The organism is Pseudoalteromonas sp. TAE56, from assembly GCF_000497955.1.
GTDB lineage: Bacteria > Pseudomonadota > Gammaproteobacteria > Enterobacterales > Alteromonadaceae > Pseudoalteromonas.
Map to the genome: position 1 here is coordinate 1 of NZ_AUTN01000104.1, position 57671 is coordinate 57671.

Below are 57671 nucleotides of genomic sequence, written 5' to 3' on the forward strand. Positions count from 1 at the left end.
ATTGATTAAATCTAAAAGCTTAGGAGCCACTGTAACAACTCTCTTAGTAGTTTCACTATCTCTGTTTTTTATAGTCTATCAAAAAATCAACTTAACAAGATTAATCAGAAGTAATTTAAATTGGCTGATGATACTCCTCCTACTTTCGCTAATTGCTGCCATTGTATACATTGGTAATTCAAGCCAATTTGATAATTTCATGTATGAAGTTGGGAAAGATCCGACGTTGACCGGTCGCACATTCATATGGCTAAGGGGAATAGAAAATATCCACGATAATCCAATTCTAGGAACTGGTTACGAGAGCATATTTTACGTAGGCAACCCATTAGCTGAGGAAATTTGGGAGTTTGCCCATGTCCCATCTGGCGCAGGTTTCCATTTTCATAACATGTACATAGACATGACTGTGCAATTGGGCATGTTAGGTGGGTTGATATTTCTAATTTTACTAGCTGCTTTTTTTCGCTCGTTTATTAACAATAAAAATTTAAAATTCGGCAATAAAGAAGGATTTGCATTAATGATTTTTTTATTTATGTTTATGCAAACATTTCTTGAGGCCGGGTGGTTTTCTCAATTTACAATCTCACATTTTGTTACATGTGCAGCGTGGGTTTATTTAAAGCAAACAACTGAATTAAAATCTATAAAACTAAGGTGGAATGTATGAGTGGCGTGATTGTGTTTGGTGGTTCGGGTTTTGTTGGTACACACCTAATAAAGAGGCTAGTCGAAGACAATATATCACCGATTTATTCAATAGATATAAAGCCACCTAAAGTAAGCTTAAGTGGGGTAGAGTATGTTAATGCTGATGTTAGAGATTTACACGATCTTGATTTAAGCTCCGCAAATATTAGTACTATATACAATTTTGCAGCCATACATACTACGCCTGGTCATGAACATCATGAATACTACGAAACTAATATTTTAGGTGCTAATGAGGTTACAAAGTTCGCCGAGGCTAATGAGATAAAAGAAATTATATTTACGAGCTCTATATCTGTATATGGTCCAAGCGAGCAAAGAAAAACTGAAGCATCATTACCAAAACCAGTCTCTTCGTACGGTTTTTCTAAAATGATGGCAGAGCAAATTCACCGAGCATGGCATCATCGTAATAAAAATTCAAAATTGATAGTCGTTAGGCCAGCAGTTGTTTTTGGACCAGGGGAGGGGGGGAATTTTACTCGCTTAGCAGGTTTATTAAATAAGGGCTTCTTTATTTACCCAGGAAGAAAAGACACAATTAAGTCATGTATTTATGTTAATGATTTACTATATTCGATAGAGCATGCGCGTAATAAAGGTGCTAGTTATATTTTATTTAATGGCGCTTATGCGAATCGCTATACTTTAGAGGATATAGTATGTGCCTTTCAACAGGAACACTTCCCTAAAGCGAAAACAATGTTATTTCCAAAGAGTGTTATGCTGGCTGGAGCGTCATTATTAAAAGCAATTAACTTTTTAGACATTGGAATTCACCCAGAACGAATTCTAAAGTTAATCAATTCAACAGATGTATATCCTCAATGGCTTGAAGATGAAGGATTGCTATTCGATAAAGGCCTTCAAAATGCTCTCTCACTATGGAATAAAGAAACTAACGGGAGCTTTAAGTGAGTAAGCTAAATATCCTAGTGGTGATACCCTGTTTAAATGAAGCAGCACACATAGGTAAATTGTTAGATCAGTTAATCAGTGAGTCACCACAACTTATTGTAGTTGCTGATGGTGGAAGTACCGATGAAACGGTAGATATTGTTAACCGGTACTGTGAAAGTTATTCAAATATAAAATTAATCAAAAACAATAAAAAAATTCAAAGTGCTGGGATCAATTTAGCGGTCGAAAAATTTGGCGATGGGTTTAAGTATTTTGTCAGAATTGATGCACACGGCGAATATCCATCAGATTTCTTAGACACACTCTATAAAGATGCATTAGTTACTAAAGCTGATTCTGTAGTGGTTAGTATGGATACATACGGTGAAAGAGGTTTTCAAAAGGCAGCTGCATATGCACAAAACTCTAAGCTCGGAAATGGTGGCTCTTCTCATCGCAACGATAGCAGTGAAGGAAGATGGGTTGATCATGGACATCATGCATTAATGAGTATTAAAGCTTTCCATGATGTAAATGGATATGATGAGAGCTTTGTTGCAAATGAAGATGCTGAACTAGATTTTAGGCTGAGCTCTGCTGGCTATAAAATATGGCTGTCAGGGAAAACGAACATGAAATATTTCCCTCGAGATTCTTTTAAGCGTCTATTTGTTCAGTACTACAGGTATGGAATTGGACGAGCTAGTAATGCCCTCAAGCATAAGCAAATCCCGAAAGTCCGCCAACTGATCCCTCTGTCTGTATTTCCTTGTTTATTACTATGTCTACTTGCGCCTATTAGCTCAGTATTTTTAATTCCTTTTATTGTCTGGTTTAGTGTATGTGTCTTTTATGGGGTTTTTATAGCTGTTAAAAGCTGTTCAGTGACTGTTTTGTTGTCAGGCTTTATAGCAGCTACTATGCATTTCGGATGGTCAGTAGGCTTTTGTAAAAAACTAGTTACTTATCCGTTTACTACCACTGAAGGTGCGTCATAATGCCAGTAATTACTATCGCAATATGTACTTACAAACGTATTGAGATTAAAAAAACACTCGAGTCTCTTTCTAAGCAAATATTAAAAGATAATATATGCATTAAGATCTTAGTTGCTGATAATGATGTTGATCCAACTATGCGTGATAAAATTGAAGGCTTTGCGGATAATTTAGGTTTAGATTTAACTTATGTTCACGCACCTTTTCGCAACATATCTATAGCGCGAAACGCATGCTTAAGTAATTGTAAAACTAAGTGGCTAGCATTTATAGACGATGATGAAACTGTGTCTGATACTTGGATATCAGAATTATATAAAACAGCCATAAATAAGAAGGCTGATATTGTTCTAGGACCAGTTGTATCAATATATGCGGATAATACACCGTATTGGATTGTCAAAAATAATTTTCATGCTACAAAAGCTGTTTTTGTAAATGGTGTGATCGAAACGGGCTACACATGCAATACGCTTCTGGATTTAGAATCTATATGCATTAAAGATATGAAATTTGATTTAGGGCTTGGTCGAAGTGGTGGGGAAGATACTGACTACTTCTCAAGAGCTTTTAAAAAAGGAGCAAATTTGCAGTATAGTCCCAATGCGATTGTTTATGAGCCTGTAACTGCAGCTAGAGCAACGTTAAGCTGGTTGATAAAACGTAAGTTTAGGATGGGACAAACTTATGCTCCGACTCAGTATTCTGAAGATAGTAGTAAAATTTATATTACTAAGTTCATTATTAAAGCACTTTCAAAGTTTACCTTCTGTTTCATTATGGCGTTGTTAACTTGCCTTAGTCCTGTTAAGCGATATAGCTGGATACTTAGAGGTTGTTTTCACTTTGGTGTTTTAACCAAATTAACTGGCATGAAAAATATTGAGCTCTATTAATATATGTTTATTAAACTATGTAGATTATCTATTCTTATTAATGTTTTCATTTGTTCTTTTAATGTTTTTTCGTCTGAACGTAATCTAATTTGGAATGACGAGTTTAATTATAATGGCCTGCCAAACTCAGCTAAATGGTCATATGAAGAAGGTTATATACGAAATGGTGAAGTGCAGCGCTATAACAAAGAAAACAAAACAAATAGCAGGGTAGAAAATGGGCATTTAATCATTGAGGCTCACCATAAGCCTACCCAAAGGGCGCAAAATTTGTGGCAATCGCTTTTTGAAGAGCAACCGAAAGATACATATACATCGGCAAGCTTAACTACAAAGCATCTACCAGGCTGGTCTCATGGTAGAGTAGAGGTGAGAGCTAAGCTTCCTCAAGGGCGAGGTTTATGGCCTGCTATTTGGTTGCTCGGAAGCAATATTAAAGATGTTGGATGGCCGATGGCTGGCGAGATTGACATCATGGAGTATGTTGGATTTAAGCCTGATATTATCCATTCAGCAATTCATACAGGTGAACGAAACTACAGAAAAAATAATCATGCTAAGAGTTATCAAAGAGCTGATGATCTCTCTCATGATTTTCATGTTTATAGTGTTGAGCGTTCATTAGATAGAATAGATTTTTATATAGACGAAGTATTACATTACAGTTATCAAAAGGAAGGTAGTTCCGTGAGTTATTGGCCATTTGATAAGCCAATGTATCTTATTATTAACTTAGCTGTAGGTGGTAGTTGGGGTGGTCAAAAGGGGATTGATAATTCTATTTTTCCACAAAAATTTATAATAGATTACGTAAGAGTTTATGAATAATTGCCTAGCGATAAAAATTCAAGGATGAAGATGCCTAATAATCAAACTGTAGCTGTCATTATAGCTGCTTATAATGCCGAGAAAACGTTAGAAAGAGCAATCGAATCAAGTGTTGATGACGAACAAGTTTCACAAATCATTGTCGTGGATGACTGTTCAATTGATAAAACACTGGAAATAGCATTAAGATACGAAAGCTTACACGACAAAGTTTCGGTGCACTCCACTGGTATTAATAGTGGCCCGTCTAAAGCTCGAAACATTGCATTAAAGCATTGCTCTTGTGATTGGGTAACGGTATTAGACTCTGATGATTTTATAGAAAAAGGACGTTATCAAAAGTTATTAGCTAACAGTGACGGCTATCAATTAGTAGGCGATGATCAATATAGAGTTATCGAGGGGCAGCCACTAGCCACAAAAACTAAAATGATGGGAGAAAGTCAGTGCTTTCCATGTGAAATCACGTTATCTGAGTTTATTGTTTCTAATATCAGTAAAAAAGGTAAAAAGCGTCAAGAGTTAGGTTTTATAAAACCAATTATAAAGCGTGATTTTCTAATAAAACACAATCTTAGTTATCAAGAAAATATGCGCTTAGGTGAAGATTACGAACTATATTGCCGCTGCTTGGCATTGGGGGCAAAATTAAAGCTTATTGAAGCCTGCGGCTATGTTGCACTGGTACGTGCAAACTCTTTATCCGGTAATCATAGTTTACACGATTTAATACAACTGCGAGATTGTGACTATAAAATGGCGGTATCATTGCCCGTAACAGTTGAGGAATCTCAGTTATTGAGGTTACATGCAGATAGTATCAATTTTAAAATTCAATGGATAGAGTTTTATACCTCATTGAAAAAGAGAAAAATAGTCCCAAGTTTAAAAGCATTATTTAATTCTTTTTCATCTTTTATCCATATTATTGCTCAGTTAAAAAGTGAATTTATAAAACGCTTTCTTAAGAGAGCCACTAATTAATGAAGCATTCATCTAAAGGAATTTTGTGGCTCTTTTTTAGTAAGTTTTTTCCGCCTGTTATTAACTTTGCTGTTTTTGCTTATACAGCGCGCATACTTGCCCCTGAAGACTTTGGTTTAGTGGCATTGGCACTAGCGATTATTTTTATCGTCAGTAGCTTTATGCCATCGGGTTGGCGTGATGCTATTATTAAATACCAAATTGAAGATAAACTTATAATCAGCAGTATTTTTTGGTTAAATTTGGCTGTTTCGCTGCTTATATCAGCTATTATTATCGGCTTTTCTTTTTTTTCATTCTTTGAATTTCAATCCCGAACCTTTAATTTAGCTCTTTCTATATTTTGTTTAAAACTAATTTTTGATGGATTATTCTATACATTAAATATAGTTTTATTAAAGCAGCAGTTATATTCCCTAATTGCGCTGCGCACAATTTTCTCATCGGTGATATCTGCAGCTATTATTATTGGACTGCTGTTACTAGATTTTGGCGTTTGGGCTTTAATTTGGGCACAAGCTATTTTGTCTATTGCTAACTTTTTTGCTGTATACTTACCCACAAGGAAGCTTGTTACTTTTCAGTTCTCATTTGCAAGCATAGTACAGCTAAATAGCTTTGCTGCTTATTCCACGCTTACGAATGGGGTTACTTCAATATTAGATCATTATGAATCAGTGATAATTGGTGCCGTGCTAGGTAAGCGAGAGCTTGGTTTTTATAATGTCGCTAAACGGTTTTCTAAAATTATTAGTGATATCTTTATTGGTACTGTAAGCGAAATTAGTTTTCCTCTTTTGGCTAAAAAACAAGAAGAAATGATAGAGTTTCGTAAGGCTTTTATGAACTCTGTTTACTTTTCGGTGCTGATTTTATTTCCTCTATTTACCTTTTGTTTTATTAATAGCGAAAAAATATTTTTACTACTATTTACCGAAAAATGGCTAAATGCATCGGTTGCTTTTCAAGCTTTTTGCATCATCTTTGCTTTCATTATTTTAGGCATACCACAAAAGAATGTTATTGTACTAAGTAATCACGCTAAGTGGTGGTTTCAACTGCAGGTTAAACTCTCGTTTATTATTGTCCCCCTAACAGCAGCAAGCGCATTTTTGGGATTAAATGCATTACTTATCATGCTAATACTTGGTAAGTGTTTGTACTGTTCATTATCGCTGTGGAAGTCATGTCAGATATTATCGCTTGATGTCAAAAAGTATATAGTTAGTTTTATAGTACCCTTAATTTGTTGCATTGTTACGGCAATTACAACCTCATTAATAACTCAGTTTATTCCCCCATTAAAATTTATATTGGTAGATATTACGATATCTGCCACCATCTTTTTTATAATTTACCTGACTCAAATGTTCTTATTCGATAGAAAAAAAATAGTCAGCATTGGCTTAGTATTATTGCCAAATAATCAGCATTTAAACAAGCTTGCAAAAAATATTAATAATCAGGAACTCCATTAACATGAAACTTACTTTTTACAAAGGCGATATTCCCAATTTCGGTGATGACTTAAATAACATTATGTGGGATGCATTACTCGCTCCAGGCTTTCTTGATGACAATGAAGACGAGCTTTTTTTAGGCGTTGGCTCTATTTTATGGGACTTTTTACCTAAAAAACCTAAAAAAATTGTTATGGGGTCTGGGTACGGCGGATATTCAGGAAAACCAAATGTACACGACGGAAGTTGGGATGTTGCTTTTGTTCGCGGCCCAAGAACAGCCAAGGCACTGAATTTAGACCCTAACTTAGCTATTACTGATGCAGCTATTTTAACGCGTTTTATGAACTTACCGGCTCAGACTAAAAAATACAAAGTAAGCTTTATGCCTCATTGGGAAAGTATTCCCCGCGGTAACTGGCAGAGTGTATGTAAACAAGCGGGAATTAATTATATAGACCCAACAGATCCAGATGTAATGCGTTCGTTACAAGCGATACAACAAACTGAATTACTTGTAACAGAGGCGATGCATGGGGCTATTTTAGCAGATACTTTGCGAGTGCCATGGCTTGCATTAGAGCCTATTTTTCCAAGACATAGAAATAAATGGTTTGATTGGTCAGAATCAATGTCAATTGATCTTAAATTTAATACCACACCAAGTTCTTCAATTAAAGACTTTTGGTCACATAAAACAGGTAACCAAGGTATGGGAAATCGAAGTGTTCAACTGGGTAAATTATTAAGTTTTACTGATTCGTACTTTATAGATAATGCTGCTGAAAAGCTTTTAATGCTTGCTAAAAGTCACGGGCAAATGAGTAGCGATAATACCTTTATAGATAAGTCAGAGATGGCGTTAGAAAAATTATCTCAGTATTGCAAAATCAACAGTTTATAGTAATAAATGACCCGAATTTATGTACAACGTTGTAGTTAAAGAATGAAATAAGATTTTTGCAATATAAATGTAAAATAGGAAAGTATTATGTTTAAGTATCATGTTGGTGTAGTTATACCTTTTTATCAACGGGAATCAGGTATATTAGCTAAAGCATTGCTTTCAATAGCGGCGCAAGAAGTTAAAAAAACAAAATTTACTGTTGTGATTGTTGATGATGGTTCGCCCGTACCTGCAGACAAAGAGCTTGCTTCAATTCAATTGCCAGATAATTGTCAAATAGAATTAATCAAACAAAAAAATGCGGGGCCAGCAGTTGCGAGGAATACTGCGTTAGATTATTTGCAAAAAAATAAAATAGATACCGTTGCATTTTTAGATTCTGATGATGTTTGGAACAAGCATCATGTTTCAGAAGCCTTATCAGCATTGTCAGCTGGAGCAGGTTTTTATTTTTGTAATCATAGCCGCTTTAATACAGCTCTATCATGGTTTGAATCATTGAACTGTTTCAAAGAGTGGAACGATATGCTTATTGAATATAATATTAAATTCAGTTCAGATAAGAATTTAGCTGAATTATCAGGAGCTAATTGTTTTAAACTATTTATTAGAGAATATTTAAGTCAAACATCTTGTATTGTTTACGATTTTAAATCATTGTCAGATAAGCGTTTTGATCCTTCATTAGTAAGTGCTGGAGAGGATTTTTTTCTTTGGCTACATTTAGTGCGTAGTTGCGAAAAAGTTATTTTCTCATTAAGTAAAAATGTTCACTGCGGAGCAGGAGTAAACATTTATTTTGATTCATTCGATTGGAATAAACTCTCATCTTCGACCCAGCATGGGTATCATTTTATTTTGTATAAAATGATACTTTCTTCATTTCCGTTACAAAAAAGCGAATATGCTTTGATTAAGCAATCTGCAGATCACCATTTAAATCTTTATTCTTATTTAATGTTGAAGCACTTAATTACTAGAGTAGGTTTTAACAGAGGATTAGCAGTATCTATTTTAAAAAGATTTCCAGGAGCGATGTTTCTCATACCATTTCGCTTTATTAGGGCTTATATGAATAGAAAGATATTAGAAAAATAATTGGCAGTGAAATAAGGGTGGTAAAAAGTTGTTTTCACTTCGAGCACAGGCGATTTTAATGAGGCAGATAATCACCTCCTAGCTAGAATGCAAAGACTAATACAAATAGGATTAGACTTATATATTAAGTCTATAAAGTAATAATGTTGCATTTGGGCATAAATTAGCGATACTTCCTGAGATCAACGACCTCATTCTATCAAAATGCAGCTGCATCTCATGAGCATGCAATAGCAAATGATTCAGCAATAAAATGGGGGCGCTGATGCTGAGTTATTGTATTAGTTAACAAATCAGGTGGTAAGTTTATATGGAGGTTACCGGATATTGTTCGTGAGTGTATAGTCAAAAGTCGATTATCGATTAATTGGGCTTAGTTAGAAACGTTTTTACTTTGCGATTTCATTTAAAAGTTCAACACTTAATTCTTTGTGATTTATCTGACTGAGTTAGCTTTTTATGGCTTATTCAGCAAAGGCCTAGTTAGCAAAAATATATAATTTATTTAGGATTTATAATGTCAAACACTATTGATGTTTCGGTTGTTATTGCAGCATGGAATGCTCAAAATTTTATATTAACCTCTATTAACTCTGCTTTGTCGCAAAAAGGGGTTTCGATAGAGGTTATAGTCGTTGATGACGCATCAACGGATGATACGTGTGATGTGGTTGAATCAATAAGTGATTCACGTGTTAAGTTGTTGCGCTCCAGAATAAATGGCGGGCCAGGCGCTGCGAGAAATATTGGATTTGCTACAGCTAAAGGTAAATGGATTGCTGTGTTAGATTCTGATGATTATATGAACCAAAACAGATTGCAAAACATGCTAAGCAAGGCGCCCACTGGAGCCGATGTTTTAATCGACAACTTTTGTGAATTAAGCAGTGATGGTGCTATTTCAGGTCCTTTTTACTCGAGCACTGAACTACCATTAGGTAAACTAAATTTATCTTTTCTTATAAAAACTAATTTAGTCTTCACCAAAGTGAAATCGACAGGTTATGTTAAGCCGCTGTTTAAAAATGAGTTTGTAAAAAATCACAGTATTAAATACTGGCCTGAAGTAAAGATAGGCGAAGATTATTATTTTTTAGCAAGCTGTTTAGCAAGGGGGGCAAATGCAGAGGTCCTTAATGAGGCCGGCTATGTTTATACTGTACGAGACGGGTCAATTTCAAGTAAATTAGAAATAGATCATATTGATAAATTATTGAACTTCGATAAAAAGTTTATCAGGGAATATCATTTGTCTGATTTAGAGACATCTGCACTAAAAATTCGTAATAAAAATTTAAAACGTGCTTTTCATTATTTAGTGCTTATTGAGCAGATTAAAGCACGAAGAATATTACCTGCGCTGCTTAACATAATTTGCAATCTACCAAGTGCTTTGTTGCTTATTCTTCCAATTAAGAAAAGATTATTATTTTGGAAGTGATTAAATTTGGGGAAATAGCTAAAAAAACATTCAGATATTAAGTTTATTATTAATGATGTAATAAACTTCTATATTGTTAACCCTCTTACTGTAAAGCTTAATTATGATAGTTCCTTTAAAATTAAGCTGTGCATTAAAACTTGCAGTAAGTTTATAAACTCTTGGATCATTACAATGGAAGTTACATTAAAAAAAAGAATAATTTGGGTTGATGCTTTAAAAGGGATTACTGTTTTATTGGTTGCTTTTCATCATGCGTTGCTATCATTCACTGCATTGTACGGTTCTTCAACATATATTGTTTTTACCTTAGTAGACAAGGTTAATTATATACTTAGTTTTGCAAGGATACCGGCTTTTTTTTTAGCAGCTGGCCTAGTTATGGCATCTATAACAGGTAGCAAATCTAAGTGGTTTTTAACTAAGAGATTGCCGCTCATGTTGTGGGTGATAATATTATGGACAGTTATTTCATTAACTTTTGAAATAATTGGTTTTAATTTGTATCCTTGGAGCAATTACCCATCTTTTCCTCGAGGGTATATCTTTCCAGTACCTTTTGGTAATCTTTGGTTTGTTTATGCTTTACTTGCATTAAGTGCTTATGCTGTCGTGATTAGTCGATTTTCCTTACCTGTACAGTTAGTTTTTACTCTATTAACATCCTTTGCTATTCACCTATTCTTAGGCTTATATAGTTTTGAATTTGAAATAAGTAATATGCTTTTTTATAATCTTGCTTATCAAGGTATACCTTTTTTTGTGGCTGGTTTTTTATTTAAGACTTTTGTAGTGGAGATGTTAGATAACCAAAAAGTAGTTGTGGTTGTTATGGCCTTATCTTTACTTTTCATGTTTGTTTTTAAAGGTAATGTAATGGATTCGGTGGGGTACTCAGTTTTGCTAGTTAAGTATATTCCGATGACTTTGCTTTTTGTAGGCTTTGTGGTATTAATTTCTAAAATAGGGTTTATAAATCATTTGTTCGTTAATATTGGCAAGAATTCTCTTGAATTTTTTATTTTACACCAGTTTTTTATAGCTTTATTTTTTAACTATTATAGTTTGGAAAGCTTTGGCTATGTCACTCATTTTTTACTTTCCATAACAACCCCAATATTTGTATGTTTAATCTTCATTTTTACGTTTAAGCCCTATATCAAACCTCTATTTAATTTACCTAAGTCTGTGTCGTATTTAGGTCAAAAATGGTTGTAGCTTTGGCGAGAATGAAGGTTAGTAGGGAGTGAAAATGTTTACTTTGTTAATAAATGTTTATTTTGTTTAAATTGGTTTCTGTCATTTGATTAATGATACTTTTCTACTTAATATTATTGCATATATTGCTTAACCTATTATTGTATACTCCAATACGATGCTGTAATATTTAACTACAGTTTTGTGGAGCTTAATTCACTCATTAAGATATCTATAGGGATACATAGTATGACATCTTCAAGGACGTTTAAGCCTACAGGTTCGTCTGATGCTAATTTTTACCGTTTATTCGATATTTTTGCATTGTTTATAGCCTTTCAATGTTCTGCTTTATTTTATAGCTTTGAGCTTACACCCACTTACATGGTTGCAGTTTTAACCGTTGCTTTAAGTTTTTTGTATTGTGCGGAAATATTTTCGGCTTATCGCTCGTGGCGTGCAGGTAAGTTTAGAACCATGGTTCTATGTGCTTGGGGCTCTTTATTCGCTGCGTTTGCTGTTTTATTTTTTGTGTCATTCGCTTTTAAATTTACTGATGAGCTTTCTCGTATTGGTTTAGGTTTATGGTTTTTACTAAGTTTTGCCTTCATGTATAGCTGGAGGGTAGTTACCTATTTATTTAAACGAAACAGAAGAAAGTTAGGAATAAATTTACGTAATGTTGCAATTGTTGGCGCTACAGAATCTGCAGTACATTTATATAATGAAATTAATAAAAACGATGAATTAGGTTTTAAGTTTTTAGGCTTTTATGATGATCGTAAACCCGAACGTTTATTTGAAAATTCAACAAAACATGATGTTGCCGGTAAAGTTCAAGATGCTGTGAATGCTGCTCGAAACGGTGAGATAGGCGTTTTATATATTGCACTCCCTATGAAGGCAGATAAACGTATAGCTGATATATTATTGCAGCTTGGTGACACTACTGTTGATGTACATATTATACCTGATTTTTTAATGTCTAATTTAATACATGCCCGTATTGAGCATGTGGGTGAGCTTGATACTTTAAGTGTATTTGAGTCACCATTTATTGGTGCTCGTGAGTTTATAAAACGTACTGAAGATATTATAGTAGCTGCTTTAATATTGATATTGATTTCGCCTATTCTTATTGCAATTGCATTTGCTGTTAAATTCACTTCTAAAGGCCCTGTGATTTTTAAACAAGATAGGTACGGATTAGATGGGCGAAAAATTAAGGTTTGGAAATTCCGCTCAATGAGTGTTACCGAAAACAGTGCAGTGGTTACACAAGCCAAAAAGAATGATGCGCGCATTACACCACTGGGTGGCTTTTTACGCCGCACAAGCCTTGATGAGTTACCGCAATTTATAAATGTTTTAAAAGGCGATATGTCTATTGTAGGTCCACGCCCGCACGCTGTAGCCCATAATGAGGAATACCGTAAAAAGGTAGAGTTTTACATGTTACGCCATAAAGCTAAGCCAGGAATTACAGGTTGGGCGCAAATAAACGGCTGGCGTGGTGAAACTGATACTCTAGATAAAATGGAAAAACGTGTAGAATTTGATTTACATTATATTAAGCATTGGTCGCTATGGTTTGATATAGAAATTATTTTTATGACAATTTTTAAAGGATTTAAGAATGCAAATGCATACTAAAACACTAGCCCCTATTTTTGCTATGTTAAGTGTTGGGTTTGCAGCTCCCGTAGCTGCAAATTTAAAGCCAGGTAGCGTTATGACTAAGGATGGCGCTGAAATTACGCCGACTTTACAAACGGGCATTAGTAGTAATAATAACTTTTTTACCACACCTGAAAACAAAGAGTCGCGTTTGATTTGGACTATTAAGCCTAATGTAAAAGCCGTTATTGAAAATGGTCCTGACAGTTACAAACTTGATTTAGGTACGAGCAGCTCTTTACATAATAAAGATAGCGCTGACAATTTTACCCAAGTTAATATTGGTGCTGGTGTACATAAAGAGTTTACTAGTCAACATCGTTTAGATATTAACGGTGATGCAGATTGGTTATACGAGCCGCGTGGTAGCGGTTTAACCGAAGGCTTAGGTGATGCAGTAAATGAACTTGTAAAATATCAGCAACAAAATGTTTTAGTGCGCTACGAATACGGTGCACAAAGCTCAAAAGCTCAAGTTGCTCTAAAAGCTGGTTTTTTTAGTAAAAAATATCAAAACTTTAGAGAAGTATCGCAATATCGTGATTACGATAAATCGTTAGTTAGTGTAACTGGTTACTATAACACCCAAGCATCTACTCGTACATTTTTAGAAGTTAAGCAAGAAAACTATCGTTACGATTTTTTACAAACTAATGGTATTTCACGTGATAGTGATGATGTAAAAATACTACTTGGTATGGAGTGGGAGGCAACAGCGGTTACATCTGGCTCGTTTAAATTAGGTTATCAAAATAAAGACTTTAGCGCTAATGAGCGCCAGAATTTTAGCGGCTTAAGCTGGGAAGCAGGAGTTAACTGGCAACCACTTAGTTATTCTACCGTGCAATTTACAACTAGCCGCGCGGCTAAAGATCCTTTGGTCCAGGGTGATTACATTAAAGAAAGTACATATGGTGTTAATTGGACTCACAACTGGAGTGACTATTTAAGCTCACTTGCTGGTATTAATTACACTAACGAACAATACACTGGAGATGTAGGCCGTAAAGATAAATCTAAAAGTGCTCGTTTAGGTTTAAACTACGTTGCTAGTAATTTTGGTATGGTTTCTACTTACGTCGATTTTATTGATAAAGATTCTACTCAAAGCGCAATAGAGTTTGACCGCGTTATTGTTGGTGTTAATTTTACATTTGCTTTAAAGGCTAATTAATGAAGTTTATTTTTAGTTTAACGCTGCTAGTTTTAAGCAGCGTTTGCTTTGCTCAAACAGCACAAAGTTATATTTTAGGTGCTGGCGATAAGGTTGAAATAAAAGTGTTTGGCCAACCTGATTTAGAGGTTACTGCACTTTTAGGTAATAGTGGTGAGGTTAATTACCCATTTTTAGGTAAAGTTAAACTAGCTGGGCTTAATATTTCAGAGGTTGAACAAGTTATAATACGAGGCCTACAACCTGATTATCTTATAAACCCCAACGTATACGTTCAGGTTATTGAATACCGTCCTTTTTATATTCACGGTGAAGTAAAAAACCCTGGTGCTTATTCTTATCAGCCTGCTATGACAGTTAACCAAGCTATTGCACTAGCGGGTGGATTAACTGAACGTGCCTCGGTAGATAAAATTTATATTTTTAAAGAGCAAACTAAACAGCAGCAACAAAAAGGTAATTTAAATAGCCAGATTGCAGCGGGCGATACCATAAAAATAGAACAACGCTTGTTTTAAGCAGTTTACAAGGCAGTAATTAATGAACCAAATAAATGAAACTCTAACCAATAATGAAGACATTATTGATTTAAGTGCATATATTAATGTAATTAAACGCGCCAAATGGCGTATTTTGGGTTTTTCGATCGTTGTTACATTACTAACTATTATGGTTGCTTTAACCTTAGCACCTAAATATATTGCAACGGCTACTTTACTTATTGAGGCAGAGCAAACTAAGGCTGTAAGCTTTCAAGAAATATACGGTTTAGACTCTACTAAAAAGGAGTATTACCTTACTCAGTTTGAAGTAATGAAGTCTGACAGTATTGCCCGTGAGGTAATTACCAAACTTAATTTAAAAGCACATCCAGACTTCATTGGGAAACCATCTGTTTTAGGTGAACTGAAAACAGCTATAAAAGAGAAACTCCCTTTTTTAAATAAAAAAGAAAAAACTGTATATTCATCTGAGGATCAAGCTGATCGTGAAATGCTTGGCTTGTTAGGCGCTTTTAAATCCCGTCTTTCAGTTTCGCCTATTCGTAATACTCAGCTAGTTATGATTAGTTTTGAATCAAGCGATCCTAAATTAGCTGCACTTGTAGCTAACACAGTTGGTGAGGTTTATATTAATAGCCAAATGCGCGCAAAAATGGGTATTACTCAACAAGCATCTAGTTGGCTAAATACACGCTTATCGCAATTGCGAATTCAGCTTGATGACTCAGAAGTGCGCCTGCAAGCTTATCGAGAGCAGCAAAAGCTAGTAGATATTGAAGGTATAGCAGGGCTTGCTACGCAAGAGCTTGAACAGATATCGCAGCAGTTAATTGTTGCACGTAATGAAAAAAACAACCTTGAGAGTATTAACCGTGTAATAAGTGAATATGGTAATAATAACTTAGAGCTTTTAGGCAGCATGCCTGAAATTACATCACACCAAGTTATACAAAACGTAAAGCGTGAAGTCGTTATAGTAGAACGCAAATTAAGTGACTTAGGTGAAGTGTATGGGCCTAAACACCCGAAAATTATCTCGGCTAAAGCTGAGCTTGCTACTGTAAAAAATAATTTAAATAAGCAAATTAAGGGTCTTATTACTGGCATTGAAAAAGAGCTAAACCGTATAACACGCACTGTAAGTGCGCTTGAGCGTGACCTAGTTAAAATTCGTGCTGAATATCAAGATATTACTCGTAAAGAAACCCAATATAACCAACTAAAACGAGAAGTTGAGACTAATCGTAATATTTTTAATACGTTTTTATCTCGCTCAAAAGAGACCGAAGTAACAAGCGATTTTAGCTCGGCGGCAGCACGCTTTACGGATCGTGCCTATGCACCAAATCAACCAGCGAAGCCGAATAAAAAGCTTATTGTTATTTTAGCTTTTGTGGCAAGTTTTGGTTTTGCAGTAGTAATGAGCTTTATATTCGACGCCCTTAACGACACTGTTAAAACCAAAAATGACGTTGAAAGTAAGCTTGCCCAGCGTATGATTGGCTTATTACCACATGTACCAATGCCTAAGAAGAGTGTTTTTCCGATTCACGCATATCTTGATGACAATTACAGGCGTTTTGCAGAGTCAGTACGTACGTTCAGAACTAGTTTGCTATTAACTCAGTTAGAGCGCAATCATAAAGTAATCGCTGTTACATCAAGTGCTCCGGGTGAGGGTAAAACAACGACCTCAGCTAATTTAGCTATGTCGCTTGCGCAAATGGGTAAAGTATTGCTAATTGATGCTGATTTACGAAAACCCAGTATTGCTAAGCGCTTTGATATTCCGGTATTTCACCCAGGGTTAAGTAATTTAATTGTAGGCACAGAGCAGTTAAGTGAGTGTATACATGTTGATGTGCAGTCAGGCGTAACTATTATGCCAAGTGGTCAGATTCCTAGTAACCCGTTAGAGCTTTTATCTAACGCGCGCTTTAATGAAGTAATTGATGGCTTGAAAGCTCAATATGACCATATAATTATAGATACACCACCAACACAAGCCGTGAGTGATGCGTTAGTTGTTGCGCAAAGTACAGACTCGGTAATTTATGTTGTTAAGTCTGATATTACGCGAATTAAACCTATTAAAGCGGGTATTGAGCGCTTGTTTGAATCTAAAGCTCATGTTGCAGGTATTGTGCTTAACCAAGTAGATATGAATAAAAGTAAAGACGAGCACAGCCATGGTTATTACGATTATTACGATTACTCGCAAAAACCTGAACAACCTAATGCATAGTTAAATGCCAATCTATGATTGATATTCATTCCCATATTTTGCCAGGCATTGATGATGGTGCTAAAGATTTAAATGAATCTTTAGCACTATTAACTATTGCACAAAATGATGGTATAACTCATATGGTTGCCACGCCACATATACATATTGGACGATTTAATAACTCGGCCTCGCAATTGTATAGCGAGCTTGCTAATTTAAAAGCACAGGCATTAGTAAATAATATTGGTATTAAACTAGCTGTGGCCGCTGAAGTTAGGCTTGATGTAGAGCTAATGAGTTTAGTGCTTAGTAATAAACTCCCGTTTATTGGTACGCTTAATTCAGTAAATTATTTATTATTAGAACTCCCGCATTCGCATGTCCCCCAAGGCTACGATAAGTTTATAAATTGGCTAGCTAAACAAAATATAAAAGTAATTATTCCTCACCCTGAGCGTAATCGCGATATTCAAGCTAACCCTTTTTATATTGAGCGTTTAAAACAATTAGGTTGTGAGTTTCAATTAACGGCTTCAAGCATTGAAGGTGCATGGGGCGAAACTGCAAAAAATATTAGTATAGATATGCTAAAAAACGGTTTAGTAACCTATGTTGCATCTGATGCACATTCAGTTAAGCGCAGGCCGCCTATTTTGAGTAAAGCTAAGCAAATAGTGAGCGAGTTAATAGGTGAAAATAAAGCACATGATTTATTTTTTACTAATTCACAGCGATTAACAGAGTCTTTATTTAATGAATAATTTAAATATGAAACGACTTACTCAGATAATTTTGCTTGCAGTTATTACTTTAATTATAAGCTATCAAAGCTTACAAAGTATGCGCGCAAATACATGGTACTTTAATGCGCTCAATATTTTAAAGCAGCCGGTTAGCTTAATTACTTCTGAAGAGCTAGAACTTGCAGATAAGGCAATTACATATGCAACAAGCCAAGACCCTTTACAGCCTCATTACTGGCAGTTAAGTGCATACATAAAAACGCACAATCTATCAGTAACTAGCGAGAAAAATAACAATAAGCTTTTGGTTTATCAACAAGCGGAAAAAGATTTATTAAAATCATTAGAGTTAAGGCAAACATGGTCAGAAACGTGGATTGCACTGGCACAAGTAGTTAGTTATCAAGAAGGGCCGACAGAGCGCGTATACGAGTATATTCAGCAGGCTAAAAAATTCGGGCCGTACAAGCTTGATGTGCAGCTTGGTATTATTCAAATAGCGCTAATGAACTGGCAGCAACTCCCTCCAAAGTATAAAGCATTGTATGTTGCTGAATTAAATTTAGCCGTTAAATATGGTTATAAATTTTATCAAGTTTTTGATGTTGCTAAGCAAGTTGATGCTTTGCCTATTTTATGTCTATCGCTTAAGTTTGGCTCTCACTTTGAACCGCTTAGAGCTAGCTTGATGTTTAAAAAACATTGTAACTAGGTAGGTTTCGAATGCGTTAAGTTTGTTTACGTTAAAGTTAAAGTGAAAACCAATTGCACAAAGAGAAGTGAATGAGGAGTAAATGAGTAGACAACAAGTAAGCTATTCACGAATCGATAGATAACTCTCTAAAAGCGCAGCGTCTCATAACCTCTTTGTGAATATTTGTTTTATTGGTAAAAGCTGAACTGTTATTATACGGCGTAAAAAATTGCCCAGAGGTTAAAAACCTCTGGGCTATAAATTGACTCTAAATTGAGCCTAGCGTTAACTAAAACACTTTCTTGGTTCATTAGGGAGAAGAAGAAAGTACTTTAAAGTGTAGTAAAGCTACTCAATAAAGCATAACTAATTTTGCCACCTGGTTACATTTGATAACAAAGGATTAGATTAATTATGTGAAATTTGTACTTTAGTTTAACCCCAACTTATTAACTGCGTATTTTGCACTAGATCTCGTAGTAGTGAATTTTTGATCTTATTTTTTTGCCATTTCCCAAGCCTAATAGGGCAACCACACAGTGTTAATACTACTTCACCAATTGTTTGAGTTGTTTCAGTTAAGCGTATATCTTTATCTTGAAAATAATCATTCGCTTGCTCGTTATTTAAAGCAAATATATTAGTTTTACACTCATTACCAAATACGGTTGCAAATTCGTGGGTGAGCCTTACGCCATTTTTATGGATGATGCCAATTTGAATGCCTAAGCGTGCGTACTTAATCTTATTTTTTATGGCTTCAAACCCTTCAGGGAACAACCATAGTTCTTTATCACGCTGCATTAAATTACCTGGCAGGGTAGTTATCCCAAAGTGTTTTTTAAGCGATTGCATAAACGCGACGCTTTGTTTTTTATCAAACTCGTAAAATGGGAATGCACCTTTTTAACTGTTTGATTTGGGTTATTGCAACTTGCGTGCTTTTTAAATTTAGCAATAAAAAAAGTCTTCGCTATCGAATGTTTGAGCCATACATGTAAATAGCCTTCACTTGTGGTGGCTTTACCAACACCTTCAAATAAATCATTTAGTGACTCAAGCGCCACCTGACTTTAATGCATAAAAAGCGCTTTTAATTAAGTCTTTTGAACTTGGACAATTTGTGTGTTTAGTTCTAATAACTAATTTTTAAGAGTATTGCGCTAACTAAAAGATTTCGAAATCTTTGGGTGAAGTAGAAAGTTATGTATTTTAATATGTGCACTAATTTATTAAGTATATTAAATTGTAAGATGTACCTAAATTAAAATTCACTATTAAACACTTCATTAAACATAGGTGTAAGGAGTTTATTACCAAATTCACTTAAATGATCTCCATCGAAATAAATTGGTCTATTATTTATTTCAGCTATACACTTATTATTTTTACACAAATACTTCGTTGGATCTAAAGTTTTAACTTGTTTTCCTTTGGCTAAGTCATTGATTATATCTAAAATGTATTTATTTCTATCTAAATATAAACTGTATTTTATTGAGAGATCATCACCTTTTATATTCATGAGTAAATTTTTAGTCAGTGTTTTAGGTATATTTTTTCTCATTTCAGGTATTGGTTGCAATATGTAGACAGGGTGATTTTTAACTAATTCATCAAAGGTCAATTTTAAATTTTCTTTAAACTCTTTATAGAGTGAATGTGTAAATTTATCCTGTGGTTTTGTAAAATAAATTGATGGCTTTTTATCCAGTGCATTATTGATTCTTTTTGGGTTTGTTTGTCCGTATAAATATACACCAGTTCTTGCTACCCAGAATACAGGTACAGAGTGATAATTTTCTTTTAAGAATTTACTTCTTTTATTATTTTCTTTGTAGCATTCATCGCCGCTTTTAGTTGATAACGCATTTAAAATAAACGGGCAAGCTGATTTAGTAATAGCAATTATCCCCTCATTATCTAAGTTAAAAATAGTTGATAGTGAAGTTGTAATAGCTTCAGCGTGACTATCGCCAATAATAATAGCTTTAACATTCGATTTATTTCCGATATGGCAAATTAGTTCTGTCGAATTAATACAATTATAGGGATTCATATTGGTAGCTTCGTTACTTGCTGTTATAACTTCTTTAGAGTAGTGGTGTTCTGCACCGTTTGTAATGTAGATTAAACCACTCAGAAACCCAACTAATATGGTTGCTTGTATAGGCTTATGTGTGAACGCATCACCGAAGCTATTCAAGGCATTTTTAAATTTTAACTTCTCTATAAAATTACAACTCAAGTACCCTAAAATTACTGATGAAATAATACCTATATATATGAAGTTTTTACTTAATGAAAAGTAAGCGATAGCTACTACTAATGGCCAATGCCAAAGGTAGATTGAATAAGACCAAGCCCCTATTTTTTGAAAAATTAAGTTTCCAGTGATAAAGCTGTTTTTTGAATTCGCTTGTATTATTAGAAAAGCTCCTAATACTGGAAATATTGCCAAATAGCCCGGCCACGGTGTTTCCTTTGTAACAAAGAAATATGAGCCTAAAATAAATAAAACACCAATGATTTCTATCACTTTATTTTGTTTGTTCCCAAGCCTACTAGGATATAGATAAGCCACTCCACCAATCATCATTTCCCAAGCTCGAGATGGAAATAAGTAATATGATGCATTAGGCCATTTGTAAGTAGCCAATACACAGAAAAAAAACCCTATTACGGTGCCAAATAAAAGCATCCTTTTGGTCATTTTAAGTGATAATACTTTGCTTGAAAGTACTAAAAGAATTGGGTAAATAATGTAGAACTGCCATTCAACAGAAAGAGACCATGTATGAAGAAGCCATTTTTCATGTGATGAGGAGTCAAAATAGCCCGATTCTAACCAGTAAATGTTATTGGATACGAAACTTATGCTGCTAACTGTATGCTTGCTTAGAGCTTTGTAATCAGTTGGAGATAAGTAGAACCAACCGAAGACTAATAGTATTATACAGAGAAGAGCAAGTGCAGGAATAATTCTATTTGCGCGTGCAACATAGAACCTTAAAATAGAAAATTTTTGTTGTTCTAATCCTTTAAATATTATCCCTGTCATTAAAAAACCAGAGATAACAAAAAATACATCTACACCTGCAAATCCACCAGGCATCCAAGATGAGTTAAAATGAAATAAAACAACAGCAATAACTGCTATGGCTCTTAAGCCATTAATATCTTCCCTGAACTGCAAACTATTATTCCTTATTTGATATAGATTCTTTGTAAATGAGACCTAGTAATAACGCTAGTAAATTAATGAACATTAATTTTATGTACTGGCCCAACTATGTACAAAGCTCATTTAGATACTTTGCTATTATATGGTTAATATATTGTAAAGTATATCGATTAAACCCAGCTTATTAACTGCGTATTTTGCACTAGATCGCGTGGTAGTGAATTTTTAATCTTATTTTTTTGCCATTTCCCCAGCCCAATAGGGCAACCACACAGCGTTAATACCACTTCACCAATTGTCTGAGTTGCTTCAGTTAAGCGTATATCTTTACCTTGAAAATAATCATTTGCTTGCTCGTTATTTAACGCGTAAATATTAGTTTTACACACATTGCCAAATACAGTAGCAAATTCGTGCGTTAGCCTTACGCCATTTTTATGGATAATGCCAATTTGAATACCTAAGCGTGCGTACTTAATTTTACTTTGCACGGCTTCAAATCCCTCAGGAAATAGCCACAGTTCTTTATCGCGCTGCATTAAGTTGCCAGGTAGGTTAGTTAACCCAAAGTGTTTTTTAAGCGATTGCATAAACGCGACGCTTTGTTTTTTATCAAACTCGTTAAACGGAAACGCCCCTTTTTTAACAGTTTGATTTGGATTATCGCAACTTGCGTGTTTTTTAAATTTAGCGATAAAAAAGCCTTCGCTATCGAAGGTTTGCGGCCATACATGCAAATAGCCTTCACTTGTTGTTGCTTTACTTGCACCTTCAAATAAATCACTTAGTGACTCAGGCGCTATAAAGTCGCCAAATTCACTGAGTAAATAATCGCACACTTGTTGGTTTTCGAGCGGGGTAAGTGTACAAGTTGAGTACACTAAGGTGCCACCTGGTTTTAATGCGTAAAATGCGCTTTTAATTAAGTCTTTTTGTACTTGTGCTATTTGAATGTTTGATTCTATTGACCAATTTTTAAGTGCGTCGGCGTCTTTACGTACTGTGCCTTCACCAGAGCAGGGCGCGTCTAATAATATGCTATCAAAGCATTCAAACATGTAGTTGCCAAATATAACGCCATCAAAGTGCGATAACGCGCAATTACCCACACCCATACGTTTAAGCGTAGCGCTAAGTACTTTTAAGCGTGATGATGAAAGCTCGTTAGCAACGAGTACGCCTTGGTTATTCATAAGCGCTGCTAGCTGCGATGTTTTAGAACCTGGCGCTGATGCCATATCAAGCACTGTGTTATTTTGAGAATCAGCGAGTTCAATACTTTCTTTTAATGCGATAGGGGGCAGCATTGAGCTTGCCTCTTGCACGTACATAGCACCGCTTAAATGCAAGTCGGTATTGCCTAATGCTAGGTTTTGCTCTTCATCGCTTGGGCGTTCTAGCCAAAAGCCTTCACTGCACCAAGGGATTGGGGTTAGCAGCCAATTTTTTTCAGTTGCACGTTTTACAAATTCTTCAATGCTAATTTTTAAAGTATTAACGCGGATAGATTTTCTGAGCGGCCTGCGACACGCATTTAAAAAGTCATCTAAGTTTAGATGCGCTGGTAAATAGGTTTTTACGTCATCAATAAAGTGCTCAGGAATAAAAGTGTTGGCGTTCACGCGTTAGCTCATACAATAAAAATAAAGCGCGATAATAACATTTATATAAGGTGTTTTCAGCGCTAAAAAGCATATTAACTACTTTGAAGTCATGTCGACACTTTTATGCGCCGGCCTATTTTAAAGCCAGTAATATACGACTTTAGATTAATAGTGTCGACAATGAATGCATTTTTTAGTCTTTTCATCGGGTTTTAGGGTTGACATGTTTTTTTAATAAGCACATAGTGACTGCATGAATTGTCGACAATCTAATAAGTAACTAATGACACACACATTTCTAAACGAAGCACCTATAACTACCGCATCAGATCAAGTATTTGTAGATATGCGTCGTGAGATTGTTGAAGGCAGCATAGTTCAAGGCAGTAAAATATCAGAGCCTGAGCTTGCCAAGCGTTATGGCGTAAGCCGTGCAACACTTAGAGAGGCGTTAAATCGCTTAGAGAGTTGCTACCTTGTTGAGCGTAAAGCTAACGTAGGTTGCCGAGTAGTAGCCCTTACTGCAGAGCGTTTGATTGAAGTGTACCAAGTTCGCAGCTCACTTGAAGGCTTAGCATGTAGGCTTGCTGCCGACAATATGGAACCCGAAGAAGTAAAAGGTTTAAAGCAATTACTTAATCAGCACCTACAAACACAACGTGTTAAAGAGGGCGAGTCTTATTATCAAGAAGCCGGCGATTTAGATTTTCATTATCGTATTATTCAAGGCAGTAAAAACGCGCATTTAATCCATTTACTGTGTAATGAGCTTTATCAATTAATACGCATGTACCGTGTACAAATGGGCATGGTGGGGCCGCGTGTATCAAAAGCGTTTGATGAGCATTTAGCTATTATTAACGCCATTGAAAACCACGACGGCGAACTGGCCGAAATGTTAATGAAGCGCCACATCAGTGCATCGCAAGCAAATATTCAAACCAAATTTGATGTATTAACTGCTAAAAGCTAGCAAGAGCAGTTAAACAGTCACAATTACAGATTAAAACTATAAGTTACTCCACGTAGCAACCGTTCAAAGTGAGGAGAAAGTAATGTCAGCAGGATTAAAATTTAAACACGCTATTGCCAATAACCGCCCGTTACAAGTGGTAGGTACTATTAACGCCTACACAGCGATGATGGCAGAAAAAATGGGCCACCAAGCTATTTATCTCTCAGGTGCCGGTGTGGCAAATGCCTCGTTTGGTATGCCTGATTTGGGTATGACAAGCCTTGATAACGTGCTTGAAGATATTCGTCGTATTACGGGTGCTAGCGATTTACCACTACTTGTGGATGCCGATACCGGTTGGGGTGGGGCGTTTAACATTGCACGCACAGTAAAAGAAATGACTAAAGCGGGTGCGGCGGGTTTTCATATAGAAGACCAAGTAGCGCAAAAGCGCTGTGGTCATCGCCCTAATAAAGAAATTGTAAGCCAAGGTGAAATGGTTGACCGCATTAAAGCGGCGGTTGATGCAAAAACCGATAGCGATTTTTATATTATGGCGCGTACCGATGCATTTCAAAAAGAAGGTTTAAATGCTGCGATAGACCGTGCAGCTGCCTGTGTTGAAGCCGGTGCTGACGCTATTTTTGCAGAAGCCGTACACGACCTTGCTGATTACCAAGCATTTGCAAAAGCGATTAACGTTCCAATTTTGGCAAACATTACTGAGTTTGGCCAAACACCTATTTACACTAAAGAGCAGTTAAGCGATGTAGGTGTTGAAATGGTGCTTTACCCACTAAGTGCATTTAGAGCCATGAACAAAGCAGCGCTAAACGTGTATTCAGCAATTTTGAATGAAGGCTCGCAACAAAGCCAAATCGAAAATATGCAAACGCGTTCTGAGCTTTACGACTTTTTAGATTACCACACGTACGAGAACACACTCGATACCCTTTTTTCATCAAAATCTGACAAATAATAATTTGGGCGTATTAATCTTTAGTGGTTGAATTTGCAGCAGTATGTTTGGTGTTTAGGCAAGGCAGAGCCTATGCAGTGTGGTTATTCCCCATAAATAGGCGATAACGCAGCATAAATACCAAACATGCGCTGCCCGTCGGGTTCTTTCTAGGGACGATTATCTCTTTGTTGCTCGGTTTTTACTTAGTCCACTAGGTTACAAACCTCGCGCCGCGATTTAATCGCCCCTAGATTGAACAAATTCCAATCTACAAAGTTCAATACGCCCAACAATCACACACAAATTTAAGGTAGGAGAAGATCATGGTAGATAAAGCATTAGGCGGCGCGGGTTTACGCGGACAAGTGGCTGGTCAAACAGCATTGTGTACTGTTGGGCAAAGTGGTTCTGGTTTAACGTATTGTGGTTACGATATTAGCGAACTTGCTGAAAAAGCGCAGTTTGAAGAAGTGTCTTTTTTACTTTCACGCGGTGAGTTACCTACAACAAACGAACTGGCTGAGTATAAAGCTAAACTTAAAAGCTTACGCGGCTTACCAGATGCACTTAAAACTGTGCTTGAAAATATTCCTAAAGACGCGCATCCAATGGATGTAATGCGCACGGGCTGCTCAATGTTGGGTAACCTTGAGATGGAGCTTGATTTTAACCAAGCCAACGACGCAATCGACCGTATGATTGCAGTGTTCCCAAGTATTATTTGTTACTGGTACCGCTTTACACACGATGGCGTACGCATTGAAACACAAACAGATGACGACTCTGTTGGCGCACATTTTTTAACGCTGTTACACGACAAAGCACCTAGCGAGTTATTCGCACAAGTGATGAACGTATCACTAATTTTATACGCAGAGCACGAGTTTAATGCTTCTACATTTGCGGGTCGTGTGTGTGCATCAACGCTTTCTGATATTCACTCTTGTGTAACAGGTGCGATTGGTACGCTACGTGGTCCATTACATGGTGGTGCTAACGAAGCCGCTATGGATATGATTCAAGGCTTTACAAGTGCTGAGCATGCTGAGCAAGAAGTAATGGGTATGCTTGAACGTAAAGATAAAATAATGGGCTTTGGTCATGCTATTTATCGCGAGTCTGATCCACGCAATGTAATTATTAAAAAATGGTCTGAAAAACTAGCTAGTGAAGTAGGCGATACGGTGCTTTATCCTGTGTCTGTTCGTTGTGAAGAGATTATGTGGCGCGAGAAAAAACTGTTTTGTAATGCCGATTTTTTCCATGCATCTGCTTATCATTTTATGGATATTCCGACTAAGTTATTTACGCCAATATTTGTAATGAGCCGTGTTACTGGTTGGACTGCGCATGTAAAAGAGCAACGCGCTAACAACCGTATTATCCGCCCAAGTGCCGATTACACAGGCCCTGATGCACGTAGTTACACACCAATAGAGTCACGTTAAAAAATGAGTGAGCACGGATGTGCTCACTTTTTTATTGCACATAGCCACTAGCGAGCAGTTTTTCTCAAACTTTTCATTAAACACGCTAGCTGTGAGCAAACACCGTCACCAAATTAGCGAACCCTTACCATGACCATAATTAATAATACCCAATACCGTAAACCTCTACCGGGCTCAAATGTCGACTATTACGATACTCAAGAAGCCGTAGATGCAATTAAGCCAGGTGCATACGCCACGCTACCTTATTCATCACGTGTATTTGCCGAAAACCTAGTACGCCGATGCGACCCTGCCATGTTAACCGATGCACTTAATCAGCTAATTGAGCGCAAGCAAGATTTAGATTTTCCGTGGTATCCGGCGCGCGTAGTGTGCCACGATATTTTAGGGCAAACAGCGCTTGTTGATTTAGCAGGTTTGCGTGATGCAATTGCAGCCAAAGGCGGCGATCCGGCAAAAGTGAACCCTGTGGTACCCACGCAGTTAATAGTGGATCATTCGTTATCGGTAGAGCATGCCGGTTTTGATCCTGATGCATTTGAAAAAAACCGCGCCATTGAAGATAGACGAAATGATGACCGTTTTCACTTTATAAACTGGACAAAAACTGCGTTTAAAAATATTGACGTTATTCCACCGGGTAACGGCATTATGCATCAAATTAACCTTGAAAAAATGTCGCCGGTTATTCAAAACCGAGATGGCATTGCATTCCCAGATACCTTAGTTGGTACCGACAGCCACACGCCACATGTTGATGCGCTGGGCGTTATTGCTGTGGGCGTAGGTGGGCTTGAAGCTGAAAGCGTAATGCTTGGCCGTGCTTCTTATATTCGCTTACCCGATATTGTAGGTGTTGAGCTTACAGGCAAACGCCAACCGGGTATTACCGCAACCGATATTGTGCTAGCTATTACTGAATTTTTGCGCGGGCAACGTGTTGTTTCTACTTATTTAGAGTTTTACGGTGAAGGTGCCGACGCGCTTACACTTGGTGACAGAGCAACCATTTCGAACATGACGCCTGAATTTGGCGCAACTGCAGCCATGTTTTATATTGATGATAAAACCATAGATTACTTGCGTTTAACAGGTCGTGAAGAAGAGCAAATTGCCCTTGTAGAAAACTACGCAAAAACAGCAGGCCTTTGGAGCGATAGCTTAAAAACCGCAAAATATGAGCGTGTACTTAAGTTTGATTTATCAAGCGTTGGGCGCAATATTGCGGGTCCATCTAATCCACACCGCCGTGTATCGACAAGCGATTTAGCTAAAGAAGGTATTTCGGGCGTTGTTGAAAATGAAGAAGGCTTAATGCCAGACGGCGCGTGTATTATTGCTGCTATTACTAGCTGTACCAATACTAGTAACCCACGTAATGTAATTGCCGCTGCACTACTTGCCCGTAACGCAAATGCTAAGGGCTTAATGCGTAAACCTTGGGTTAAAACCTCATTAGCACCGGGCTCAAAAGCGGTGCAATCGTACCTTGAAGATGCAAACCTACTAACAGAGCTTGAGCAACTGGGCTTTGGTATTGTGGGCTTTGCGTGTACAACTTGTAACGGCATGAGCGGTGCCCTTGACCCTGTTATTCAAAAAGAAGTAATCGATCGCGATTTATACACTACTGCGGTGCTTTCGGGCAATCGTAACTTTGATGGGCGAATTCATCCTTACGCTAAGCAAGCATTTTTAGCGTCACCTCCTTTAGTTGTTGCGTACGCCATTGCAGGTACTATTCGCTTTGATATTGAAAAAGGGATACTAGGGCAAGATCAACAAGGCAACGATATTACGCTTAAAGATTTATGGCCATCAGATGAAGAGATTGATGCTGTAATTAAGCAAAGCGTTAAGCCTGAGCAGTTTAGAAAAGTATACGAGCCGATGTTTAATTTAACCGTAGATTACGGTGAAGATAACGACCCACTTTACGACTGGCGCCCAGAAAGTACGTACATTCGTCGCCCGCCTTATTGGGAAGGTGCACTTGCTGGTGAGCGTACAATGACCGGTATGCGTGCGCTTGCTGTACTTGGCGATAACATTACAACGGATCATTTATCGCCATCAAACGCGATTATGGCAAGCAGTGCTGCTGGCGAATACCTGACCAAAATGAATGTGCCAGAAGAAGACTACAACTCGTATGCAACGCACCGAGGCGATCATTTAACAGCGCAGCGCGCAACCTTTGCAAATCCAAAGCTGCTAAATGAAATGGTACTTGACGAAAACGGCGATATTAAACAAGGTTCATACGCACGATTAGAGCCGCAAGGCACCAATACACGGATGTGGGAAGCAATCGAAGCCTACATGGAGCGTAAACNGTGCCGATTACGGTCAAGGTTCGTCGCGCGATTGGGCGGCAAAAGGGGTAAGGCTTGCAGGCGTTGAAGTAATAGCAGCAGAAGGTTTTGAGCGTATTCATCGTACTAATCTAATTGGGATGGGTGTTTTACCACTTGAATTTAAAGCGGGCACAACCCGTAAAACTTTAAAGCTGGATGGCAGCGAAACGTACGATGTAGCGGGTGATTTGAAACCAGGTGCTACTGTTAATTTAATTATTACCCGTACAGACGGTGAAGTAGTTACTGTACCTATGAAGTGCCGTATAGATACCCAAGAAGAACTTTCTATTTACGCGGCTGGTGGCGTGTTACAACGCTTTGCTCAAGACTTTTTAGAAGCAACGCAATCTGCATAAGGGCAAATATTATGTTTAAACCGCAAATTAAAGTGCCTGCAACCTATATGCGTGGCGGCACCAGTAAAGGTGTTTTTTTTAATTTAACTGACTTGCCAAAGCCTGCTCAAGTAGCAGGCGAGGCGCGGGATAATTTATTACTGCGTGTTATTGGCAGCCCCGATCCGTATGCTAAGCAAACGGATGGCATGGGCGGCGCTACATCAAGTACTAGTAAAACAGTAATCTTAAGTAAAAGTGAGCAAACTGATCACGATGTGGATTACTTGTTTGGCCAAGTAGCGATAGATAAACCGTTTGTGGATTGGAGCGGTAACTGTGGCAACTTAACGTCAGCAGTGGGTGCTTTTGCCATTAGTAATGGTTTAGTCGATAAAAGCAGATTACCTAATAACGGTGTTGCTATTGTGCGTGTGTGGCAGGCTAATATTAAAAAAAGCATATTAGTGCATGTCCCTATGACCAATGGCGAAGTACAAGAAACCGGCGACTTTGAGCTCGATGGCGTTACCTTTGCAGCAGCTGAAGTAAAACTTGAATTTATAGATCCCGCTGATGGCGATGGCGCGTTATTTCCAACCGGTAACGTAGTTGATGACTTAAAAGTACCGGGTGTTGGTACTTTAAAAGCAACAATGATAAACGCAGGTATTCCTACTGTATTTATTAACGCCGCTGATATTGGCTATACCGGCATAGAGCTGCAAGACGATATAAATAATGATGTTGATGCACTTGAAAAGCTCGAAACCATTCGCGCTTATGGCGCCGTTAAAATGGGTTTAATCACCGATATTAATGAAGCGCAAGCTCGCCAACATACGCCAAAAGTTGCGTTTGTTGCAGCGCCTTTAGATTACACTGCGTCTAGCGGTAAAGTTATTGAGGCTGCCAACATTAACTTACTCGTGCGCGCAATGTCGATGGGTAAACTGCACCATGCCATGATGGGCACAGCTGCTGTTGCTATTGGCACTGCTGCAGCAATTGAAGGCACACTCGTAAATATAGCTGCTGGTGGCGGCGCATTGAGTGAAGTTAACTTTGGTCACCCATCAGGTACGCTAAAAGTAGGTGCTGAGGCTAAAAATATAAATGGTGATTGGCAAGTTATCAAAGCAAGTATGAGCCGAAGTGCGCGTGTATTAATGGAGGGGGTTGTAAGAGTGCCTTACTAACCAGTGCCTAAGTTAAGCACAACTAAACATTTATTTTAGTTAAGTAAACAAGTTTTATAAACGTTTGCTTAGCTAAAGTAAAACCGACTAACCTTTGATATAAACAATCCTTTTTCATTAATTTTTCGAATTATCCTCTTTTTTAGCACTCATCCATCGCATTTACTTGAAGAATATAATTAACAAACTAGATTATATGTAATATTCATTTAATAAAGTGAATATATTGTATCAATATGTGCTGGTTCTTTATGAGTGTCTATAGGTTATTGAATAATAGAGATGCTGATAAAGAAGTAGCTCATAGAATAAAGATAAATACTTCTATAAAATGTATAAATATGTAGCATAACTACATAGCTTAATGGTATTTTTAATGTTCTGGTAACAAAGGTTATGATTGTGTACTTTTTTAATGCTTTTTAAACATAAAAGCTTACACAAGCCACTATCAACTAAACTAATTTCTGATACTCATTCCAGGCTATCAAGGAGAAATAAATGGTAAAGCGTACGATCAAATTTACACCTATTGCAGCTTCAGTTGCACTTACATTAGGCTTAACAGCATGTGGTTCGGACAATGACAGAAACATTCCTGTTACACCTGTAGAAGCTTTTACTGCAACAGGTGATGCACAGTTCAACATTGAAGTAACGGGTAAAGCTGTTAAAGGTTCAATGAAAAGTGCAGTAGTAACTGTAATGACTTTAGATGCATCTGGTCAAAGCGTTCCTGTTGCGTTTCGCTCAGCTGCTTCAGCAGAAGCAGAGTCTTTTTCTGAAGAAGCACTATCACAAGATGCTGCAGATGCTGCAGTAGAAGCAAGCAAAATTGCGGCTAACCCTGAAGTGCTAACTGATGAAAGCGGCCGTTACAGCATCTACCTAGATGATGACTTTACTGGACCAGTTTACATTACAGTTAAAACATCTGCAGAAGGCGATGATAGCTTTTTACGTTGTGACGCTTACGTAGGTTGTGGCGATTACGATGTAGCGCCAGAAGCAGATGATGTAAATGATGGCGATACTGCGATTGAGTTTGGCGAATGGTACAAAACTGACCTAGAGCTTTCAGTTGTTAAATTTATCCCAGCTGTTGAAGCAGATACATCTGGAGTAAGTGGTGCAGCTGGCGATCTTAATGTTGCAAGTTCTTACAAAGCTAATGTTACTTTCTTAACATCGTTAGTGGCGGCTCTTCTTCTTGACTCAGGTTCAAGTGTAGATGAAGACGCTATCGCTACAGCTAGCCTAAATACTGTTGTACAAGTAATGGGTCAAGACGCAGCACTTTTACTTTCAGCTATTATAGGTGATTTATCTAACGGCGGCGCTGTAGATTTAAGTGACGTTGATGGCGAAGAAGAACTTACAGACGGTATTTTAGCAATTGCACAGCTTTCATCTTCAATTCAAGGTTTACCTTCAATTGGTGATGTAATGAGCAGTATTGCTGCAGGTATTAAGTCTGGCCAGTTTAAAGGTAATACTGACGCTGGTATTGCTGCAATAGCTACAATGTTACAAACAGCTATTACAAATACTGCAAACATTTTTGTTGCTGTAGCAACGGGTGATGAAACTGCAATTGAAGACGCTTTAAAAGCGGCATTCACTGCTAACAACCCTAGTGCAACACAGGCACAAATTGATGCATTTGCAGCTAACTCAGTAGGTATTGCAGCAAAAGCAAAAGCTGCTAAAGATAAAGCTATTAAAAATGGTGCAGCAACTGATGCAGGTCTTGCGGCCGCTGCAATAAAAGTTAAAAAAGCACTAGAAGTAATTGGTTGTACTGGCGCAGAATGTACAGTTGGAGATGACTTTTATACCGCTCTAGCAGCTGCTTTAACAGTAGAAATTACAGCTTCTCAAACTGCACTTACTACATTAGAAATGAACATTGAAACAGCTCAAAGTTCACTTGCAGATGTTCAAGCAATGGGTGGCGACGCTCTTACAGCTGATAACGCAGCTGCATTTGTAAGCGCTGTTACATTACTTAAAAACGAAGCTACTACAGCTGATTTAACAGCTAAAGCGGGTTCTATTTTTGTTAAATCACAAGGCTATGTGACTGCTGCAAATGCTTTAGTTACTCAAAGCTCTGATTACCAACAAATACTTGACTCTGCAACGTTGTTACAAACAGATGCATCTGTAGCTGTAACTGACACAGTTGCATACGACTTAGCATTAGCTGCACTAGTAGCTGAAGCAGAAGCTGCGATTGAAACGTTTGATGTTGCTCTTGCTGCAGCAAAATTAGTTGCTGAAGACACTGCAGACGTTGCTGATGAGAAAAAATCAGTAGCAGACACAGCTGAAGCGGCTTCTACAAGCGCACTTGCTAACGCAGAAGGTGCGATGGTAGATACAGCTGCGAATGCAACTGAAGCTCTTGAGCTTGCAATGACTGCTGTTACTGCTGCGTCTGATTTTGCTGCTGCTGTTGATGCACTTGAAATTGCTATTGAGCAAGCACTTGTTGCTGCTAATGCTTATCTAGACCTTGAAGGCGAAGGCGCACAAGCAATGATTGATGCGCTTACAGCAATGCAAACAGCTGCTGTAGCTCAAGGTGAACTAGCTAGCGAGCAATTTGTAACAGCTTATAACTTACAACTTGCTGCTGAAACTGCAGTTGCTAAACTTGAAGTACTAACTTCTGTTAAAGCTACATCAGAGTCATTATCGACTATGGCTGTGCTTACTGGTACAGGTGCTGATGCAGTTGCTGATGCAGCAGACGTTCTTGCAGACGTAATTGATGAATTAGCTGAAATGGGTAATAACTCAGGTACAGGTACATCAACTCGCAATGCTGATTGGGACTATGCTTACAGCTTAGATGATCTTACGTTAATGCTTAGCAATGCTACTACAGGTGAGATGATTAATGCAGCGGCTTCTTATGAAGGCGACAAGCTTGTTGTTGCTTGGGGTGCTACATTAAAAGGTGAGAATGACGTATCTGTTGAACTTGTTACTGCTGGTACACAAACACAAGCACTTACAGATTGTGTTGATTTTGCAGCTGGAACTATTGATGCTACTCAAATCGATTCATGTTTAGTATTTACTTTTGATGGCGCAGTGACTGCTGATAATGTAGATGATGCAGAAATCTTAATGACTGAAACCACTAACCATGTTGAAATCATGGATGGCGATTCTGGCTTTACTGGTATGTTAAGTCTTACTGCTGATGATGCAACAGATTCAGGCTCTATTACATTAGAGGGTGTTTCTGGTGATGTAGACTTTAAAGTAATGACTACATTCATCGACAGCGACATGGAAGAAGCAAGTGCTTTAGATATTACAGTAAATAATGCAATGGGTTACACATTGTCTATTACTGGTAATGAAAGTGCAGGTTACACTGGTGACGTTATGGCTATGTACAATGAGATGATGATGTCTTTTGGTACTGCAGCTAAAACAACTAATGGTCTTTCAATTACTTACATTGATGGTGATGTAGTTGATTACACTGATGTTGATTTAATTGATTCATCTAAGTAATATTTAAACTATAAAAGGGGAAAGCAATGCTTTTCCCTTTTTTTATAGAAAGCGATCAAATTATGAAAAAAAAAATTCTCTTGTTAGGATTTTCAACAGCTCTTATTTCTCCTCTTGCTTCCGCAGATAACCAATTTCAAATATTTACTCATTTTGACGCAGAAATTTATACTGAAGCACAACCAGTACAAGCCTTTGTAGATGATTTTGATGCACCATTAAAATCGGGTGACAGTGCATTTACCTATAATATATTTGAAGTAGGTGTTGGCTACGGTAATTTTAAAGTAGGTTTACAGAGTCGTTACGACTATGTTCTTAACTTTGATCCTGATACAGCTAAATATACCCATACTGAAAAAAATGATTTAGAGTTTGAAGACAGATTTTATACTTATTACCTTGATGCTAAACAAGCAACCTCTAATGGTGTGTTTGTATCTTATGACTTTAAATTTTTAGATAAAAATGCATTAACAATAACACCTAAACTATCTGTTTTTGCTAGCTCGCATTATCAAGACGCGATTGTAAATGGTGAAATTTATAGTGATGAAGTTGAAGGTGCTGTAACGGTTGATTACAACTTTTCAAAAGATATATTATTTAAAAAGTTTTCACCTTCAGAAAAACCTGAAGGCCTTGGCTATAGCCTAGATATTTTTGCTGATTGGCAAGTAAACGATGAGCTTCAGGTTGGCTTTAGCGTAAAAGATTTGCTCTATAAAACAGAGTATGAAGACAGTGGCTCCGTAAAAGGGCAAACTACTGAAATTCCATTTAGCGAAGATGACAACGGCGATATTATTACTCAGCCAACAGTTTCATTAAAAACATCTGCATTTGGAAATACGGTATCTCATGATTTCGAAATGGAAATGCGTCTACAAGCATTTGCTGATTACAGAATAAACGATCGGTTTTCAACTCAGTTAACTTTAAAACGATACGACAAAGACACGTTTAGCCAATTAAAAGGCCGTATTCACTTTTGGGATCATTGGAGAGTGCAAGCAGGCTACGAAACAAAAAGTGAAGCATTTTTAGTTGGTATAGAAAACGAGTATTTTGGTCTTAATTTACAAACTGATAGCCTAGATTTAGATAAAGCCTATTATGCGAATGTGAATTGGTACGTGAACATTAAGTTTTAAGGAATGAAGATGTTAAAACAAATTATACCTTTAGGGGTAGCTATTGCATTAGTAGGTTGTGGTTCTTCATCAGACAGTGACAGTTCAGAATCTGTTGCAGTGAGTGAAATTGCTACATCTTCTTCTGTGAGTTTTTATGTATCTAATTGGCAATCACCACAGGGCACGCTTAATGTTTTAGATAGCGATGGGGTGGTGCAAGAATCAATTGAAGTCGAAAACATTAATACTGTGAGTGTAAGTGTAACTCCACTTACTTTTAATAGTTTTGAGTTTATACCGAGTGATATGGCTCTACCTTGTCCGCGCTTTACAGGTTGTGGCAGAACAGTCCGTGGTGATGTAAATGACTTAAACGCAAACCGTTTAATCGACTACCAAGAATTGACAGCCGTTACTCTTAATTACAAAGCAGATGCATTTAGTGCACCGGGTGTAAATACAGTTTATTTATCGCCATTGAGTAAAGCAATTACAGATGAAGGCTTTAGTGCTACGCAAGCTAGTTTATCAGCCACACCTTTTTATCATTTAACGCACAGCAATTTAAATGCAAGTGTTGAAGCAGAAATGGTTACTAATGCATTTACTTACGCAGCAATTTTAGCTGGTGTTGCTGATAGTACGTTTAGTGTTGAAAGTGCTTTTAATGCATTTACTAACTCAGAGACTGACCAACAGGCATGGGAAGATTATAGCGATTTAGCAGCGCAGTATGTTACAGATAACTTATTTAGCGACCAAGGTAATGGATTACTACCAAATGTTGCAGGTCAAGTTAAGCAAACGATCGCAAGTGTAACTACATTTACAAATTGGCAGGCTCGCTCAACAGAAGTTCAAAGCTTAGATTCAAGAGAGTTACTTGTTGATACACGAAATATTATAGGTGCTGCAAGACTTCAAGAAAAAAGCTATTCAGATGAATTAGACGTAAAATTTGCTGAGCTTGAGGATGCGTTTGATGAAGACACACAAAGAACCCTTGATGCACTTACTAATGCTTTAAACGAAGTTATTACAAATTATTCACCACTAGCTGATGGCTCTACACCATCAGGACAGTATAAACTTCGTGACTTAGATATTGATTACAGCCAATCACCTTATACTTGGGCTATAACTGGCACATATGATGAGTTACCTATAACAATTGATTTATCAATTCCCACATTTAGAGTAAGTGGTGTATTAGGTAATAAAATTGAAGGTATAATGAGTGCTACTGTTACAAATGGTGCTACGGTATTAAGTGTTGATGTAAGTGAGTTGCTGATTGAGTTTGATGGCATAGATGCTCAAAGTGAATTAAACCCAGAAGCAGAGACAGGTATTACACAGGTAACTACGAATGTAATTATCAATAAAGCCGCTGGTAAACTTGAAGGCGATTTATCACTAAACTTAAATCGTTTTGTTAATTCATTAGGTGAAGAGTCTACAACGTTATCTACTTTTGATTTTAATGGTGATTACGTGAGCGACATTCAAAACACTGCATTTCATATCACAGCAGTAGAGGCTTCGCCTTTTATTGGTGAAGATAATGACGATTTAGCATTTACTTTTGAATTAGATTTTCCTTTAAGTGGTGCAAGCGATTTTAAGTTTGCTTACGTGGGCGATGTTGAAAACTTATCAGAACTTACCTCTACAGATATATTTGTTAGCATAAAAAATCGTGCGTTAGATTTACGTATTCGTGATGTTAGTGGCAACATTAATCTAATAGCGAAAGGCGAAAATGGACGTTGGTTAGATGTAAAGCAAAAGGGTCGTAATTACAGTGGCGGTTTATATTTTGGTGATACTAAACTAGCTGATGTTACTGCAGTACGTGGTATTCCTGGTGTTTTATTTCCAAATGGTGAGTTTGAATCATTATTTTAACTACTTGATTAAATATTTTAAAGCCTGGCATTCGCTTAAGGCCGAACAGTTAAGAAGCGTTTTAACGATTAGTTAAGTGGCTTTAGAAATATTCAAAATCCGATATTAGTTTTCTAGTATCGGATTTTTTCTTGCTTGTTATATTAGTTAAATGCGCCTGAATCAAGGTAGCTGCCGATCCCGAGTGTAAACATCCAAAGCCCCCATAAGCTATGCTCAATAACACACACGACGGTTGAGCGGCTTTGTGCATAGGTATAAGCAAACAGTAAACCGCCCAAAAATGCTAAACCTACTGCAATCCAATTTGCATAAACAATATGCGCCAGTGCAAATACAGTTGCACTTACTAGTATGCGCACGGCTTTTTTGGGCATGATGCGCTTATAACGATGAAAAAAATACGTTCTGAATATTAACTCTTGAGGAATAACCGACAGTACTGGGTAGAGCAACAACAGTAAAAGCCAATCATTAAACGAGTTGCGGGGAAGGGTAAACCAGTTTCCTTGATGAATAATTCCGTAAAACATACCCGAAAATAACGCACCTAAAAAAAAGAAACTAAACAAACGCTTTTTAACTGCAGAATATTGTCCAAGGCTTGTGAGTCTAAAACGTTTAAAATGGGGATCGCCCAGTAGCAACATACAACACACACTCATAAGTATAATAAGCGCAGGAATAAGCCAGTTAGCTAAATGCTCGCGTAATCCAAAGCCCAGCAAAGGCAGCAATACAAAAATGAGGGTAAATTCAAACCAGCGGTATTGATTGGCGTTCAAGGTCGTCTCAACTTGTTTTTTTTACAAACTAACAAGCAAAGACGACATTTTTATGACGATATTAGTTATCTATAAATTACTTTACTGGTTCTTCTTCATTAGGGAGGTATTTGTACAAGGCAATAATAGTGGCAAAAATACTCACAAAGGTAATGCCCATTAAACCAAATACTTTGAAGTTGACCCAGAAGTCGAGCGAAAAATTATACGCAATATAAATGTTCAACGCTGCGATGCCAGCAGTAATTACAACCCACATCAGGTTAAGCTTATCCCATAAAGGTTCTGGGACTACAATGGCTTGCTTTGTATCATTAGCATTTTCGAGTATTGAGCTAAGCGCTTTTTTAACGAGATTTTTTTTAAGTACATAACGGCTAACAAGTAACGTTAAGCTTAAACCTGCGTAAATCAGCGTTGCTTTCCATTTTATGTATTGCTCATCATGAAGTACCAGCGTTAACGTACCAAACACAGCAGCAATACCGAAAAATATCCACTGACGAGTAGGCACAGAGCCATGTTTAAAGTAGCTATAAGCAACTTGAATGAGCGTAGTGGCCATTAATAAACCGGTAGCCCAATAAATATCGACTAGCTTAAAAACTGCAAAAAACAGTATGAGTGGGATGTATTCAATTAATGCGTGCATAGTCTACCTAAATTATACGAAAAAGAGTCAAAGGCTTTTTACCACATAAAGCTTAGCAACTACAAGGTTGACTTGTTGCCCTGTAACCCTTAGCCTGCGTGGCTTTATTGCCAATTTGGTTTGGTACTTTTTATATCATCATATCCCCACGCTTAACCAACACTGATTTGGCGTGTATTTAGGAGCCTAAAATGAATAAAGCAGAACTCGTTGCTGCCATCGCACACAAGAGTGAATTAACAAAAAAAGATTCTCAAGCGGCACTTTCAAGCTTGCAAAAAGTAATCACTAAGTCGCTTTCTGAGGGGGATCAGGTTCAAATTAATGGCTTTGGGACTTTTGCACTTAGTTATTACCCAGCGCGTACTGGGCGAAACCCGCAAACAGGCGCAGCTATTGAAATAGAAGGCGCAAATAAAGCGGTTTTTAAGCCTGCTAAAGCATTAAAAGATCTACTTTAAATTTATTTAAGGTTTTAAACCCCGTATTGATAGATAAGTTACATGAGCGCGAAGTAAATTCGCACCTACGGGTATATGTTGTAGGTGAGGTTTTACACCTCGCGTTTGGTGCTTTAAATTATATGAGCTGGAAATAAATTCGCACCTATGTAGATTATTCATAATCTCTAAATGATTTACATGGCATTATAAATCCCACTTACATTAAATCCTTTATTTTCAATTGCTTGTTATCGGCATGCATTATGCTGTTTAACTGTGTGTTTCGAATATATTTTTCAAGAAAAAGGAGATCTCAATGAGTACATTACAAACAAGCACACGTTTACAAGGCAAAAAAATTGCAATTTTAGCCACTGATGGATTTGAGCAAAGTGAGCTGTTATCTCCACGCAGCGCATTACTTGATGCCGGTGCAAACATCGAAATAGTATCAATTAAAGAAGGCCAAATTACGGGCTGGGATGAAGACAAGTGGGGCGATAAGGTAACAGTAGATAAACTAGTTACAAACGCAGACCCCGCTGATTACGACGCGCTTATGCTTCCTGGTGGTTTATTTAACCCAGACAGTTTACGCCAAGATAAAGATGCTAAAGCCTTTATTGATGGCTTTTTTGGCGCAGAAAAAAATAAACCCGTTGCTGCAATTTGCCATGCGCCGTGGTTACTAGCTGAAATTAATAAATTGCGCGACCGCACCATTACCTCTTTTCCAAGTATTAAAAGCGATTTAATTAATGCAGGCGCTAATTGGGTCGACCAAGAAGTATGTGTAGATAAAGGCTTAGTAACAAGCCGAAGCCCAGCCGATTTAGAAGCATTTAATGCTAAATTTATTGAAGAGATTTTAGAGGGTAAACACCAAGCTCACTAAGTTGCTTTTTAAAAAACAAAAAAGGGCATTTTAAATGCCCTTTTTTAATGCGTATAAAACACGCCCGAGTTACCTTATAGCGATGTAGCTGCTTTCATATCGGCTACAAAAGCTTTTAGCTGAGCGGTCATTGTCGGTAAATCATCAAGGTTAGCTTCGATAATTTTAACCACGGCTGAGCCTGAAATAGCACCGGCTGCTCCTGCATTAAGAGCCGCTTTTACATCATCTGGCGTTGAAATGCCAAACCCTAAAAGAGCAGGGGCTGCGTGGTATTCTTTTAATTTAGTAACAATGTTGCCCGCTGGCATTTGTGCTTTAGTATCGGTACCGGTAACACCTGCGCGCGATAATAAATACGTGTAACCACGACCGTAAGAGGCGCACTGGCGAAGTGTGTCGTCATCGGCATTTGGTGTTGCAATAAAAATTGGGTCTACACCGTTATCCATTGCTGACTTTCTGAACACTTTAGATTCATGTAGCGGTACATCTGCCACTAAAATTGAGTCTACGCCTACCGCTTTTGCATCTTTGTAAAATGCTTCTACACCGCGCTTAAACACAAGGTTTGAATATAGTAATAAACCAATTGGGATATCGGCATTATACTCACGTATTTCTTTAATAATATCAAAGCAATCTTGTGTATTAATGTGCACATCGAGAGCGCGAATATTCGCTTTTTGTATTACTGGTCCATCTGCAATTGGGTCAGAAAACGGAATACCAAGCTCAAGCGCATCAGCGCCGCCGTCAATTAGGCTTTTAATAATCGCAATGCTTTGCGCTTTGCCTGGATCGCCAATTGTTACAAATGGTACAAATGCACCTTGTTTTTGCTCGTTAAGCGCTGCAAACATTTTGCCGTAACGATCCGTTTTTACTTGGCTCATAGCTGACCTCTTTCAGATAGTACATTGTGAACGTGTGCTAAATCTTTATCGCCACGACCACTTAAATTAATAACTATAACGCTTTGTTCGGTTTGCTCTTCTGCATACTTAAGTGCATAAGCTAACGCATGGCTTGATTCAAGTGCCGGAATGATCCCTTCATTTTTAGCAAGTGATTGAAACGCATCTAGCGCTTCAGTATCTGTAATGCCAACGTATTGCGCACGACCAGTTTCGTGTAAAAATGCATGTTGAGGACCAACAGCTGGGTAATCAAGACCAGCAGATACCGAGTAAGATTCTTCAATTTGACCGTCATCATTTTGCATAATGTACGTGTAAGTACCGTGTAAAATACCTTTGGTGCCTTTACAAATTGTTGCGCCGTGTTCATTTGTATCAAGACCTTTACCAGCAGGCTCAACACCAATTAATTTAACGCCTGGCTCGTCAATAAAGTCGGTAAACATACCAATTGCGTTTGAACCACCGCCCACACAGGCAATAACCGCGTCAGGTAAACGACCTTCGGCTTTAAGGACTTGTTGCTTGGCTTCTTCACCAATAATTTTTTGATACTCACGTACAATTGTCGGGAATGGGTGAGGACCCGCAGCAGTACCTAGCAAGTAATGCGCGTCTTGATAGTTTGCTGACCAGTCACGTAGCGCTTCGTTTACGGCATCTTTTAATGTGCCAGACCCTGCTGTTACCGGAATAACCTCTGCGCCCATCAACTTCATTCTAAATACGTTAGGTTGCTGACGTTCAACGTCTTTTGCGCCCATATAAATACGACACTTTAAACCCAGTAATGCACATGCAAGCGCGGTTGCAACACCGTGTTGACCGGCACCGGTTTCAGCAATAACTTGTTTTTTACCCATGCGCTTAGTGAGTAACGCTTGGCCAAGTACTTGATTCGTTTTATGCGCGCCACCGTGTAGTAAGTCTTCACGCTTTAGATACAGTTTTACTTTTGGGTTTTTAACTAAATTGCGCGTTAAAGTAAGTGGGGTAGGACGACCCGCATACTCGTTTAATAATTTACTTAGCTCTGCCTGAAACTCAGGATCTTTTTGTGCTTTGTTAAATTCGTTTTCTAACTGCTTAAGCGCAGGGACAAGTAACTCGGGTACAAACATACCGCCAAACTCGCCAAAATAAGCTGGATTTTGCATTTTAACCTCAATAATTTCTGATGCTCGTAAAAGCATTATGTAATTTGTTAGGGCACTTTTTACCCGCAGATTCTTCAACGCCTGAGTTTAAATCAAGGCCTAAGGCACCTTTTAAAAGCGCATCTTTAATATTGTCTGGATTTAAGCCTCCAGCGAGCATAAACGGTGTAGTTGCATCGCTTAGCACTGACCAATCGAATGCTTTACCTGTACCGCCGGCTTGAGTATCGCTGTGCGTATCGTAAAGATGACGATCAACTCCACTTACAGGTGTGGGCAATGCATCTTTTATTGCTTGTGCTTTCCAAATCTCGCAGCCGTTTGGTAACTGTGTACGCAACACAGCAATGTAATCGTCACTTTCTTGGCCATGTAATTGTACTGCCGCTAATTTTAACACACTTGCGTATTGAACTACTTGCTCAATTGGGGCATCGACAAATACACCCACAAAATTAAGTGGTGCACTTTTACTAAGCTCTATTGCGCAATCTAAATCGACATAGCGTGGCGATTTAGGATGAAAAATTAAACCACCATAAACAGCACCGTTTTTATATGCCGCTTGTGCATCTTGAGTTCGCGTTAAACCACATACTTTATTGTCACCTAAAATCACTCGGCGACATGCTTGCTCTAAATCACGCTCGCCCATAAGTGAGCTGCCAATTAAAAAGCCATCGCATAATGGAGCTAAACGTTTTACGTCTTGATGGGTGTAAATGCCAGATTCCGAAATAACCACTTTATCAGCTGGAATAAGCTTTCGTAGTTTTTCGGTAGTGGCTAAATCGGTACTTAAATCGCGTAAGTCGCGGTTATTAATGCCAATGATTTGTGCATCAAGCGCAAGTGCGCGGTGTACTTCTTCTTCATTACTTACTTCGGTTAATACCGACATATTAAGTGAATCAGCAACTGCATGCAGTGTTTTGTAGCTTTCGTCATCGAGTACCGAAAGCATCAGTAATATAGCGTCACCGCCATAAATACGTGCCATGTACACTTGGTACTCATCTATAAAAAAGTCTTTACAGATAAGCGGTTGTTCTACTTGGCTGCGCACAAATTCGAGGTAATCAAAACTGCCTTGAAAATATTTAGCATCAGTTAACACACTCATGCAGGTAGCGTATTTTTTATAAACTGAGGTAATTTCAGTCAAATCAAACGGGTCTCTAATTAACCCTTTTGAAGGCGATGCTTTTTTACACTCTAAAATAAACTGTGTGCCAGGTGCTGCAAGTGCTTTATAAAAGCTACGACTTGTAGGCACTGCAAGATGCTTAAAGCTTTCAAGCGGACGCGTGGCTTTTCTTTCAATTAGTTCTAATTTTTTATCAGCAACAATTTTGTCTAATACATTAGCCATTACTTACCTCAATAATTGCACTTAGTGTGTTCATGGCTTGCCCTGAACTTAATAATGTTTGTACTTGTTTTGCCCCTTCTTTTAACGTTGCTGCTTTACCTGTTAGGTATAAAAGGGCAGCTACGTTAACCACAATAGCAGCATTATGTGCATCTGTGCCTTTGCCTTGCAAGATGGCGAGGCTAGCATTTGCGTTGTATTGTGGGCCTTCACCAGCGAGTTGTTCAAGTGAATAGTTTGCAAGGTCAAAGTCGCTTGGGTTTAGTGTGTACTGTGTAATCTCGCCATTATTTAGCTCAACTACCGTTGTTGGGCCGTGTAGAGCTATTTCGTCAGTGCCCGAGCCGTGAACTATCATCGCGCGCTTTGTGCCAAGGGTTTTAAGTGTTTGTGCCATTGGCATACACAACGCTTCGTTATATACACCTAACAATTGCACATCAGGTGCCGCTGGGTTAGCAAGTGGGCCTAAAATATTAAAAATAGTGCGTGTTTTAAGCGCTGTACGCACGGCCATCGCATGGCGTACGCCACTGTGGTAGTGCGGTGCAAACAAAAAGGTAAAATTGGTTTGCTCAAGACATTTTGCCGCTTGCTCTGGGCTCATATCTATATTAATGCCCAGTGCTTTGAGTAAATCGGCTGAGCCTGAATTACTCGATACACTGCGATTACCGTGTTTTACCATGTTAATACCGGCAGNNGCAGCCGTTGTACTTATATTAATTGTGTTAGAACCATCGCCACCAGTGCCACAGCTATCGGCAAGTTGCGTACTGCTGGTAGTAAAAGCAACGGCGTTTTCGCGCATTGAGGCCGCAGCGCCTGCAATCTCGTCGCTTACTTCGCCTTTAATTTTAAGGCTTATAAGTAGGGCGGTTAGCTCAATTTCACTCATATTACCTTGCATTATTTCATCAAAAAACGCTTTGGCGTCTGCGTAGCTTAATGATTGCCCCGTAATTAGTTGCTCAATAGCGTGTTGAACATTTATGGGTTGTTCTGGTTGTGTACTCATAATGTCCTCTTTTATTTAGCGCGTGTTAAGTAAGCGACACTTTGCTGAAGTAGCATTGCGCCGTTTGGCGTTAGTATTGATTCTGGATGAAACTGGTAACCCAATGCGTTGTCATCATGATGGTATATAGCCATTGGGATATCTTCGTACTGGGCAATTACCTTAATATTATCAGGCACTTTTGTTGCCATTAATGAATGATAACGCGCAACTGGCATTGTATTGCCCATGCCATCAAATACAGGATGATCGCCTAAATTAATAATTGAAGACTTACCATGTACGGTTTCACCCGCGTGACCGATTACTCCACCGTAACTTTGTGTTAATGCTTGTTGGCCTAAACAAATGCCTAGCATTGGGAAGTGACCTTTAGAGAGCTCAATAAGCTCCATTAAACAGCCTGCATCGCTTGGTGTGCCAGGACCTGGCGAAAGTACTAATAGCACTAGGCCTTGCTCTTGGCGCATTTTGTTAAAAATAACCTCAGCGCTAATGTTGTTTCTGTAAACAACCAGTTCGCAGCCAAGCATCGTCAGCTCATCAACAAGGTTGTATGTAAATGAGTCAAAGTTATCTAAAAAATAGATTTTGATAGGATTTACTTTGCTCATTTTATACCGCCTTATACGTAGATTTTATGGCGGTGATAACCGCTTGTGCTTTAGCGCGAGTTTCGTTTGCTTCTGAAATAGGATCTGAGTCAAACACCACACCGGCACCGGCTTGCACATACGCTTTGTTATTTTTAACAAAAGCTGAGCGAATAACAATACAGCTATCCATTGCGCCATCACCAGTTAAGTAACCTACTGCGCCGCCATAGCTACCACGACGTTTACCTTCTGTTTGACGAACAAGCTCAGCAGCACGAACCTTTGGTGCACCAACAAGCGTGCCCATGTTCATACATGCTTGGTAAGCGTGCAGTGCATCAAGCTCGGGTTTGAGTGTACCAACAACGCGTGACACCAAATGCATTACTTGTGAATAGCGGTCTACTTTTAATAGCTCTTTAGCAAAGCGAGTACCTGCAACGCTAATGCGTGCAACGTCGTTACGGGCTAAATCAACCAGCATTAAATGCTCGGCGCGCTCTTTTTGATCGTTTCTTAGTTCAAGCTCAATGCGGCTGTCTAGGTCTGGGTTAATTTGCCCATTAGCAAATTTACCACGCGGGCGAGTCCCCGCAATTGGGTATACTTCTACTTGCTTATTACTTACGTCGTACTTAAGGGCCGACTCAGGAGACGCGCCAAATAATGCAAAGTCTTCATCGCGCATATAAAACATATACGGGCTAGGGTTTTGCTTTTTAAGTTGGCTATAAGCGTGCAGGGGATCAGGACAAGGTAGTGAAAATGTTCGCGACGGCACTACCTGAAAAATATCACCATCAACAATATTCTTTTTGAGTTTTACTACTTGCTCGCAGTAAGTCGCATCGTCTATATCAACGCTCACATCGCACTCGCCGCTTTGCATATCTGCACTAAATTCAGCTGCGTTATCACAAAGTGTATTTAATCGTTCTAGCTCTTTACCTACTTCAAAGCAGTTAGCATGTACGTCTGGACCATTAAACACATTACCAATGAGTTCGGTTGTTTGTTTTTGATGATCAATAACAACGAGCGTTTCGGCTAAATAAAATACGTAATCAGGGCATGTGTTTTCGCCATCAGGCACATCACTTAACTGCTCAAAGTTTGCTACCATATCGTAGGCAAATACACCGCCTAAAAATAACGAAAATGGATTGTTAGTTGTGCTTTTAATACTGTTAATACACGTACGAAGAGCGCTAAATGCATTGTCTGCAACCAACTTACTTGCTTCGTCAATATCATTGTTTGCACTCAAGTACTTAAGCGTTAGTGTTGTATCGTTTAGCGTGGCTGTACAGCTTTTAACATTAGCATGTAAGTAGCTAAGCAGTTGCTGCCCGTTATTTGACTTTGCAGTAACGGTTACTGTTTTACCTTGGCATACAATGCGCAGGGCACAGTCGACTAAAATTAAACTTTTTACACTGTCTTTAGAATCAATCTCAGCCGATTCAAGCAGTAGTGAGTTAGGCTTATCAAGTGCCGCGTATAATGCAAGAGGACTACTAATATAGTCGCGTACTTGCGTAATGCTTGTTACTTCGCCTGGTGTGGTAGTTATATGACTAAAAATCAAACCTCATTCCCTCAAAAAATTAAACCCCGCAATGCTTTAGCAATGCGGGGTTTGAATAACGATATCTAAATTACAAACAGATCATTACCGTCCCGCTATATCAGGCGCCACCACCAACGATGTGTAAGAGTAAGACCGTTATTCATGTTTTTCTGCCTCAAAATTTATTAAATATTTTTAACGTATACGTTTCGTAAAATTTAGTTATAAAAAAACCCGCATAGTTGCGGGTTTTGAATTTTTGTTAGACACGACAATTCATCACCCGATAATTACGAGTGCCACCACCAAATAGTGTTTAAGTTTGAATTGATCATTATTGTTAATTCTTAATGTGTCTTAAAGTGGCTACAGTAAAACGTATCTTATGCTTTTGTGTCAAGTGTTTATTTAAAACAATTTAGTCAAAAAAGTTGTTATACTTACATAAACACCATTAACCCTTAATTTTAAGCAGTTTTCTTTTGATAAAATATGATTTACATAGCCATACCACACATTCAGACGGGCGTTTAACGGTTGAAGAATTATTGCATCGCGCTGTTGATAAAAATATTGATGTGTTTGCTATTACCGATCATGACACTGTGGCGGCTATTAAGCCTGCGCAGCAATTTATTGAAGCCGAAAAATTACCGCTTTCATTAATTACGGGCACAGAAGTATCTACCAAATGGGAAAGTTTTGAAATTCATATTGTGGGTTTAAATATTGATATTAATAATATTGACCTTACCTCTTTATTATCAGCTCAGCAGCAAAAGCGAGAAGATAGAGCGCTAGAGATTGGTGTTCGCCTTGCAAAAAATGGCTTTGATGGCATATACGAGCAAGCTAAAGAGCTGGCAAAAGACGCGCAAATTACACGTGCCCATTTTGCACGCGCATTAATAGAGCGCGGCGTTGCCAAAAATTTTCCGGGTGTTTTTAAAAAGTACTTAGGGCGTGGCAAAACAGGCTACGTACCAAGCTGCTGGTGCACTATGCAAACTGCCATTGAGGCTATTCATGCCGCTGGTGGTGTTGCGGTACTTGCGCACCCAAGTAGCTATCAAATGTCAAATAAGTGGCTACGTAAGTTATTAGTAGAATTTAAAAGTGTAGGAGGGGACGCAATGGAAGTTGCACAACCTCAACAGGCGCCAAGCGAACGTCAATTTTTAGGTGAACTCAGTCGTGAGTACGAATTACTTTGCTCACAAGGGTCTGATTTTCATTTTCCGACAAGCTATTTAGAGCTTGGCAAAAATTTATACCTACCTAAAGACTGCCAAGGTGTTTGGCAAGCTTGGGAAGGAGAAGAAGGGGCATTAACATGAGTCAATTATTTCATATTCATCCTGATAACCCGCAACCGAGATTGATTAGTCAAGCCGTTGATATTATTAAACAAGGCGGCGTTGTTGTTTATCCAACTGATTCGGGCTACGCCATCGGTTGTAATATTGGTAACAAGCAAGCCAAAGAGCGCATAGAGCGTATTCGTGGTATTGAAAAAAACGATAACTTTACGCTAGTTTGCCGTGATTTATCGGAGTTATCTACTTACGCACGTGTAGATAACCAATTATTTAGACTTATTAAAAATAATACGCCAGGGCCTTATACCTTTATTTTTAAAGGAACAAAAGAAGTTCCTAAGCGTTTATTAAACGACAAGAAAAAAACCATTGGCATGCGTGTAATTGAGCATCCAATAGCCTGTGCGTTACTTGCCGAACTTGGCGAGCCGTTAATGTCGTGTTCTTTAATTTTACCAGGTGAGCAGTTTACAGAGTCAGATCCTGATGAAATTTTAGAGCGATTAGATAAGCATGTTGATTTAATTATTCACGGTGGTTATTTGCCAGAGCAAGCAACAACAGTAATCGATCTGTCGGAAGATGACGTTAAAATATTGCGTGTTGGCTGTGGTGATACAAGCCCGTTTGAGTAATAAAGCGTGAGCGAAAGTACCGCTGATATTAAATATATCGAAAAGCCAGTGCAGCAAAAGCTGCCACTGGCTTTTTTGCATGGTAAAGCGGTTGTAGACAAACCCGAAGATTTATACATTCCGCCCGATGCGCTCGAAATAATATTAGAAACTTTTGAAGGTCCGCTCGATTTACTGCTGTACTTAATTAAAAAGCATAAGCTTGATGTGCTCGAACTTTCTATTTTTAGTATTACAGAGCAGTACGTAAGTTACGTTGAAATGATGACCGAGTTTCAACTCGAACTTGCTGGTGAATATTTAGTAATGGCTGCGTTACTTGCACAAATTAAGTCGCGCTTATTATTACCTGTACACGAAGAGCTAGAAGAGGAAGAAGATCCTCGCGCTGAGCTTATTAAGCGTTTACAAGAATATGAGCTATTTAAAAAAGCCGCTGAAAATCTCGATGACATTCCTCGTGTTGGTCGTGATATTTTTATAGCGCATGCCGCTATGCCAATACGTGAAGACACAAGTCAAAACCTCCCCGAACTTGAACTTAAAGACTTAATGCTGGCGTTGAGTGATGTAATGGCGCGCGCAAAAACGTTTGAGCATCACCAAATTACTGCTGAAGTGCTCTCAACGCGAGAGAGAATGAGTCAAATATTACAGCAATTATCGCAAGCAAATTCGGCGGTGGTTTTTAATACGCTTTTTACGCCAAATGAAGGGCGAAGTGGTGTAGTCGTTAGTTTTATTGCTATGCTAGAGCTCATTAAAGAAGGGCTTGTTACCTGTTTGCAAGTAAGCCCAGAGAGCTTAATTTATGTCAGCTTAAGCGAGCAATCCACCCTATAAACTTATCTGTTTAATCCTCTTCTTTTAAAACTGACTTTGAATATCAAAGTTCTGTGCGTATACGCACGTAAAGTGTTTGTAAATGTTATTTTCATTTACGGCTGTGCACTATATTGTAACGTCATAGCATTATAGGACGTTACACATGTTTAAAAATACACCTTCATCTTACGGACTTGTCGCCATTATTTTACATTGGCTCATGGCGTTGACTATTTTTGGCCTGTTTGGTTTGGGTTTATATATGGTTGAGCTTACTTATTACGATAGCTGGTATAAAGGCTCGCTCGATTTACATAAGAGCATTGGTATTACGCTTGTGGCCGTATTTTTATTTAGAATTTTATGGCGTGCTTTATCTACACAACCTAAACCATTAGGTGAAAGTAAAGGCATGAACCAATTAGCGCATACGGCGCATATTGCTATGTATATTATTTTGGCTGTTATTGTTGTTGCAGGGTATTTAATATCAACCGCAGACGGGCGTCCAATAGAAGTATTTACTTTATTTAATGTATCAGCGCTTGATTTTGCCTTTGATGACCAAGCCGATATTGCAGGAAAAGTACATTATTACGGCGCGTGCACATTAATCGGGTTTGCAGTATTGCATGCACTAGGGGCGTTAAAACATCACTTTATCGATAAAGATAAAACCTTAATTAGAATGATCAAACCATTAAAGGATGATTAAAATGAAAAAATTATTAGTAAGCACAGCCGTTTCGGCTGCAATGATGTTATCGGCAACNGCCGCCAATGCAGCTGATTATGTAATTGATACAAAAGGCGGGCATGCATCTGTTAACTTTAAAATTAAACACTTAGGTTACAGCTGGTTATATGGTCGTTTTAATACTTTTGACGGCACATTTAGTTACGATGCTAAAAACCCTGATGCGTCAAAAATTATGGTAAACATTGATACTACAAGTCTTGACTCTAACCATGCAGAGCGCGATAAGCATTTACATGGTAAAGATTTTTTAAATGTAGATAAATACCCAAAAGCGACATTTAAAAGCACGAGTATTAAATTTGATGAAGACGGCGAAGAGGCTGATGTGACCGGTGAGTTTACGCTGCACGGCGTAACTAACACTATTACTTTTGAAATAGATAAAGTGGGCGAAGGTGAAGATCCGTGGGGCGGCTACCGCGTAGGTTTTGAGGGCGAAACCAGCCTTAAACTTACCGACTACGGTATTGACTACAACTTAGGACCTGCATCTACTCATGTTGATATTATTTTATCAATAGAAGGCGTTCGTAAGTAATACAGTTATTGAATATAAAAACGCCACTTACTGTGGCGTTTTTTTTGCTTAACAGAAACTCAAATTAAGCGACTTTGAATTTGTTTATTTTGTGCTATTAATACGCGATTTTAATAGAGGCCTTAAATCCTCAGGCAACCAGCGCATGAGTAAATCATTATAAGCCTGCGTTTTTTTAATAACTTTAAGCTGTTCATTAAGAATAGCGATGTCTTTTGCGCCTTGCTCGTTTTTAGTACAGCCAATAAAACCATAACTTAGCGCGGGTGATTCGGTTAATGGACGCTGCGTTAAGTTTTCTTCAAAGTGCATTGATTTAGCTAAATAGTAATGCTCGCTTGGGTAACCCAGCAAAATATCAATTCGTTTTAGGTTAAGCATATATGTGAGGCTCGCTAGGCTATCGCGAGTGGGTCTAATTACTAAATCTATATTAGGCGTACTGTTTATCAATGTATCTATCTCTTGGCCATAAGAGCGGCTCATAGAGACTCCAAGAGTTAGTTTTTTATCTTGTATTAAATCTAATAGTGATACTTCTTTTGATTCCGCTATATTTAGCGCTTTGGCGAGTCTTTTGTGCATTGCTATTGAAGGCGAGAGGCCCGTTGTTGAGCTCTCCTCTGTAAAATAAATATGCTCTTTTCTGTAATCATTTTTATAAAGCGATAACGCACAAACATTGTTTGAGGTATTAGATAGCTCTTGGATTACTTTACCGGAGGGGATAAGCATGCGGTTAAAGGTAATATTAGGAAGTTGTTTTTCAAGTAATGAAATTATGCTTTCGTCACGGCCTTGGTGTTGATATTGACCATTTAAAATATAATAGGGTGCAAAGTCGTGCGCTAGCCAGTTTATGGTTCTAGCATTGCCTATTGAGCTCAGACAGGAAAAAAGTAAGAAAGTTAAAAATATACGGAGCATTACAACAGCTGCCAGTAATTATTATTGTAAAACTATTGTAACCAATAAAGAGCTAAAAAGTAAAATGCCAGCAACGAGGCTGGCATAATATCTTATCAATAATTGCAATAATAAAAGGGCAATTAAAGTTATGTGTTGCTTAGTTAGCTTTTAGCCACTTAACAAACTGGCGTGCATCACTCGCTTTTTGAAACAATGCATTTTTTAAACCTTGTGTATCACTAAAGATTACACGATGTTTGTTTACTGAAATTGATTGCACTGGATGTGCGATTTGGATCATAGACCCATTATATTTATAAGACATAATAAAACTCACTTTATTCTTGTTATTTATTCTGCGCTATATTTTTATAGCAAATTGCAGTTAATAAATTAACGATGTTGTGTTTAGCTTCATTACAGTGTTGACGATCTTTATGACACTTTTGCGATGATAGTAAAAAATCATCTCGGTATTATTCAAGGGGTTCTCGCCGTACAATAACTTAGCTTTCAAATATACGTTTTGCGGGGCTTACTGGATCAGGGTAAATGGTTAACCGCGGCGGTTTCTTTAAACCAGAGAGGGAAGGTAACTTATATATAAATTGTGTGCAAGCTATTTTTGTAAAAATATTTATAATAAATCTTATCAACTGCTTACAAAGCCCATTTTTAGTTACCAAAGGATAAGTATGAATTACCTAATAGTGAGTGATATTTATGGTTTAACCCCTGCTTTAAGGAGGTTATCACACGCAATTAGTTCAAATTTAGTGATTGTTGACCCTTACAATAACAAGTATCAAGCTATTGAAAGTGAACAAGATAGTTACAACAATTTTATACAGCAGTGTGGCCATGATAAATACACCGACAAACTTCAAAAATGCTTTGAGAGTTTAAAATTGCCCACCACGTGTATTGCTTTTAGTGCAGGGGCAAGTGCAGCATGGCGGGCACAGTTATTAACAGGCAATACACACCTTAAAAAGTTAATTGGCTTTTATCCGTCGCAAATTAGACATAATTTAAATTTAAGCGCAAAAGTACCCTGTGAGTTCATATTTCCAGCAAGTGAGAGTCACTTTAATGTTGATGAAGTTATTAAAGCTTTAAGCACCAAAGCGAATGTTAAGTGCTATAAAACCAATTTTTTGCATGGTTTTATGAACGAGTACTCAACCAATTTTAATGCGCACGGGCTTGTTGAATATAGTAACTATATAAAACAGATATATAAAACAGAGCAGCCGTTAAAGCGTGTTTAGCTGCTCTTTACTAATATAAGGAAAATCGGTGCGGGTATTATATTTTGCATACAGCGTTGTAAAAACGCTACTACCGGATAGCTTATCTAACTCTTTTATAAAGGTTTTCGCACTAGATCGAGCGGGTCTACAGCATACTTGATACTGTTTTATTATACCCGCGACAGATAAACCTTGTTTTTGTAGCTCTAAATCGGCCTGTGCAAAAAAAGCCGCACCCGTCCAATAAACACGTTGCTGGGCTCGTTGTTTCCACATATCGGCAGAGAGCTCATTAAGTGGCTGTGTTTTAGTTTTAGTTTGCAGGCGGGCACGATCAAATCCAGCATTTAAACGTTGTACAAATTGCGGCTGGGTAATTATACCGCTGTCACGCATTATTACGTTTTGCATATAACTGGCAAAACCCTCGCTTAGCCAAAAATCGGAGTAGGGAAGTAGCGGCAAATATAAATGCGAAAGTTCATGGTATAGCGTCCAATCTTTAGTGAATGCATTTAAACTGGCATAGCGATCTATATGTAGTTCAAGCCCATCGGGGTTATTACGCTTAACTGTAGCCCAAGGTACAGGCTCAAAAGCAAAGTATTGCGGTTTTAAATAAATAGGCAATGTGGTTTGTTTTAAAGGTCCCAGTGTATTTTGTGTTTTTTCAACACTTTAATTAACCCATGTAGACACCGTATTTTGAGCATTACTTGAGAGCGGGCTAAGGTTATGTATGACTACTTCAACGGCTAATACGTTAAAAGAGCTGATTGATAGTAGCAGTACAAAAAAGAATTTCATTAAAATGCTCCACTGTAATTTAATAATTGGTACGAAAATTCTAATATACAAGACCAACTAAATGGATAAATAATCACGCCTAATTCTTTATTTTTTAAAATGATAGTAACTATAAAAGTACAAATACAGACACTCCTAGCTAAGCATGGTTTAATCAATTAATCGTTATTTTAAGTTAGGTTTAGCCATGACGTATCAGCATATTCAAGTTCCTGAGTACGGCCAAAATATCACTATTGATGCACAAGGACACTGGCAAATACCGTTAGAACCTATCATTGCTTTTATTGATGGCGATGGCGTGGGTCTAGATGTTATGCCGGTAATGCGCCATGTTGTTGATAGTGCAATTGAGCATTGTTATAAAAGCGCACGGAAAATTCATTGGATGCAGGTTTATAATGGCGAGCAGGCCGCAAAACTGTATGACGGTGATTGGTTTCCACAAGAAACAATTAACGCGGTACGTGCCTGTAAAATTGCCATAAAAGGGCCGTTAACCACACCACTAGGTGGTGGTTTTCGATCTCTTAATGTCGCACTCAGGCAAGAAATGGATTTGTTTGTAAATATGCGCACTATAAAAGGTTTTAGTGCACTCCCTTCTCCTTTAAAAAACCCTTTTTTAACAAACATAACAGTGCTTCGTGATAGTAGCGAAGACGTGTACTCAGGTATTGAGTGGCAAGCAGGCAGTGTAGAAAGCGAAAAAATGCTCGATTTTTTATGTGAGGAAATGGGCGTAACCCGCCTAAGGTTTTCACAAGAGTGCGGAATTGGTATTAAAAATATATCTAAAGAAGGCTCTGAGCGATTAATGCGCTTTGCAATTAACTATGCACTTAAAAACGATAGTGAATCATTAACGCTAGTACACAAAGGTAATGTACTTAAATTTACCGATGGGGCATTTAAGCGTTGGGGGTTTGCACTTGCACAAAACGAGTTTAATGCCACTGCACATGAAAATGGGCGTTGGTTGCAAATAGAGCGAGCACACCAAGCGCCCTTAATTATTAAAGAAGTCATAGCTGACAACATGCTGCAACAATGTTTAATGCATCCAGAGCAATTTGATGCAGTGGTCACTACTAACCAAAATGGCGATTTTTTAGCAGATATGCTCAGTGCACAAGTTGGCGGTGTTGGCATAATGCCTGCTGCAAATTTAAATAACGATGTCGCATTTTTTGAGCCTACGCATGGCACGTTTGAGCGTATAGCAGGGCAAAATAAAGCAAACCCCAGCAGTAGTATTTTAAGTGCGGTATTAATGCTTAAATTTATGGGGTGGAACGAAGCCGCATTACTCATAGAAAATGCGTTAGAGCAAACATTTAAAAGCGGTGAAGTAACCTTTGATTTAGCGCAAGAGCACACCGATAACTCACGTATTCATAACTCGACAACCTTAAGCTGCACAGACTTCGCACAAAAGGTTATCGAGCACTTTTAAGCACTTCCATTATTAAGCTGCTGAAGCAGTTTTTACTCTGTGCATACAAGGGCGGTTGGTTAACTGCGCTGCACGATGATAAATCTCATGTGCCTCAGGTTCATCGCACTGAGTACCACTAAGCGTATCCATTAATGCAACAACAATAATTGCAGGAACCTGGCAGCAATATTCGTCTAAAACGGCTTCCGTAGTCTGTGCATCAACATGGCAAAGTGGATGATTTTTAAGTTGGTATGCATTTAATAATGTATCAACTTCTAATACATCATCTGGTTGATGTTTTGTTTTACGGCATTTACAACCAAACTCATCAACTAAAGTAGCTAATGCTTGGTAAGTTTCTGTGGTGTTAGCTTTAGTGCATAACTGCTCTTCAATGAACTGATGCAAGTCAGCATCGATGAATAATCCATCTTGGCGTGTGAAAGAAGTTGTTGTCATAATAATTACTCTTAGTTTGTTGGCTTAACTTCACTCTAGCGCTAAGTGCATTATTAATAAAATTGTTGTTTTCAATAACTGATATTGATTTTATCAATAATAAGATTTAATGGTTAATAGAATGCTGAAACAACCTTAAATAATGCCAATTAATTTGGTGCAAATTCGTGGCAGCGTGCACAAAACTGGAACAAGGGAAATAATAGATGTATCGAGAAGATATATTAATTAATTGTTTTTATTGAACTTTAATTGTTTCATGAAGTTGGTACTAAGCTTGCTAGTCATACAGTATAGGTACATTCCTATTTCTACTACCCCAAAAGCGCCATGGTATTTTCCCAAAGTTGAATACCATGATGCTTTTTTATTTTTCGCGTATATTTTATTTAGCCTTAGCAATAACAGTAGTAATGTTAAATTTTAACAAAGTAGGGAATGGCAACTAAAATAGCGCCTACAATAAGCAACATACTTACACTGGTCATAAAGTACGGAAACACTAATAACGATAAACCAATACAAAGTGGTACTACGGCTTTTTTTCTTCGCCCGTAAGTAAGGTAGCCAATACCTATGCCACCAAACAAAACACTCCACGCAATTATTGATGCACTATCCATTTATAAATTACCTATTTTGAAATACTGATTTAAATTACGACCGACATAGCCAGCTTTTCAATACCATGTGAAGGAGTCCATTTTTTAAATTCCACGAAACCATGCTTTTTATATAAGTTTATTGCAGGAGTATTAGCAACCGCAGTCTCCACTATTGCATGAGATAAATCATCCATTGCTAAAACATAATTTATTAGCTTACTTGCGATACCCTTTTTAAAATAGCTAGGATCAACGGTTAAACTACAAATATCTAGACACTCGTTGTTTATATCTACTTCAATAACTGCTGCTAAGCATTCATTTTCGCTGTAGCTATAAAAGGTTGTTTCTGACTTTTCTATACCTTTGATATTACGCGCTAAAGGAGGAAAGTTAAGCGCGCCGATCAGTTTAGCCTCAATAGCATAGGATTTTTGAAATACAGCAAAAATTTTATTTGCAGTATCGTTATTCTTATTATTAAGTTTGTTTATCATTATATTTTTTACAAAAAAGTAAAGCTGAACACCATGCGCGACAGTGAAATCTCCGATGCTTGGTGTGATGAAAATAATAAATTACCTATCTGCAATCGTTTTAGCAAATGCTAACAACTCACGCCTTAACCATTGATGTGCTGGCGCATGGTGTAGCAGTGGACTCCATATCATTTTTACCTCAATAGGCACTATTTGAAATGGCACAGAGCTGATTACTAAATCAGTATGAGAAGCTAATAACTTAGCCTGCCTGCGTGGTAGTGTGGCAATAAGTTGTTCTGATTGGCAAAGCAGGCTTGCAACCATATAGTGGCGAGTGAACACACGAATTTTACGAGTTTGTTCTAGCTGCCAAAGCGCTTCGTCTACCCAGCCTAATTTTTGCTTTCCCGATTTATTAGTAACAGCGGCCTCTGGCCCCCAGCCGGCACGGTTTACCCAAATGTGTTCTTTTTGTAAGTAGTCTTCTAACCCTGATTGGTGTAAAAATGTATTTTTAGGATGGGTTAAACAGCAGTAATTATCGCGCCAAACACTGGCTTGATGAAACGAGCGTGGTAGGCCATTAAAGCGGTTTATTGCTAAATCAATAGTGCCTTTTTCCATGTCTTGCAGGTTAACGTCGCTTGGGCTTAATACGTCAAAATTAATACCAGGACTTTTACTAAGCTGCGCGGTTATAAAAGGGGCTATTAAGGTCGACTCTATGTAGTCGTTTGCCATTATTCTAAACGTAACTTCTGCGGTTGCAGGGTTAAATTGATCACTAGGCTGCGTAATTGCTTCGGCCATTTTTAAGAGCGCCTCCACTTCAGGCTTTAATGCAAGTGCCTTTGCTGTTGGTGTCATAGAGCCTGCGGCACGCACAAGTAGCGGGTCGTCAAATAAATCGCGTAAACGTTTTAATGCATTACTCATAGCCGGTTGCGTAAGCGCGAGTTTATTGGCAGCCTTTGAAACACTTTTCTCATCTATTAACACATTTAAATAAACGAGAAGGTTGAGATCGACATTACGTATATTCATAGGATCAATTTTATTTATATGCTTTATTAATTACCTAAATTAAAGCCTGCTTGCTAAGGTGTAAACCATTAATAAAAAATAACCGCCATAACTGGCATCAATATAAGTGCTGTATTTA

At 37.9% G+C, this 57671-nt stretch carries 52 protein-coding genes and 2 pseudogenes (1 of these 54 running past the window's edge); 35 read left to right on the plus strand and 19 right to left on the minus strand.

Annotated features, from left to right (window positions below):
- The 17 genes from L656_RS0111500 to L656_RS0111580 all read left to right on the plus strand — a co-directional run.
- A partial coding sequence (locus tag L656_RS0111500) for an O-antigen ligase family protein (RefSeq protein WP_024599318.1) occupies positions 1–673 on the plus strand: 673 nt, incomplete at its 5' end.
- Positions 670–1632: an NAD-dependent epimerase/dehydratase family protein gene (locus tag L656_RS0111505; RefSeq protein WP_024599319.1), complete on the plus strand. Its 963-nt coding sequence runs from the start codon at positions 670–672 to the stop codon at positions 1630–1632. The genes L656_RS0111500 and L656_RS0111505, both read left to right, overlap by 4 nt.
- Entirely contained in the window at positions 1629–2612 is a 984-nt protein-coding gene (locus tag L656_RS0111510) for a glycosyltransferase family 2 protein (RefSeq protein WP_024599320.1), read from the plus strand. Before L656_RS0111505 ends, L656_RS0111510 begins: the two co-directional genes overlap by 4 nt.
- The gene (locus tag L656_RS0111515; RefSeq protein ID WP_024599321.1) at positions 2612–3508 is read left to right on the plus strand and encodes a glycosyltransferase family 2 protein; all 897 of its coding nucleotides are present in this window, start codon (positions 2612–2614) and stop codon (positions 3506–3508) included. The genes L656_RS0111510 and L656_RS0111515 overlap by 1 nt, the downstream gene beginning before the upstream one ends.
- A 3-nt stretch (positions 3509–3511) precedes the next feature.
- Positions 3512–4336: a glycoside hydrolase family 16 protein gene (locus tag L656_RS0111520; RefSeq protein WP_024599322.1), complete on the plus strand. Its 825-nt coding sequence runs from the start codon at positions 3512–3514 to the stop codon at positions 4334–4336.
- A 30-nt stretch (positions 4337–4366) separates the two neighbouring features.
- Positions 4367–5320: a glycosyltransferase family 2 protein gene (locus tag L656_RS0111525; RefSeq protein WP_050581864.1), complete on the plus strand. Its 954-nt coding sequence runs from the start codon at positions 4367–4369 to the stop codon at positions 5318–5320.
- A complete protein-coding gene (locus L656_RS0111530) occupies positions 5320–6798 on the plus strand; it encodes an oligosaccharide flippase family protein (protein WP_024599324.1) in 1479 nt (492 codons plus the stop codon). Before L656_RS0111525 ends, L656_RS0111530 begins: the two co-directional genes overlap by 1 nt.
- Position 6799: 1 nt before the next feature.
- The gene (locus tag L656_RS0111535; RefSeq protein ID WP_024599325.1) at positions 6800–7684 is read left to right on the plus strand and encodes a polysaccharide pyruvyl transferase family protein; all 885 of its coding nucleotides are present in this window, start codon (positions 6800–6802) and stop codon (positions 7682–7684) included.
- 87 nt (positions 7685–7771) lie between these two features.
- The gene (locus tag L656_RS0111540) at positions 7772–8785 is read left to right on the plus strand and encodes a glycosyltransferase family A protein (RefSeq protein ID WP_024599326.1); all 1014 of its coding nucleotides are present in this window, start codon (positions 7772–7774) and stop codon (positions 8783–8785) included.
- Between the two features lie 517 nt (positions 8786–9302).
- Entirely contained in the window at positions 9303–10226 is a 924-nt protein-coding gene (locus L656_RS0111545) for a glycosyltransferase family 2 protein (protein ID WP_029750772.1), read from the plus strand.
- Between the two features lie 174 nt (positions 10227–10400).
- Positions 10401–11444, plus strand: coding sequence for an acyltransferase family protein (locus L656_RS0111550; protein ID WP_024599327.1), 1044 nt, complete (start codon positions 10401–10403; stop codon positions 11442–11444).
- A gap of 228 nt (positions 11445–11672) precedes the next feature.
- Positions 11673–13076, plus strand: a complete 1404-nt coding sequence (locus tag L656_RS0111555) for an undecaprenyl-phosphate glucose phosphotransferase (RefSeq protein ID WP_024599328.1) — start codon at positions 11673–11675, stop codon at positions 13074–13076.
- Entirely contained in the window at positions 13060–14274 is a 1215-nt protein-coding gene (locus tag L656_RS0111560; protein ID WP_024599329.1) for an outer membrane beta-barrel protein, read from the plus strand. Before L656_RS0111555 ends, L656_RS0111560 begins: the two co-directional genes overlap by 17 nt.
- Positions 14274–14792, plus strand: coding sequence for a polysaccharide biosynthesis/export family protein (locus tag L656_RS0111565; protein ID WP_024599330.1), 519 nt, complete (start codon positions 14274–14276; stop codon positions 14790–14792). The genes L656_RS0111560 and L656_RS0111565 overlap by 1 nt, the downstream gene beginning before the upstream one ends.
- A 22-nt stretch (positions 14793–14814) precedes the next feature.
- Positions 14815–17022 (plus strand): GumC family protein, encoded by a 2208-nt coding sequence (locus L656_RS0111570; protein ID WP_024599331.1) that lies wholly within the window; start codon positions 14815–14817, stop codon positions 17020–17022.
- Between the two features lie 14 nt (positions 17023–17036).
- A complete protein-coding gene (locus L656_RS0111575) occupies positions 17037–17765 on the plus strand; it encodes a tyrosine-protein phosphatase (protein WP_024599332.1) in 729 nt (242 codons plus the stop codon).
- Positions 17758–18459: a VpsP family polysaccharide biosynthesis protein gene (locus L656_RS0111580; RefSeq protein ID WP_024599333.1), complete on the plus strand. Its 702-nt coding sequence runs from the start codon at positions 17758–17760 to the stop codon at positions 18457–18459. The genes L656_RS0111575 and L656_RS0111580 overlap by 8 nt, the downstream gene beginning before the upstream one ends.
- A 417-nt stretch (positions 18460–18876) precedes the next feature.
- Here the strand turns inward: L656_RS0111580 and yebU are convergent.
- The 3 genes and pseudogenes from yebU to rsmF all read right to left on the minus strand — a co-directional run.
- Positions 18877–19580: pseudogene (yebU, locus tag L656_RS01000000122210) on the minus strand (16S rRNA (cytosine(1407)-C(5))-methyltransferase RsmF); the annotation flags it as partial.
- 125 nt (positions 19581–19705) lie between these two features.
- Positions 19706–21637: an acyltransferase family protein gene (locus L656_RS0111590; protein WP_024599336.1), complete on the minus strand. Its 1932-nt coding sequence runs from the start codon at positions 21635–21637 to the stop codon at positions 19706–19708.
- A 158-nt stretch (positions 21638–21795) separates the two neighbouring features.
- Positions 21796–23247 carry a 16S rRNA (cytosine(1407)-C(5))-methyltransferase RsmF gene (gene rsmF, locus L656_RS0111595; RefSeq protein WP_024599337.1) on the minus strand — a complete coding sequence of 484 codons (1452 nt, stop codon included), beginning with the start codon at positions 23245–23247 and terminating at the stop codon, positions 21796–21798.
- 265 nt (positions 23248–23512) lie between these two features.
- Between rsmF and L656_RS0111600 the strand changes: the two genes are divergently transcribed.
- From L656_RS0111600 to L656_RS0111635, 8 genes and pseudogenes are all read left to right on the plus strand, one after another.
- Entirely contained in the window at positions 23513–24202 is a 690-nt protein-coding gene (locus tag L656_RS0111600; RefSeq protein WP_024599338.1) for a GntR family transcriptional regulator, read from the plus strand.
- A gap of 82 nt (positions 24203–24284) precedes the next feature.
- A complete protein-coding gene (prpB, locus tag L656_RS0111605) occupies positions 24285–25163 on the plus strand; it encodes a methylisocitrate lyase (protein ID WP_002962361.1) in 879 nt (292 codons plus the stop codon).
- Positions 25164–25468: 305 nt separating this feature from the next.
- Positions 25469–26593: a bifunctional 2-methylcitrate synthase/citrate synthase gene (gene prpC, locus L656_RS0111610; RefSeq protein ID WP_024599339.1), complete on the plus strand. Its 1125-nt coding sequence runs from the start codon at positions 25469–25471 to the stop codon at positions 26591–26593.
- Positions 26594–26722: 129 nt separating this feature from the next.
- A pseudogene (gene acnD, locus L656_RS01000000122215) lies at positions 26723–29312 on the plus strand (Fe/S-dependent 2-methylisocitrate dehydratase AcnD).
- 11 nt (positions 29313–29323) lie between these two features.
- Positions 29324–30490, plus strand: coding sequence for a 2-methylaconitate cis-trans isomerase PrpF (gene prpF / locus L656_RS0111620; RefSeq protein WP_024599340.1), 1167 nt, complete (start codon positions 29324–29326; stop codon positions 30488–30490).
- Positions 30491–30991: 501 nt separating this feature from the next.
- Positions 30992–34024: a hypothetical protein gene (locus tag L656_RS0111625; protein WP_024599341.1), complete on the plus strand. Its 3033-nt coding sequence runs from the start codon at positions 30992–30994 to the stop codon at positions 34022–34024.
- A 62-nt stretch (positions 34025–34086) separates the two neighbouring features.
- The gene (locus L656_RS0111630; protein ID WP_024599342.1) at positions 34087–35178 is read left to right on the plus strand and encodes a hypothetical protein; all 1092 of its coding nucleotides are present in this window, start codon (positions 34087–34089) and stop codon (positions 35176–35178) included.
- 9 nt (positions 35179–35187) lie between these two features.
- Positions 35188–37068 carry a hypothetical protein gene (locus L656_RS0111635; protein ID WP_024599343.1) on the plus strand — a complete coding sequence of 627 codons (1881 nt, stop codon included), beginning with the start codon at positions 35188–35190 and terminating at the stop codon, positions 37066–37068.
- Between the two features lie 143 nt (positions 37069–37211).
- Here the strand turns inward: L656_RS0111635 and L656_RS0111640 are convergent, their stop codons facing one another.
- Positions 37212–37853 carry a CPBP family intramembrane glutamic endopeptidase gene (locus L656_RS0111640; protein WP_024599344.1) on the minus strand — a complete coding sequence of 214 codons (642 nt, stop codon included), beginning with the start codon at positions 37851–37853 and terminating at the stop codon, positions 37212–37214.
- Between the two features lie 76 nt (positions 37854–37929).
- Positions 37930–38505, minus strand: a complete 576-nt coding sequence (locus L656_RS0111645; protein WP_024599345.1) for an inner membrane-spanning protein YciB — start codon at positions 38503–38505, stop codon at positions 37930–37932.
- Positions 38506–38696: 191 nt separating this feature from the next.
- On the opposite strand from L656_RS0111645, the gene L656_RS0111650 reads away from it, so the two are divergent.
- On the plus strand, positions 38697–38966 hold the full coding sequence (locus L656_RS0111650; RefSeq protein WP_007375441.1) for an HU family DNA-binding protein: 270 nt from the start codon (positions 38697–38699) through the stop codon (positions 38964–38966).
- Between the two features lie 298 nt (positions 38967–39264).
- Positions 39265–39843 (plus strand): type 1 glutamine amidotransferase domain-containing protein, encoded by a 579-nt coding sequence (locus L656_RS0111655; protein WP_007582489.1) that lies wholly within the window; start codon positions 39265–39267, stop codon positions 39841–39843.
- Between the two features lie 74 nt (positions 39844–39917).
- Here the strand turns inward: L656_RS0111655 and trpA are convergent, their stop codons facing one another.
- The 6 genes from trpA to L656_RS0111685 form a co-directional block, all read right to left on the minus strand.
- The gene (gene trpA, locus L656_RS0111660; protein WP_024599346.1) at positions 39918–40739 is read right to left on the minus strand and encodes a tryptophan synthase subunit alpha; all 822 of its coding nucleotides are present in this window, start codon (positions 40737–40739) and stop codon (positions 39918–39920) included.
- Positions 40736–41920: a tryptophan synthase subunit beta gene (trpB, locus tag L656_RS0111665; protein WP_024599347.1), complete on the minus strand. Its 1185-nt coding sequence runs from the start codon at positions 41918–41920 to the stop codon at positions 40736–40738. Before trpB ends, trpA begins: the two co-directional genes overlap by 4 nt.
- Before the next feature lie 7 nt (positions 41921–41927).
- Positions 41928–43292, minus strand: coding sequence for a bifunctional indole-3-glycerol-phosphate synthase TrpC/phosphoribosylanthranilate isomerase TrpF (gene trpCF / locus L656_RS0111670; protein WP_024599348.1), 1365 nt, complete (start codon positions 43290–43292; stop codon positions 41928–41930).
- Positions 43285–44310 carry an anthranilate phosphoribosyltransferase gene (gene trpD, locus L656_RS0111675; protein ID WP_024599349.1) on the minus strand — a complete coding sequence of 342 codons (1026 nt, stop codon included), beginning with the start codon at positions 44308–44310 and terminating at the stop codon, positions 43285–43287. The genes trpCF and trpD overlap by 8 nt, the downstream gene beginning before the upstream one ends.
- A gap of 11 nt (positions 44311–44321) precedes the next feature.
- Entirely contained in the window at positions 44322–44924 is a 603-nt protein-coding gene (locus L656_RS0111680) for an aminodeoxychorismate/anthranilate synthase component II (protein WP_024599350.1), read from the minus strand.
- 1 nt (position 44925) lies between these two features.
- On the minus strand, positions 44926–46494 hold the full coding sequence (locus tag L656_RS0111685) for an anthranilate synthase component 1 (RefSeq protein WP_024599351.1): 1569 nt from the start codon (positions 46492–46494) through the stop codon (positions 44926–44928).
- Positions 46495–46958: 464 nt separating this feature from the next.
- Between L656_RS0111685 and rnm the strand changes: the two genes are divergently transcribed.
- The 5 genes from rnm to L656_RS0111710 all read left to right on the plus strand — a co-directional run bounded on the left by rnm (position 46959) and on the right by L656_RS0111710 (position 50553).
- Entirely contained in the window at positions 46959–47813 is an 855-nt protein-coding gene (gene rnm, locus L656_RS0111690; protein ID WP_024599352.1) for an RNase RNM, read from the plus strand.
- Positions 47810–48430, plus strand: coding sequence for an L-threonylcarbamoyladenylate synthase (locus tag L656_RS0111695; protein ID WP_024599353.1), 621 nt, complete (start codon positions 47810–47812; stop codon positions 48428–48430). Before rnm ends, L656_RS0111695 begins: the two co-directional genes overlap by 4 nt.
- Before the next feature lie 6 nt (positions 48431–48436).
- Entirely contained in the window at positions 48437–49273 is an 837-nt protein-coding gene (locus tag L656_RS0111700; protein ID WP_024599354.1) for a segregation and condensation protein A, read from the plus strand.
- Positions 49274–49418: 145 nt separating this feature from the next.
- Positions 49419–49970, plus strand: a complete 552-nt coding sequence (locus tag L656_RS0111705) for a cytochrome b (protein WP_002961572.1) — start codon at positions 49419–49421, stop codon at positions 49968–49970.
- A 1-nt stretch (position 49971) separates the two neighbouring features.
- Positions 49972–50553 (plus strand): YceI family protein, encoded by a 582-nt coding sequence (locus tag L656_RS0111710; protein ID WP_024599355.1) that lies wholly within the window; start codon positions 49972–49974, stop codon positions 50551–50553.
- A gap of 84 nt (positions 50554–50637) precedes the next feature.
- Here L656_RS0111710 and L656_RS0111715 read toward each other — a convergent pair whose 3' ends face one another.
- Together L656_RS0111715 and L656_RS1000000123275 are read right to left on the minus strand one after the other, a co-directional pair.
- Positions 50638–51480, minus strand: a complete 843-nt coding sequence (locus tag L656_RS0111715) for a transporter substrate-binding domain-containing protein (protein ID WP_024599356.1) — start codon at positions 51478–51480, stop codon at positions 50638–50640.
- Positions 51481–51619: 139 nt separating this feature from the next.
- Entirely contained in the window at positions 51620–51763 is a 144-nt protein-coding gene (locus tag L656_RS1000000123275) for a hypothetical protein (protein WP_167381322.1), read from the minus strand.
- Between the two features lie 394 nt (positions 51764–52157).
- Here L656_RS1000000123275 and L656_RS0111725 point away from each other — a divergent pair, with 394 nt between their 5' ends.
- Complete coding sequence (locus L656_RS0111725) at positions 52158–52733, plus strand: hypothetical protein (protein WP_024599357.1); 576 nt, start codon at positions 52158–52160, stop codon at positions 52731–52733.
- Here L656_RS0111725 and L656_RS01000000122220 read toward each other — a convergent pair.
- Complete coding sequence (locus L656_RS01000000122220) at positions 52719–53369, minus strand: M61 family metallopeptidase (protein ID WP_342626606.1); 651 nt, start codon at positions 53367–53369, stop codon at positions 52719–52721. The genes L656_RS0111725 and L656_RS01000000122220 overlap by 15 nt on opposite strands.
- 24 nt (positions 53370–53393) lie before the next feature.
- On the minus strand, positions 53394–53522 hold the full coding sequence (locus L656_RS1000000123620) for a hypothetical protein (protein ID WP_275041074.1): 129 nt from the start codon (positions 53520–53522) through the stop codon (positions 53394–53396).
- Positions 53523–53709: 187 nt separating this feature from the next.
- On the opposite strand from L656_RS1000000123620, the gene icd reads away from it, so the two are divergent.
- A complete protein-coding gene (icd, locus tag L656_RS0111735) occupies positions 53710–54978 on the plus strand; it encodes an NADP-dependent isocitrate dehydrogenase (protein ID WP_024599358.1) in 1269 nt (422 codons plus the stop codon).
- Positions 54979–54990: 12 nt separating this feature from the next.
- Here the strand turns inward: icd and L656_RS0111740 are convergent, their stop codons facing one another.
- The 4 genes from L656_RS0111740 to L656_RS0111755 all read right to left on the minus strand — a co-directional run bounded on the left by L656_RS0111740 (position 54991) and on the right by L656_RS0111755 (position 57553).
- Complete coding sequence (locus L656_RS0111740; RefSeq protein WP_024599359.1) at positions 54991–55422, minus strand: hypothetical protein; 432 nt, start codon at positions 55420–55422, stop codon at positions 54991–54993.
- Between the two features lie 416 nt (positions 55423–55838).
- Positions 55839–56045: a hypothetical protein gene (locus tag L656_RS0111745; protein WP_007582523.1), complete on the minus strand. Its 207-nt coding sequence runs from the start codon at positions 56043–56045 to the stop codon at positions 55839–55841.
- A gap of 29 nt (positions 56046–56074) precedes the next feature.
- Positions 56075–56524, minus strand: a complete 450-nt coding sequence (locus tag L656_RS0111750; RefSeq protein WP_024599360.1) for a GNAT family N-acetyltransferase — start codon at positions 56522–56524, stop codon at positions 56075–56077.
- Between the two features lie 81 nt (positions 56525–56605).
- Positions 56606–57553: a LysR family transcriptional regulator gene (locus L656_RS0111755; protein WP_024599361.1), complete on the minus strand. Its 948-nt coding sequence runs from the start codon at positions 57551–57553 to the stop codon at positions 56606–56608.
- A gap of 117 nt (positions 57554–57670) precedes the next feature.
- On the opposite strand from L656_RS0111755, the gene aceK reads away from it, so the two are divergent.
- Position 57671: a 1-nt sliver of a bifunctional isocitrate dehydrogenase kinase/phosphatase gene (gene aceK / locus L656_RS0111760; protein ID WP_024599362.1), read on the plus strand. Its footprint extends 1772 nt past the window's final position; only 1 of the gene's 1773 nt is visible here; the start codon is cut by the window's right edge — 1 of its three bases falls inside, at position 57671; the stop codon falls past the right edge of the window.

Bases quoted from the DNA above. Each gene is read 5' to 3' on its own strand.
- L656_RS0111575 (WP_024599332.1), top strand. From the start codon at position 17,037: ATGATTGATATTCATTCCCATATTTTGCCAGGCATTGATGATGGTGCT.
- L656_RS0111505 (WP_024599319.1), top strand. From the start codon at position 670: ATGAGTGGCGTGATTGTGTTTGGTGGTTCGGGTTTTGTTGGTACACAC.
- trpB (WP_024599347.1), bottom strand. From the start codon at position 41,920: ATGCAAAATCCAGCTTATTTTGGCGAGTTTGGCGGTATGTTTGTACCC.
- L656_RS0111580 (WP_024599333.1), top strand. From the start codon at position 17,758: ATGAATAATTTAAATATGAAACGACTTACTCAGATAATTTTGCTTGCA.
- L656_RS0111625 (WP_024599341.1), top strand. From the start codon at position 30,992: ATGGTAAAGCGTACGATCAAATTTACACCTATTGCAGCTTCAGTTGCA.
- L656_RS0111545 (WP_029750772.1), top strand. From the start codon at position 9,303: ATGTCAAACACTATTGATGTTTCGGTTGTTATTGCAGCATGGAATGCT.
- L656_RS0111565 (WP_024599330.1), top strand. From the start codon at position 14,274: ATGAAGTTTATTTTTAGTTTAACGCTGCTAGTTTTAAGCAGCGTTTGC.
- L656_RS0111695 (WP_024599353.1), top strand. From the start codon at position 47,810: ATGAGTCAATTATTTCATATTCATCCTGATAACCCGCAACCGAGATTG.
- L656_RS0111715 (WP_024599356.1), bottom strand. From the start codon at position 51,480: ATGCTCCGTATATTTTTAACTTTCTTACTTTTTTCCTGTCTGAGCTCA.
- L656_RS1000000123620 (WP_275041074.1), bottom strand. From the start codon at position 53,522: ATGAAATTCTTTTTTGTACTGCTACTATCAATCAGCTCTTTTAACGTA.
- L656_RS0111705 (WP_002961572.1), top strand. From the start codon at position 49,419: ATGTTTAAAAATACACCTTCATCTTACGGACTTGTCGCCATTATTTTA.
- L656_RS0111650 (WP_007375441.1), top strand. From the start codon at position 38,697: ATGAATAAAGCAGAACTCGTTGCTGCCATCGCACACAAGAGTGAATTA.
- L656_RS0111555 (WP_024599328.1), top strand. From the start codon at position 11,673: ATGACATCTTCAAGGACGTTTAAGCCTACAGGTTCGTCTGATGCTAAT.
- prpC (WP_024599339.1), top strand. From the start codon at position 25,469: ATGGTAGATAAAGCATTAGGCGGCGCGGGTTTACGCGGACAAGTGGCT.
- L656_RS0111550 (WP_024599327.1), top strand. From the start codon at position 10,401: ATGGAAGTTACATTAAAAAAAAGAATAATTTGGGTTGATGCTTTAAAA.
- L656_RS0111635 (WP_024599343.1), top strand. From the start codon at position 35,188: ATGTTAAAACAAATTATACCTTTAGGGGTAGCTATTGCATTAGTAGGT.
- trpCF (WP_024599348.1), bottom strand. From the start codon at position 43,292: ATGGCTAATGTATTAGACAAAATTGTTGCTGATAAAAAATTAGAACTA.
- L656_RS0111600 (WP_024599338.1), top strand. From the start codon at position 23,513: ATGACACACACATTTCTAAACGAAGCACCTATAACTACCGCATCAGAT.
- L656_RS0111560 (WP_024599329.1), top strand. From the start codon at position 13,060: ATGCAAATGCATACTAAAACACTAGCCCCTATTTTTGCTATGTTAAGT.
- L656_RS0111745 (WP_007582523.1), bottom strand. From the start codon at position 56,045: ATGGATAGTGCATCAATAATTGCGTGGAGTGTTTTGTTTGGTGGCATA.
- L656_RS0111725 (WP_024599357.1), top strand. From the start codon at position 52,158: ATGAATTACCTAATAGTGAGTGATATTTATGGTTTAACCCCTGCTTTA.
- L656_RS0111655 (WP_007582489.1), top strand. From the start codon at position 39,265: ATGAGTACATTACAAACAAGCACACGTTTACAAGGCAAAAAAATTGCA.
- L656_RS0111515 (WP_024599321.1), top strand. From the start codon at position 2,612: ATGCCAGTAATTACTATCGCAATATGTACTTACAAACGTATTGAGATT.
- prpB (WP_002962361.1), top strand. From the start codon at position 24,285: ATGTCAGCAGGATTAAAATTTAAACACGCTATTGCCAATAACCGCCCG.
- L656_RS0111645 (WP_024599345.1), bottom strand. From the start codon at position 38,505: ATGCACGCATTAATTGAATACATCCCACTCATACTGTTTTTTGCAGTT.
- L656_RS0111755 (WP_024599361.1), bottom strand. From the start codon at position 57,553: ATGAATATACGTAATGTCGATCTCAACCTTCTCGTTTATTTAAATGTG.
- trpA (WP_024599346.1), bottom strand. From the start codon at position 40,739: ATGAGCCAAGTAAAAACGGATCGTTACGGCAAAATGTTTGCAGCGCTT.
- L656_RS0111525 (WP_050581864.1), top strand. From the start codon at position 4,367: ATGCCTAATAATCAAACTGTAGCTGTCATTATAGCTGCTTATAATGCC.
- L656_RS0111630 (WP_024599342.1), top strand. From the start codon at position 34,087: ATGAAAAAAAAAATTCTCTTGTTAGGATTTTCAACAGCTCTTATTTCT.
- L656_RS0111740 (WP_024599359.1), bottom strand. From the start codon at position 55,422: ATGACAACAACTTCTTTCACACGCCAAGATGGATTATTCATCGATGCT.
- L656_RS1000000123275 (WP_167381322.1), bottom strand. From the start codon at position 51,763: ATGATCCAAATCGCACATCCAGTGCAATCAATTTCAGTAAACAAACAT.
- L656_RS0111520 (WP_024599322.1), top strand. From the start codon at position 3,512: ATGTTTATTAAACTATGTAGATTATCTATTCTTATTAATGTTTTCATT.
- L656_RS0111680 (WP_024599350.1), bottom strand. From the start codon at position 44,924: ATGAGCAAAGTAAATCCTATCAAAATCTATTTTTTAGATAACTTTGAC.
- icd (WP_024599358.1), top strand. From the start codon at position 53,710: ATGACGTATCAGCATATTCAAGTTCCTGAGTACGGCCAAAATATCACT.
- prpF (WP_024599340.1), top strand. From the start codon at position 29,324: ATGTTTAAACCGCAAATTAAAGTGCCTGCAACCTATATGCGTGGCGGC.
- L656_RS0111570 (WP_024599331.1), top strand. From the start codon at position 14,815: ATGAACCAAATAAATGAAACTCTAACCAATAATGAAGACATTATTGAT.
- L656_RS0111540 (WP_024599326.1), top strand. From the start codon at position 7,772: ATGTTTAAGTATCATGTTGGTGTAGTTATACCTTTTTATCAACGGGAA.
- L656_RS0111535 (WP_024599325.1), top strand. From the start codon at position 6,800: ATGAAACTTACTTTTTACAAAGGCGATATTCCCAATTTCGGTGATGAC.
- L656_RS0111530 (WP_024599324.1), top strand. From the start codon at position 5,320: ATGAAGCATTCATCTAAAGGAATTTTGTGGCTCTTTTTTAGTAAGTTT.
- L656_RS0111750 (WP_024599360.1), bottom strand. From the start codon at position 56,524: ATGATAAACAAACTTAATAATAAGAATAACGATACTGCAAATAAAATT.